Genomic DNA, 57,671 nt, shown 5'->3' on the forward strand with positions numbered 1-57,671 from the left:
TCGGCATCCCCTTCGCCTGGGCCCATCTCAAACTTGCTGGCATTGCGCTCTGGCCGATCGGGAAGGTGATCGTGCCGGCCTAGCGCCAGTCCCGGTCCCAAGCCCGTAGGATGGGTAGAGCGCCAGCGAAACCCATCATCCGTCCACCGATGCCGAAGCAGGATGGGTTTCGCAAGGGCTCTACCCATCCTGCGGGCTCCATACACAATCCTCGCGTTGCCCGACGGGCAAAACACGCCACATGCGGGTCAAGGGCGCGCCTTCCAAATATTCTGATTGACCGAATTCGTAACTTCGGTTAAACCGCAAGACATCCCGGCCGCCAAAGGGGCGTTTCGCGATCGTCACGATACGCAGGCCGGGATGCGATGGACGCGGCAGCGCCGGCGCGTGACGGGATGGCAGGGCGGGCGAACCCCGTGAGCCATCGCGATCCGCGGGATCGACACGGCGCGGTCACAGCGTTTCTTTTCGGCTTCGGGGGCGAGCACGCGCGAGCTTTCGAACGCTTGGGGGAGGGACGTCCGCGGACGGCAAAAGCGTGTGGTCCTGACGCCCGGGGTCTGTGCGTCAAGGCTTGCGGTGGTGTGAGCTGCCCGACCGGGTGCGCGCATCGATCATCCGCAAGGCGACGGGGGCAATAGTGCATCGCTCCCCGGGGAGAGCGCGCCATAAGCCGTAAAACCATTGCGCAGGGAAGGCCGGATGTCCCGGCATCACCTGTGGTCACCCCGCGTGCGTTTCTCGCGTGCGGACCCTGGGTGCCAGCCGGCACCCGGCCTTCCCTGCGCCCTTTCTTCTCGATGAGGGCGAAACGGACAACAAAGCTCGGGCGCCAGCGCCGCGAGGCCGAGGAGCTGTGCGCGCGCCGCTCTGGAAACCATTCCGCGACGGTCAGCGATGTTGCCGCGCCGCCACCAAGTTCATCTTGCACTGCGGCAGAAAAATATCGCACACTCGGCTGAGCCGGGCAGTCAAGCGAGCTCGAACCAGGGGAGCGAGCCATGTCCCTCCAGACATTACCATCCGACGCCGCCGATCAACGCCCCAATCGCCCGGAGGACGTCCAGGCGCTGGAGGCGGACGCCCGGCTGCGGGACGACATTCGCCTGCTCGGACGCATCCTGGGCGACACGGTGCGGGACCAGGAGGGCGCCGACTTGTTCGACCTGGTCGAGCGCATCCGCCAGACCTCGATCCGGTTCCACCGCGACGAGGACCGGATCGCCCGCCGCGAGCTCGAGCAGATCCTCGACAGCATGTCGACCTCCGAGACGGTGCGGATCGTCCGTGCCTTCAGCTATTTCTCCCATCTCGCCAACATTGCCGAGGACCAGAACAACATCCGCCAGATGCGCGCCCGTACCGCAGCCAAGAACGGCGGCTCCGGCGTGCTGGCGGACACGCTGGCCCATGCCAAGGCCGCGGGCATCGGCCCCGATGCCCTGCGCAACTTCTTCAAGACCGCGCTCGTCAGCCCGGTCCTGACCGCGCATCCGACCGAGGTCCGCCGCAAGAGCACCATGGATCGCGAGATGGAGGTCGCTAGCCTGCTCGACCGCCGCGAGCGTGTGGCGCTGACTGAAGACGAGGCCGCCGCCAGCGACGAGCAGCTCCGCCGCGAGGTGCTGACGCTTTGGCAGACCAATCTCTTGCGCCGGACCAAGCTCACCGTGCTCGACGAGGTCGCCAACGGCCTGTCCTTCTATGACTACACCTTCCTGCGCGAGGTGCCGCGGCTGGTCAACGTGCTGGAGGACCGGCTGGAGGAGGGCGGCGAGCAGGCGGCCAGCGAACTCGCCTCGTTCCTGCGCATGGGCAGCTGGATCGGCGGCGACCGCGACGGCAATCCCTTTGTCACCGCCGACGTGATGCGCGGCACGCTGCGGCTGCAGTCGAGCCGGGTGATGCAGTTCTATCTGAACGAGCTGCACGTGCTCGGCGCCGAGCTGTCGATCGCGGCCCATCTCGCCGACGTCTCCGAGGAGCTGCGCACGCTGGCGGAGCGCTCGCCCGACACCTCGCCGCACCGGAGCGGCGAGCCGTATCGCCTCGCGGTCTCCGGCATCTATGCGCGACTGACGGCGACGGCCGAAGCGCTCGAGGTCGAGATCACGCGCCGGCCGGTCGGCAAGGGCAGGCCTTACGAGAGCGTCAAGGAGTTGCAGGCCGATCTCGACGTGCTGCACCGCTCGCTGATCTCCAACAACGCCCGCGTCATCGCCCGCGGCCGGCTGCGGCTGTTGCGCCGCGCGGTGGACTGCTTCGGCTTCCATCTGGCGCGGCTCGACATCCGCCAGAACTCGGCGGTGCATGAACGCACCATCGCCGAGCTGATGGACGCCGCCAACCCCGGCATGTCCTATCTTGCGCTCGGCGAGGACGCGCGTATCTCGCTGCTCACCAACGAACTGCGCTCGACGCGCGCGCTGGTGTCCCCGTTCGTCAAGTACAGCGACGAGACCATGGGCGAGCTCAACGTCTTCCATGCCGCAGCGGAGGCGCATGCGAAGTTCGGCTCGGACGCGATCCCCCAATGCATCATCTCGATGTGCAAGGGCATGTCCGACATGCTCGAGGTCGCGGTGCTGCTGAAAGAGGTGGGCCTCGTCCATCCCTCCGGGCGCAGCGCCATCAACGTCGTGCCGCTGTTCGAGACCATCGAGGATTTGCAGGCGTCAAGCGGCATCATGGATCGCATGCTGTCGCTGCACGATTACCGCCGCCTGGTCGACAGCCGCGGCAGCGTGCAGGAGGTCATGCTCGGCTATTCCGACAGCAACAAGGATGGCGGCTTCGTCACCTCGGGCTGGGAGCTCTACAAGGCCGAGATCAACCTCGTCGACGTGTTCGAGCGCCACCACGTGCGCCTGCGCCTGTTCCACGGCCGCGGCGGCTCGGTCGGCCGCGGCGGCGGGCCGAGCTACGACGCCATCATCGCGCAGCCCGGCGGCGCGGTGAACGGCCAGATCCGCATCACCGAGCAGGGCGAGATCATCTCGTCGAAATATTCCAACGCCGAAGTCGGGCGCAACAATCTGGAGATCCTGGCCGCCGCGACGCTGGAGGCAAGCCTCTTGCATCCACGCCAGAGCGCGCCGCGCCGCGAATACCTGACCGCGATGGACGAGCTCTCAAGTCTCGCCTTCAAGGCCTATCGCGGCCTCGTCTACGAGACCGACGGTTTCGTCGATTACTTCTGGGCCTCGACCGTCATCAACGAGATCGCGACGCTGAACATCGGCAGCCGACCGGCCTCGCGCAAGAAGACCCGCGCGATCGAGGACCTTCGCGCCATTCCCTGGGTGTTTTCCTGGGCGCAGTGCCGCCTGATGCTGCCGGGCTGGTACGGCTTTGGCAGCGCGGTCGAGCAATGGATCGCCGAGCATCCCGACAAGGGCATGCCGTTCCTCAAGGAGCTCTACAAGGAATGGCCGTTCTTCCGCATGCTCTTGTCGAACATGGACATGGTGCTCGCCAAGAGCTCGATCGCGATCGCCTCGCGCTATGCCGAGCTGGTGCCGGATGAAGCCTTGCGCGAAAAAATCTTCGGCCGCATCCGCCGCGAATGGCATTCCTGTATCGAGACGCTGCTGGACATCATGGGCCAGGACCGGCTGCTGCAGGGCAACCCGCTGCTCGAACGCTCGGTGCGCCACCGCTTTCCCTATCTCGACCCGCTCAACCACGTGCAGGTCGAGCTCTTGAAGGAGCACCGCGCGCAGAACCCGGACGAGCAGGTGCTGCGCGGGATCCAGCTCACGATCAACGGCATCTCGGCGGGGTTGCGGAATACGGGTTGAGGAATAGCGAAGTGGCGAGTAGCGAATAGAACCCTACTCGCCATTCCCTATGCGCTGCCGTTTACGGCTTTAGTGCGCCCTGCACACTGGTGTAGACGGCATAAAGCGATGTCGAGCCGCAAATATAAAGCCTGTTTCGCTGCTGACCGCCGAAGCTCAGATTCGCCACTGTTTCCGGAATATGAATCTTGCCGACCAAATCGCCCGATGGCGTATAACAGCGCACGCCGTCTTCGTTGGGATCGCCCCAGCCCACCGAACACCAGACCCGTCCTTCGGTGTCACAGCGGACGCCGTCGGTGATGCTCGGCTTTGGCATTTCGGCGAAGACCTTGCTGTTCGACACCTTCCCCGCTGCCACGTCGAGGTCAAACGCGCGGATATGCGATGGGTTGTCCGGTCCGTCCGTGAATCCGGTTTCGCAGATGTAGAGCTTCTTCTCGTCGGGCGAGATGGTGATCCCATTGGGCTCCACAAAATCGTCGACGACGACCTTGACGTCCCCGGATTTCGGGTCGACCCGATAAACGTTCTTCTTCGCCTGCTCGGGGTCGGCCTTGATCCCTTCATAGAAGCCGCCGATGCCGTAGGCGGGGTCGGTGAACCAGATCGCGCCATCGGCGGTGACGACCGCGTCGTTCGGCGAGTTCAGTCGCTTGCCGTTGAATTTGTCGGCAATGATGGTGATCGAGCCGTCGAGTTCGGTCCGCGTCACGCGCCGACCGCTATGCTCGCATGTGATCAGGCGTCCTTCGCGATCGATGGTGTTGCCGTTCGAGTTCATCGAGGGCTGACGGTAGACGCTGACGTGACCGTCATCCTCCGAGAAGCGCATGATGCGGTTGTTGGGAATGTCGCTGAACAGCAGGTATCGCCCGGCCGCGAAATACACCGGTCCCTCGGCCCAGCGGAAGCCGGTTGCAACGCGCTCAACGGCCATCGTGCCGGCGAAGGCCGGGAAGTCCGCAGGCCCGAACGTTGGCGGTCCCTTCTTGGCGGATTCCAGATGGGAGTCCGGGTAGCGGCTGCCGGGCAGCGGTCCCAAGGGCAATGGCGCCGTCGACCTGGTCGGAGTGGCGGTCTGGCCGAACGGCGTGACGGAGGCCGCCAGGGCTGCGTTCATAGTGACGCCCGTCGCGGCTACTGCAGCCGCCGCGCCCTTCAAGAGGGTGCGGCGCCCGAGGCAGGGCTCATTGGTACCGGCAGAAATGGTAAGTGGTTTTGTCATAGTCGCCTCCCGTTTTTTGTTGGAAGGAAACCATTCGCCCGCAATCGGGCGTAATGCGGGCGATCTCCGGCCGGACAACCAGAGATCGCAATGCAACAATTGCTGCGAAAACGGCTAGACGGGATCCCAGGGGAAGATGTCGGCGGAGCGGTCGAGCTTGTAGAACGAGCCCTTCAGCGCCGGCATGCCGTGTTCGGCGATCGATTGCGGTGTCCAGCCTTCGCTCCGGTGCACCGAGCGCAACGGGCGGTTCTGGCTGAACAGGAACAGCTCGTTCATGCGCGCGCCGAAGATTTGCCCGCTGACGTCCTTGGCGGCATCGGAGAGCAGATAGGCGCAGACCGGCGCGATCTTCTCCGGTCCCATCTGCTTGATCTTCTCGACGCGTGCCTTCTCGGCTTCGGTCTCGGTCGGGATGGTGCCGATCATGCGGGTCCACGCGAACGGCGAGACGCAGTTGGAGCGGACGTTGAAGCGACCCATGTCGAGCGCGATCGACTTCGACAGGCCGACGATGCCGAGCTTGGCGGCGGCGTAGTTGGCCTGGCCAAAATTGCCGATCAGGCCCGAGGTCGAGGTGAAGTGCACGAAGGAGCCGGACTCCTGCTCGCGGAAAATCCGCGCCGCGGCGTGGCTGACGTAGAACGAGCCCATCAAATGCACCTTGATGACGGCCTCGAAGGCTTCCACGCTCATCTTGTGGAAGATCATGTCGCGCAAGATGCCGGCGTTGTTGACGACGCCGTCGAGCCGGCCGAAATGATCGGTCGCGGTCTTCACGATCCTGCTGGCGGGGATCGCTTCCGCCACCGACTCGAAATTGGCGACCGCAGCGCCGCCGCGCTTCTTGATCTCCTCGACCACCTCCTCGGCGGGAGAAGCGCTCGAGCCGGCGCCGTCGGCGGCGACACCGGGATCGTTGACGACGACCTTGGCGCCTTCCGCCGCGCACCGCAGCGCGATCTCCCGCCCGATGCCGCGGCCTGCGCCGGTGACGATGATGACCTTGTCTTGCAGTGATTTTGTCATGTGGGTTCTCCGCTAGCCGTTCCAATTTCCGCCGTCATTCCGGGGCGCGCCTCTTGGCGCGAGCCCGGAATCCATACTCCCGATCGTGGTTATGGATTCCGGGCTCGTCGCTTCGCGCCGCCCCGGAATGACGGACCGCTACCTCTCGTTCGTAAACACGATCGTGCCTGATGCCGCGAACATGCCGCCGACACCATGGCACACCGAAATCTTCGCGTTCGGCACCTGCGCCGGCGCGATGCCGCGCATCTGCCGCACGCTTTCCTGGAGCGCGTACATGCCGTACATGCCCGAGTGCATGTAGGAGAGACCGCCGCCATTGGTGTTGAGCGGCAGCTTAGCCCCGGGGCGCGTATTGCCGTCGGCGATGAACTTTCCGGTCTCCTCATGCGGCATGAAGCCGAGGTCGCCGAGGCCGAACAGCGGCAGATGCGCAAAGGCGTCGTAGATCATGAGATGGTCGACGTCCTTGTGCGCGATGCCGGCCTCCTTGAACGCCAGCGGTCCTGCGGTCTTGAACGCGCGCGAGGAGTTGAAGGTCTCCATCTGGCTGACCATCGGCGTTTCCACGCTCTCGCCGGTGCCCATGATGTAGACCGGCTTGCGCGGAAAATCCCTGGCGCGGTCGGCCGAGGTCAGGATCAGGGCGCCGCCGCCGTCGGTGACGAGGCAGCACTGCAGAAGCCGGAACGGATAGGCGATCATGCGCGAATTGAGGACATCGGCGACCGTGATCGGATTCTTCATCATCGCGCGCGGATTTTTCGCCGCCCATTCCCGCTGCACCACGGCGACCGAAGCAAGCTGCTCATGGGTGATGCCGTAGGTTTTCATGAAGCGCAGCACGGGGATCGGGAACATGCTGGGCGGGCCGTAGACGCCATAGGGCGCCTCGAACTGGCCGTTGAGGCTGTCCGCCGGCGTCGAGCGCGGCGCCTTGCCGATCATCGACTTGCCGCTCTCGGCATGGGTGATCAGCACGGTCTTGCACAGGCCGGCCTCGATCGCCGCGGCGGCATGACGAACATGCAGCATGAAGGAGCAGCCGCCGACCGAGGTGCCGTCCACCCAGGTCGGCTTGATGCCGAGATAGTGGCAGACCTGCTGCGGCGTTTCGACCGCGGTGGCGAAGCCGTCGATGTCGGACAGCTTCAGCCCGGCATCAGCGATGGCGTTGAGCGCCGCGTCCGCGTGGAGCTGGAGCTGCGACATGTTGGGGACGACGCCGAGTTCGGTGGTCTCGGCCGCGCCGACGACGGCAACCTGGTTGCTGCGCATGGCTTACCCCTTCGCCGGACGGAACACGGGAAGGGTGATCTTGTCGTCGAGCTGCTGGAAGGCGACCTCGAGCTTCATGTCGAGCTCGAGCGCCTCCGGGGTCTGCGGGCAGTCGATGATGTTGCTCATCATCCGCGGTCCCTCGGCAAGCTCGACCACGGCGATCGCATAAGGCGGCGTGAAGCCGGGCGCGGCGGGACGGTGGTTGATCACGTAGCTGTAGAGGAAACCCTTGCCGCTCGCCTTGAAGATGCTGACCTTGCGCGAGGCGCAGGACGGGCAGAACGGGCGCGGCGGGAAGTAGACATGCGCGCAGGCGTCGCAGCGTTGCAAGCGCAGTTCGCCCGCTTTCGTGCCGTCCCAGAAATGCTGGGTTTCCGGCGTCGGTTTCGGTCGCGCGCGCTGCGGTTCGGCCATGTCGGCGGGTCCTCCCGGGCAGCAGGCCTTTGTGCCTGCCTGTTTCGATCTTGATGCGACAATCGACCATGGCGCGTCAACGGTCCAGCAATGCGCATGCATGCCATCATGCGCACAATGCTTGTGTCGAACTGAGGCAGCGCTATAGATTGCGCGCGCAGATATTCCGTGAGACAGACATGCCCGATTTTCCGACACTTGCGAAGCTCGCCGACGACCTCGAAAGCGGCCGCACCACCTCCCGCAAGCTGGTCGAGGCCTGCATCGCTAGGATCGCCGACCCCGCCGGCGAGGGCCAGCGCACCTTCATCCATGTCGACAAGGATGCGGCGCTCGCGACCGCGGACGCGATGGACGCCTTGCGCAAGGTCAAGGCCGCGCCGTCGCGCTATGCCGGTATCCCGATCTCGATCAAGGATCTCTTCGATATCAGAGGACAGACGACGCGCGCCGGTTCGCGTGCGCTCGACGATTCCGATCCGGCGGAGCACGACGCCGCGACGGTCGAGCGGCTGCGCAAGGCCGGCTTCGTCCTGATCGGGCGGACCAACATGACCGAATTCGCCTATTCCGGCATCGGCACCAACCCGCATTACGGTACGCCGAAGGGCGCCTGGAACCGGGCCGAGGGGCACGTGCCCGGCGGCTCGTCCTCGGGCGCGGCGGTGTCCGTGCTCGACGGCATGGCGCACGGCGCGCTCGGCACCGACACCGGCGGCTCCTGCCGGATTCCGGCCGCCTTCAACGGCATCGTCGGCTACAAGCCGACGCAGCGCCGTGTGCCGCTCGACGGCGCGGTGCCGCTGTCGTTCTCGCTCGACAGCATCGGGCCTCTGGCGCGATCGGTCAGTTGCTGTGCCATACTCGACGCCGTGCTCGCCAACGAGCCGATCGTTGCGCTGAAGCCGCGGCGGATCCAGGGCATGCGGCTGGCGGTGCCCACCACGATCGCGCTCGACGATCTCGATGCGGCAGTGGCCGAGACGTTCGAGCGCGCGCTGAAGACGCTTTCTGATCATGGCGCCAGCATCGAGCGCATCGAGATGGCGGAATTCCACGACATCGGACCGATGAACGCCAAGGGTGGTTTTGCCGCGTCCGAGAGCTACGCCTGGCACCGCTATCTCATCACGGCCAAGGGCGACGTTTACGATCCCAGGGTCTACGTGCGCATCATGCGCGGCGAGGCACAGAGTGCGGCCGACTACATCGATCTCCTCAACGAGCGCCGCTCGCTGATCGCCCGCGTCAATGCTCGCATCGCGCCCTATGACGCCTTGGTGCTGCCGACCACCGCCAACACGCCGCCGAAGATCGCCGATCTCGCCGACGACAAGGCGTTCACCACCCAGAACCTGCGTGCGCTGCGCAATTGTACCCTGATCAACATGATCGACGGCTGCGCCATCTCTCTCCCCGCGCATCGCGAGGGCGACGTTCCCGTCGGCCTGATGCTGGCCGGTGCGGGCGGATCGGACCGCCGTATCTTCGAGCTTGCTGCCGGCATGGAGGCCGTAATTCGTGTTTGACCTGACTTTCACCGTCGATGCCCAGGACACCACTACGCCGCTGACGCTGGCGATCGACCAGATGGTCATCGCCGGCTGGACCGGCCGCGATCCCGTCGCGCGCGACAAGCACATCGCCGAGCTGCAAGAGATGGGCATCGCCCCGCCGGCCTCGACCCCGATCTACTATCGCGCCTCGGCACGGCGGCTGACCCTGGAAGACCGCATCGAGTGCTGCGGCGGCGATTCCAGTGGCGAGGTCGAGTTCGTGCTGATCGGCTGGCAGGGCCGCGTCTTCGTCGGCTGCGGCTCCGACCACACCGACCGCAAGGTCGAGGCCTACAACGTCACGGTGTCCAAGCAGATGTGCGACAAGCCGATCGCCTCGACGCTGTGGGAGCTCGAGGACGTCATCGGCCATTGGGACAGGATGATCCTTCGCTCCTACGCCTGGATCAAGGGCGAGCGCGTGCCCTACCAGGAGGGCACGCTCGACGCGATGCTGCCGGTCGCCGACCTCGTCGCGCGCGGCTTCGACGGCAAGAAGCTCCCCGACGGCTGCGCTATGTTCGGCGGCACCTTCGCCGCCAAGGGCGGCATCCGCCCGGCCGACCGGTTCGAGTTCGAGCTGGAGGACCCCGTGCTGAAGCGGACGATCAGGCACGGGTATGACGTGGTGATGTTGCCGGTGCGGGGTTAGCTCTCTCCACCGTCATTGCGAGCGAAGCGAAGCAATCCAGAGTCTCTCCGCGGAACCGGTCTGGATTGCTTCGTCGCAAGGGCTCCTCGCAATGACGGGGACCGGTCGTCGGAAATCGGGTGGTTGTCGCGGCCGCGATCTGCGACACCAACCTCCGTCATTCCGGGGCGCGACGAAGTCGCGAGCCCGGAATCCATTCATCCGCCGTCTCTGCGGCCCGATGGATTCTCAGATGCGCAATTGCGCATCGTAGCTCGCGCCCAAGAGGGCGCGCCCCGGAATGACGGAAGTGGATAGGATGATCGCCATGGCTGTCGCCAAACGTATTGCCGCACCAGATTCCGGAACTGACATTGCCTCCCACGTCGACACCCTCGACTGGCCTCAAATCACCGCCGAGCTCGACAACCAGGGCTGTGCCATATTGAAGGGCCTCCTCAGCCCGGACCAATGCCGCGCCGTCGCCGCGCTCTATCCGGACGACACCCACTTCCGCAGCCGCATCGTTATGGGCCGCCACGGTTTTGGCAGCGGCGAGTACAAATATTTCTCCTACCCGCTGCCCGATCTGATCGCGCAGCTGCGCCCGGCGCTCTACGCGCATCTGCAAGGCGTCGCCAATCGCTGGAACGAGGCGATGGGGATCGACATCCGCTACCCCGCCGCGCATGCGACGTTCCTGAAGCGCTGCCACGAGGCGGGACAGGCGCGCCCGACGCCGCTGCTGCTGCAATACAGGAACGGCGACTACAACTGCCTGCACCAGGACCTCTATGGCGAGCACGTGTTCCCGATCCAGGTCGCGATCCTCTTGTCCGAGCCCGGACGTGACTTCACCGGCGGCGAGTTTGTGCTGACCGAGCAGCGCCCGCGCATGCAGTCCCGCGCCGAGGTGGTGCCGCTGGTGCAGGGCGACGCGGTCGCCTTTGCTGTGCATCACCGCCCGGTGCAGGGGACGCGCGGCACCTACCGGGTTAACCTCCGCCATGGCGTCAGCCGCATCCGGTCCGGCCAACGCCATACGCTGGGTGTGATCTTTCATGATGCCAAATGAGCACGGGAATTGACGGCGGATCTGTTTGATAGCGTCGCGGAGGCGCAGCCCTCGCGTGAAGAGATCGCCGATGGAGCCGTGCTGCTGCGTGGCTTCGTCAAGCCGATCGAGAGCGAGCTGATTGCCGCGGTGCGTGCGATCGTTGCACAGTCGCCGTTCCGGCGGATGACCACGCCCGGCGGCTATCAGATGTCGGTGGCGATGACCAATTGCGGCGCGCGCGGCTGGATCGCCGACCACACCGGCTATCGCTACGACCCGATCGATCCGCGAACCGGCGCGCCGTGGCCCGCGATGCCGCCGGTGTTTTGCGATCTGGCGCGCCGGGCTGCGGAGCAGGGCGGGTTCACGGGCTTTGCGCCCGATGCGTGCCTCGTCAATCGCTACACACCCGGCACGCGGCTTTCGCTGCATCAGGACAAGGACGAGCTGGACTATGCGGCGCCGATCGTCTCGGTCTCGCTGGGGCTGCCCGCGACCTTCCTGTTTGGCGGCATGGCGCGCAGCGACAAGCCGCGCCGCTTCCGGCTCGTCCATGGTGACGTCGTGGTCTGGGGCGGCCCTAACCGGCTCGCCTATCACGGCGTGGCGCCGCTCGCCGACGGCGAGCATCCGCTGCTCGGGCAGCAGCGCATCAATCTGACGTTTCGTCGGACGCAGTAGGCACCTGTCATTCCGGGGCGCGCGTTAGCGCGAACCCGGAATCTCGAGGTTCCGGGTTCGATGCTACGCATCGCCCCGGAACGACATCAAGGCTTCGGCGGGTGGATGAACGCCCACGGGCTGATTTCGGAATCCCGCGTCACCTCGACCGAGATCAGATACGGCCCGCCATGGGCGAGCGCCTTCTCCATCGCCGCCCTGAACTGGTCCGGCGCGGTGACGCGCGCGGCCGCGACGCCGAAGGACTCCGCGAGCTTGACGAAATCCGGATTGACGAGGTCAGACGCCACCACGCGGCCGTCGAAGCGTTCGCGCTGGTCGCGGCGGACATTGCCATAGGCGTTGTTGTTGAACACCAGCGTCACCACGCCGATGTTGAACTGCACGGCGGTGGCAAGCTCCTGCACGCCGAACATGAAGCCGCCGTCGCCGGTGATCGCCACCACCGGCTTGTCGGGATTGGCGACCTTGGCGCCGAGCGCGGTCGGGAAGCCCGATCCGAGCGTGCCCTGGTAGCCTGACGTGATGAAGGTGCGCGGCTCGTAGATCGAAAAGCCGTACCAGGAGGCGAAGCCGACCTGCGACAATTCATCGGTGACGATCGCGTTCGCCGGCAGCACCTCGCGCAGGATGTTCAGATACGCCATCTGCGGCTGGACGCGCTGGATTTCGGCTTGCGCGGTCGCGGTGGCCTCGCGGATCGCGGCGCGGCGGCCGGCGGTCTTGCTGTAGCCGGCCCTGCTGACGGCGGCGACGAGATCGGCGGTCGCGGCCTTGGCATCGGCGACGATAGCGGTGTCCGAGATGAAGCGCCGCATCTCGACCGGATCGATGTCGATGCGGATGCTCTTCAACCCGTCGGGCCGGTAGGGCCAGCGCGACATTGTCGGCAATTCCAGCCGCGAGCCGATGCCGATCATGAGGTCGGTGTTCGGCCACAGCTTGTAGGCGGCAGCCATGGTCAGGCCGAGCTCGTGCGCATTGGAGACGATGCCGCGCCCGCTGCGGAAGGCGACCACGGGCGCATCGATCATCTCGGCAAGCTCGAGGATCTCGGCGCCCGCCTCGATCGCGCCGCTGCCGACGAAGATCATCGGCGCCTTGCTGCCTTTGATGAGTGCGGCCGCCTGCTTGATCATATCAGGATCAGGCAGCGGCGCGGGCAGGGGCTCCAGCACCTCTGCGGCGGCGGTGTCGGCGCGCCGGGTGAAGATATCCCAGGGCATCTCGACCGAGACCGGGCCGCGCCGGCCGGACGTCATCTCCTGGAAGGCGCGCGCCACGGTGGTCGGCGCGTTGCCCGGGGTTTCGATCCGGTCCGCCCATTTCACATAAGTGCGCAGGGTCGCGAGCTGGTCCGGCATCTCGTGCAGATGGCCGCGGCCTTTGCCCAGGAACTGCGTCGGCACCTGGCCGGTGACGCAGAGCACCGGCTCGTTGCAGCCGTACGCCGTGAGCAGCGCCGCGCTGGCGTTGAGCACGCCCGGCCCGGGCACCACGCTGAACACGCCGGGCCTGCCGCTGGCGCGCGCATAGCCGAACGCCATGTAGCCGCAGGCCTGCTCGTGCCGCGCGCCGATCACCTTGAGCTGCGCCTGATGGAAGGCGTCGAACAGGCCGTAGATTTGCGCGCCGGGCAGGCCGAACACGGTGTCGACGCCATGGGCGACAAGGCCGCTTACGATCGCTTCACCGCCGGTGAGGGTGGTCATTGCATCATTCCATTCGTTTCGTTTTCAGGCTTCGTCGACGACGCCGTTCCGCAAGCGGCCGATGCCTTCGGCTTCGACCTCGATCACGTCGCCCGGCTTCAGATAGCGCGGTGGATCGAACCGCGCGCCGGCGCCGGTCGGCGTGCCCGTGACGATGATATCGCCGGGGACCAGCGTTGCGAAGGTCGAGATGTAGCTGATGAGGTAGCGGAACGGAAACATCAGCCGGCTGGTACGGTCGTCCTGCCGGAGCTCGCCGCTGACATGCGTGGTGAGCCTGATGTCGGCGATCTGGGATTCCTGCGTGTAAGGCACCAGCCATGGACCGAGGCTGCCGCTCGAATCGAAATTCTTGCCCTGCGTGACGTTGAACTTGGCGTGGCGCAGCCAGTCGCGCACCGAGCCTTCGTTGCAGAGCGTGAGGGCGGCGATGTGGTCGAGCGCCGTGCTTTCCGGAATGTGCCGGCCGGCCTTGCCGATGACCAGCACGATCTCGCCTTCATAATCGAGCTGTGTGGAGGCACGCGGGCGCACCAGCGGCGTGTCGTGGCCCACGAACGAGCGGGGCGAGCGCATGAACATGCTCGGATATTTCGGCGCGTCCTGGCCGTCCTTGTACTCGGCGTTGCGGTCGGGATAGTTGACGCCGATGCAGATGATCTTTTCCGGCGCCGGCACCGGCGGCAGAAAGGTGATGTCACCGATCGCATGATCCGGCGCGCGGCCGGCTGCTTCCTCGGCGAGGTTCACGAGCTTGCCGGCCGCGATCACTTCGCGCAGCGTCGGATAGTCCTTGGTGTGTCGGGCGGAGAGATCGGCGACGCCGCCGTCCACGACGGCGCCGTAGCGGGTCGAGCCTTTGACGGAGTAGGTGGCGAGGCGGGGGAGTGTCATTGGTAGCCCACTATTATGCGTCGTCCCGGCGAAAGCCGGGACCCATACCGCGTGATTTATCGATAGCGCGCGATGACAATCCCGAACGACCAGTCTTCGCCAAACCATTCCCTGTGGTTATGGGTCCCGGCTTTCGCCGGGACGACGGGGAAAGAGTCCTTATTGACCACTAACATCAATCCGCCACCAGCACGTCGGCCACGAATTTCGGCTCGCGCACGGTCTGCCCGGTGAAGGGCGAGCCCTGCTCGAACCACGAGCGCGGCGCTGGCGCGCCCCACAGCGTCTGGCGGCGTGGATCGCGCAGCGACCAGCGCAGCGGCTCGTGGTCGTGATCGCCGGTGAAATAGTCGCTGGTGTAGAGCTCGAGGCGGTGACCATCAGGGTCGCGGACGTAGAGGAAGAACGCGTTCGAGATGCCGTGGCGTCCGGGGCCGCGTTCGATGTTTTTGACGAAGCCTGCGGAGGCCATCACGTCGCAGAGATGGATGATGTTCATCGCCGTCGGCGTCCAGTACGCGAAGTGGTGCAGGCGAGGGCCCTTGCCATTGGTGATCGCAAAATCGTGGACGTTGCCCTTGCGATGCATCCAGGCGGCTGCAATGCGCCCGTTCGGCCCATCCTCCTCGGCGTATTCGGTGAGGCGGAAGCCGAGCCGCGCGTAGAACTCGACGGTGTCCTGCACCTCGGCGGCGAAGACGTTGAAATGATCGAGCCGCTGCGGGTGGCAGCCCCGGTAGAGGTCGTAGCGGCGAAGCAGATGCGGCCGGCGGTCCATCGACGCATAGAGCTCGATCTGGAAGCCGTAGGGATCGGTGAATTGCAGCGTGCGGCCCTGGAAGGGCTGATCGACGAAGGCGTAGGCGAGGCCGTTCTCGGAAAGGAACGCGGCGGCCTTGTCGAGGTCCTTGTCGTTGCCGACCTTGAATCCGAGCCGGGCGCAGGCGGGCGCAGCCGCCTTGCGCAGCACCAGCGAGTGATGCTGATGCTCCTCGGCCGCGCGCAAATACACGACCTTGTCGTCGGCATCCTCGACATGCAGGCCGACGGTGGTCTCGTAGAACGCGCGGCTGAGCTTCAGATCGGTCACGTCGAGCACGACGTGGCTCGAACGGATGATGTTGAACGGCGGCTCGAAGATGTGTTGCGGTACCGGCATTGGCGTTTCCCCTCGGTCCTGTCATTCTGGGGCGGCTCGCAGAGCCGAACCCGGAATCCATCGCGCAGCAGTGTTGGTGGATGAATGGATTCCGGGTTCGATGCTTCGCATCGCCCCGGAATGACGATCACATTCCCAGCTTCTGAATCTTGTGCGTGCCCCGCGCCAGCGAGACGTGCTTGGTTTCCATGTAGAAGTCGAACGAATAGTCGCCGCCGTCGCGGCCGATGCCGGAGGCCTTCATGCCGCCGAACGGCGTCGGCAGATGGCGGACGTTTTCCGAGTTCAGCCAGATCATGCCGGCCTCGAGCGCATCCGCGACACGCAGCGCACGGCCCATGTCGTTGGTCCAGACATAGCCGGTGAGGCCATAACGAATGTCATTGGCGATCTCGACAGCGTCTTTCTCGTCGCGGAAGGGCAGCACGGTGAGGAACGGTCCGAACACCTCCTCCTGCGCGACGCGCATCTTGCCGTTCGCGCCGGTCACCAGCGTCGGCTCGACGTAGTGGCCGCCGCCGGGTCCATCATAGGCCTTGCCGCCGACCGCGATCGTCGCGCCGTCCTTCCGCGCGACGTCGAAATAGGAGCAGACCTTGGCGAGATGCCGCTCGTGGATCAGCGGCCCGATTTCGGTCGCGGGATCGAGGGGATGGCCGACCTTCAGCGCCTTCACGCGCGCGGTCAGCTTTTCGACGAATTTCTCCGCGATGCCTTGCTGAATCAGCAGGCGGCTCGACGACGTGCAGCGCTCGCCGTTGAGCGAGTAGATCATGAACACGACGGCATCGAGCGCGCGGTCGAGATCGGCGTCGTCGAACACGATCACCGGGTTCTTGCCGCCGAGCTCGAAATGCACGCGCTTCAAGGTCGGCGCGCCTTGAACCATGATCGCGGAGCCCGTCGCGCTCTCGCCGACGAAGCCGATCGCCTTGATGGCGGGATGCTCGGTCAGCGCCTTGCCGGCTTCCTCGCCGAAGCCGTGCACGGTGTTGAGCACGCCGTCGGGGACGCCGGCTTCCTTGACGAGCTTCGCCAGAATAGCCGCCGTCACCGGTGACCACTCGGCCGGCTTGTGCACGACCGTGCAGCCGGCGGCCAGCGCCGGTGCGATCTTCCAGGTCGAGAGCATGAACGGCGTGTTCCACGGCGTGATCACGCCGACCGGGCCGATCGGCACGCGGGTGGAGACGTTCCAGTGCTCGTCGCTCGGCGTGTTGAGGCCGTCGCGCGCCTCCGCGCATTTGTCGGCGAAGAAACGAAAATTCTCGGCGGCGCGGACCGCGGCCTTCGCCATGAAACGATAGGCCTGTCCGGTGTCGATGCATTCCAGCACAGCGATGTCGTCGGCATTGTCCTCGATGGCATCAGCCACGCGATGCAGCAGCTTGCGTCGCATCGCGGGCCCCATGTCGCGCCAGGACTTGAAGGCAAGCGCAGCGGCGGTCGCCGCAGCGTCGATGTCCTCGGCATTGCCGCGGGCGACGCTCGCGAGCGCCGCGCCATCGACGGGCGATTTCGTCTCGAAGGTCTCGCCTGATATCGACGGGACCATCTTGCCGTCGATCATGTGGCCGATCCCCTCCGCGCGCAGCTTCTCGAGCAGCGGCGCGACGCGGTCGCGGTTGGCCTGGAACACATCGGCTTTCGGCGTGGGCTTATCCATGGGCGGCCTCCGCTTTCAGGGCGTCGTGGATGTTGTTGCGCTTCCAGCTGGTGTCCTTGTCGTTGATCTGCATGTCGAACGAGAGGGCGAACTTGCTGGCGGCGAAGACGGGATCGAGATGTTTGGAGAGCGCCTGGAAGACATGCTCGCCGGCTTGCTGGCGGGTCTTGAGGTCACGGCCCTCGCCGATGCGCAGCACCATGTCGAGAAAGCCGTAATCCTGCCTGTTATCCGCAATCGCGTAATGCTCGCATCTGACAGCGCGGACGCGGATGCCGCCGAGCGGGAAGATCCCGGTCTCCACCGCCGCCTTGCGCACCACTTCGCACACCGCGGCGATGTCGAGGCGGCCATCGAGATTGGCCGAATATTCGATCGTGAAATGCGGCATGGCGGTTTCACTCCCTGTCTTTTTTTGTTCGCCTAAGCGAAGTAGCAGCTCACCGAGCCGTAGGCGCCATAATCGGCTTGAATTGTGTCGCCCTTGCGGGTCTCGATCGGGCGGATGAAGGAGCCGGCCAGCACGACCTGGCCGGGCTCCAGCGCAAGGCCGAGCGGCGCGATCTTGTTGGCAAGCCAGGCCACGGCGGTGGCGGGATGATTGAGCACGCCTGCGGCAAGGCCGGTCTCTTCGAGCTGGCCGTTCCTGAAACAGAGCGCGCCGATCCAGCGCAAATCTGCGTCCAGCGGGCGGATCGGCCGGCCGCCGAGCACGATGCCGGCATTCGCCGCATTGTCGGCGATGGTGTCGAAGATTTTTCGCGTGGCCTTGGTCTTGGGATCGACGCGCTCGATCCGCGTGTCCAGGATTTCCAGCGCCGGCACCACGAAGTCGGTGGCGTTGAGCACGTCGAACATCGTGCAGTCGGGCCCGGCGAGGCGCTTGCTCATGACGAAGGCGAGCTCGGCCTCGACGCGCGTCGCGATGAAGCGCTCGGTCGGGATGATCCCGCCGTCGGCGAAGAACATGTCGTCGAGCAGCACGCCGGAATCCGGCTCGTCGATGTTGAGCGCGCTCTGCATCGCCTTCGAGGTGAGGCCGATCTTGTGGCCCTTGACGAGGCGCCCCTCGGCGATCTTGACGTCGACCCAGGCCTTCTGAATCGCGTAGGCGTCAGTGATGGTGATGTCAGGGAAATCCTGCGAGAGCTGCCGGATCTGCGTGCGGGTCTTCTCCGCCCGGTGCAGACGCCTCGCGCAAGCTTGGATATCGTCGTTGGAAAGCGCCATCTGGGATCTTACAAATCGTGGTGCCGGGAGATACTTAACATGTTAAGTGAATGCGTCAAACAGAATCTGACCTTGCTGCACTGCAAACATTTTGCGGTTTGAAAGGGCGTCATGACGAAGAGACCGGCTGATCCCGCCAACGCAAGCGCGCCTGCCGCACGGCAGGTTCCGATGCGCGACTTCTCGCGCTCGCTGCCGATGTCGCTGCTCAGGGCGCGCGAGGCGGTGATGCGGCAGTTTCGTCCCTCGCTGCGCGAGCACGGCCTGACCGAGCAGCAATGGCGCATCCTGCGCGCGCTGGCGGCCATCGAGGCCGCCGAGGTCACGGAACTCGCGCGCACCGCGTTCCTGCTCGGGCCAAGCCTGTCGCGCATCCTGCGCGATCTCGAGGCGCGCAATCTGATCGAGCGCAAGACCGCGAAGGCGGACCAGCGTCGCAGCATGGTCTCGATCTCGAAAGAGGGCGTGAAGCTGATGGCCTCCGTCGCGCCGACGTCGGAGGCGATCTACGCGGAGATCACCAGCCGCTTCGGCGCCCGCAAGCTCGCCGAATTGCAGGAGATGCTCGGCGAGCTCGAACAGAGTCTTGCGGGGCTCGGCGCCGGCAACGAGGCAAGTGCCGAGGAGTGAGGGCCAGGACCCGATCGTGCCGGACTTTGCGACCTGGGTCATCGCCGAAGGCAAGATGCTGGTGGCTAGCCGCGGCGGCAGAAGCTGCCGAAGGGCGCGCTGACCGGAACCGGAGCCACCTCGGGCGGGCGCGGCTTCGCCAACGGCATGCTGGCGTTCCATGTCGATCCCGAGGTGGTCGATACCTCCCATGTGTTCGATGCAGAGGTCTCGCGCCATGTCGACTTCATCCGCGCCACCAGGCCGGTGGTCGGGGCCGATCAGGTGCTGATTCCCGGCGATCCCGAGCGAAAAACCAGGGCCGAGCGCACCCAGAACGGCATCCCCTTGCCGGATGAGACCTGGGCGGCGATAGTGAATACCGCCCGCGAGGTCGGCGTCAGCGAAATCAGCATCCAGAGGGCGACCGCATAGGTCTTGCGTCATTGCGAGCGTAGCGCGGCGCTCCGGTTCGCGCTAACAGCGACGTCGCGCTGTCGCGGCGCTCGTCATGGTGACGACGGTCCAAACAACAAAGAAGGAAGGCAACGTGGCGAACAAGGTCAAGGAAATCTGGAAGTCGGGCAAGGCCGTGGTCAACGCGTGGCTCGCGATTCCCTCCGGCTTCTCGGCCGAGATGATCGCACAATGCGGCTTCGACAGCGTCACCGTCGACATGCAGCACGGCGTGCAGGACTATCTGTCGATGGTGCAGTGCTTCCAGGCGATGGACAAGCATCCCGTGACCCCGATGGTCCGCGTGCCCTGGAACGAGCCCGGCATCATCGGCAAGGTGCTCGACGGCGGCGCCTATGGCGTGATCTGCCCGATGGTCAATACGCCCCAGGAAGCCAGGAACCTCGTCTCCTATTCGAAATATCCGCCGCAGGGCGTGCGCTCCAACGGCCCGATCCGCGCCGGCATGTACGGCACCGCGGGCTCCTACCAGAAGACGGCGAACGCCGACACCATTCTGCTGCCGATGATGGAGACCAAAACCGCGGTCGAGAACATGGAAGCGATCCTCGACGTCGAGGGCATCGACGGCGTCTATATCGGCCCGTCCGACCTCGGCTTCTCCTACGGCCTCGAGCCCAAGCTCGATCGCACCGAGCCTGAGATCCTCGCGATCTACGACAAGATCATCAAGGAGTGCGGCAAGCGCGGCCTCAACCCGGGCATCCATTGCAGCGGCGCCGAAGGCGCGGCGCGCGCCATCAACATGGGCTTCAAGCTGGTGACGCTTTCGAACGAGGTCGGTATGATGACGACCTACGCCAAGATGCAAGTCAACGCGACCCGCAAGGATTCCGGCGGCAAGGCGTAAGCTTCCGTGTCCCGGACGCGGTGCAGCACCATAAGCGCGTTTACGCGCGTCTTTGACGCGCTATGGTGCCGCTCCGCAGAGCCGGGACCCGGTTGCCAGCCCAACACATGATGTGACACTGGGCCCCGGATCAGCAGCGCACCGCTTTCGCGCTGCGCAGCGTCCGGGGCACGATACCTAGAAGACCCAAGGAGACCTTCCATGACCATCAGCCCTGTCATCCGCCTGCATCCCGATGATGGCGTGCTGATCGCGCGCGCGAGCCTGCCGCCGGGAACATCGGTGGCCGACGGCGTGACCACGGTCGAGCGCATTCCCTCCGGCCACAAGGTCGCGATCAAGCCGATCGCCGTGGGCGAGCCGATCAGGCGCTACGGCCAGATCATCGGCTTTGCGACGGTACCGATCGCGCCGGGCCAGCACGTGCACACGCAGAACTGCGGCATGGGCGATTTCGCCAAGGACTATGCCTATTGCGTCGACGTCAAGCCGACGCCGAATTTCGACCTGCCGGCGACGTTCGAAGGCATCCGCCGCCCGGACGGCCGCGTCGCCACGCGCAACTATATCGGCATCCTCACTTCCGTGAATTGCAGCGCGCATGTCGCGAGCCTCGTCGCCGACGTCTTCAAGAAGAACCCCTTCAACGGCGACAATCCGCTGGCCGATTTTCCCAACGTCGACGGCGTGGTCGCGCTCACGCACAAGACCGGCTGCGGCATGACGCAGAACGAGCCCTTAGCGCTGCTTCGCCGCACGCTCGGCGGCTACGCGCGCCACGTCAATTTCTCCCACGTCATCGTGCTCGGCCTCGGCTGCGAGGTGAACCAGATCGGCGGCCTGATGGAGGAGCAGAAGCTCGCCGGCCGCCTCCGCGCGATGGACATCCAGGAGGTCGGCGGCACCCGCAAGACCGTGGAAGCGGGCATTGCCTTCGTGCGCGAGGCGCTGGCCGACGCCAACAAGGTGAAGCGCGAAACGGTGCCGGCAAGCGAGCTCACCGTTGCCCTGCAATGCGGCGGCTCCGACGGCTATTCCGGCGTATCAGCCAACCCGGCGCTGGGCGCCGCCAGCGACCTCATCGTGCGCCATGGTGGCACCGTGATCCTGTCGGAGACGCCGGAGACCTACGGCGCCGAGCACCTGCTCACCCGCCGCGCGGTCAGCCGCGAGGTCGGTGAGAAGCTGGTCGACCTCATGCGCTGGTGGGACGCGTACACCGAACGCGAAGGCGCCGAGATGAACGCCAATCCGAGCCCCGGCAACAAGGCCGGCGGTCTCACCACCATCCTGGAGAAGTCGCTCGGCGCGATGGCCAAGGCCGGCACCACCAACCTCGTCGAGGTGCTGCGCTACGCCGAGCCCATCACCAAGAAGGGCTTCGTGTTCATGGACACGCCCGGCTACGATCCCGTTGCGGCAACGGGCCAGGTCGCCGGCGGCGCCAATCTGGTCTGCTTCACCACCGGCCGTGGCAGCGTGTTCGGCTGCAAGCCGGCGCCTTCGATCAAGCTCGCCACCAACACGCCCATGTACAAGCGCATGGAAGAGGACATGGACGTCAATTGCGGCACCATCCTCGAAGGCGAGGAGAGCGTCGAGCAATGCGGCCAGCGCATCTTCGAGCTCATCCTCAAGACCGCCTCGGGCCAGCCGACCAAGAGCGAGAGTTTCGATTTCGGCGGCGCCGAGTTCGCACCCTGGGTGCTGGGCGCGACGATGTAGCGGTGCTGATGCACCTCGCTGCCGGACCGGCAGCACGAACAGCGGACACCTACGTAGTCATACGTAGGTGCCATATGACCGCAGGAGTTCCTGCGGTCACTCGGGGTTAATATTTCGCACCGTAATCGTGAGGTGATGCGGGCGACCTTTCGAGGGCGCTGCCTTCGTGAGGATTCGTCAACGATGACGCGTGCGATACGGCCGACTGGCGTGGAAAATCTCCTCGGCGAGGAGGAGCTGATCGTATCGAAGACCGATCTCAAGGGCCGCATCACCTACGCCAATGACATTTTCCTTCGCATGGCGAAATACAGCTATGCCGAGCTGATGGGCGCCCCCCATAGCCTGATCCGCCACCCCGACATGCCGCGCTGCGTCTTCAAGCTGCTCTGGGACACGCTTCAGTCCAGGCAGGAGATCTTCGCCTACGTCGTCAATCTGGCGAAGGACGGCAGTCATTACTGGGTGTTCGCCCACGTCACGCCGACGTTCGACGAGCGTGGCAATATCGTCGGCTATCACTCCAACCGCCGCAAGCCCGATCCGGCGCAGGTCGAACGCATCAAGCCGATCTACAAGACGCTGTGCGCGGAAGAGGCGCGGCATGCCAATGCCAAGGACGGCATGCATGCTAGCTTCGATGCGATGGTCGGCCTGCTCAAGCAACAGGGTGTCGGTTACGATGAATTTGTGCTCTCTCTCTAAGGCGCAGGGAGCGACCGCGCTCGCGTGTGTTCTCGCCGTCGTTGCGTTCGTCCTCTCGCTTCTCGGTGTGACCGGAATCTCCGGTGCGGCGCTGCCTGGCGCGACGATCGTGCTGCTCGGCTATGCCGTCTGGTGCCAGCGTCGCACGGCGGAGGCGGTCGATGAGGTCGCGGATGTGTGCCGCAAGGCGGCGCGCGGCGATCTCGAGGCGCGCATCCTGAGCGAGCGGCAAGCCGGGCGGATCGGCGCCATTCAGAAGTCGGTCAACGACATGCTCGACATCACCGACGCCTATCTGCGCGAAGCCTCGGCGTCGATGAACTACGCCAGCCGCGGCAAGTATTTCCGCAAGATCCTGGCGCGCGGATTGCCCGGCTCGTTCCGCCGTTCGGCCGCCGTCATCAATTCCGGCACCGACAGTCTCGGCCGCAGGGTCGTCGAGATTGCGGACCTCGCACAGCAGTTCGGCACGCATCTCGACCAGGTGGCCGGCACCCTCATGGGGGCCGCGACCGATCTCGAATCCGACGCCGGCCAGATGGCGGCGGCGGCCGAGAAGACCAGCCGGCAGACCTCCGGCGTGCTCAGCGCGTCCGACCATGCCTCGCGCAATGTCGCCACCGTCGCCAGCGCCGCGGAACAGCTTGCGTCCTCGATTGCCGAGATCGGCCGTCAGGTGACCGGCTCGACCGCGAGCACCGGACGCGCCGTGAACGAGGCCAATCGCGCCGGCAGCGAGATCCGCACGCTTGCGGATGCGGCGATGCGGATCGGCGACGTGGTCAAGCTGATCAGCGAGATCGCCGAGCAGACCAACCTCCTGGCGCTCAACGCCACGATCGAGGCGGCGCGTGCGGGCGAGGCCGGTCGCGGCTTCGCGGTGGTGGCCTCCGAGGTCAAGAGCCTCGCCAACCAGACCGCGAAGGCGACCGAGGAGATCAGCGCCAAGGTCGGCGAGATGCAGCAATCGACGACCAATTCGGTCGCAGCGGTCGAGGCGATCGCGCAGACCATCGCCGAGATCGACGGCATCACCGCTTCGATCGCGACCTCGATCGAGCAGCAGGGTCTTGCGACCCGCGAGATCGCTCGCAACGTCCAGGAGGCGTCGGCCGGCACCTCCCAGGTCTCCTCCAACGTCACAGGCATCAGCGAAGCCGCCGCCGACACCGGCCGCGTCGCGAGCCGCGTCAATAGCGCCTCCGAACGCGTCCATGGCGAGGTCGAGACGCTCAAGCGCGAGGTCACGCAGTTCCTGCAGCGGCTGACGTCCGCGGCGTAGCGTCATCCGAAGAGCACGCTGCCCTTCCTTCTCCCCTTGTGGGAGAAGGTGGCGCGAAGCGCCGGATGAGGGGTCTCTCTCCGCACGCACCACAGCGAGAGGCGTGTATGCGGACAGCACCCCTCACCCGTCTCGCCGCTATGCGGCGAGCCACCCTCTCCCACAAGGGGAGAGGGAAGCAGCGCGGCCTTGGCGACCACCGCACTCGGCCCGCACCTTGCATAGGCACCCTCTGCCCGTTGTTAGTGCTTGATCGCACTGACGTCAGGTGTTCTGCTCAAAAAAGCTGCTGGAGCACCGTACCCCGTGTCGATCTACGTCGCGTTACACCACGTCACGCACTACAAATACGACCGCCCGATCGATCTTGGCCCGCAGACCATCCGTCTGCGGCCGGCGCCGCACACGCGCACGCCGATCCTGAGCTATTCGCTCAAGGTCACGCCGGCCAACCATTTCGTGAACTGGCAGCAGGACCCGCAGGGCAACTGGCTGGCGCGCTACGTTTTTCCGGAGAAGACGACCGAGCTGAAATTCGAGGTCGATTTCACGGCGCAGATGACCGTGGTCAACCCGTTCGACTTCTTCGTCGAGCCCTATGCCGACAGCTTCCCGTTCGAATATCCCAAGGACCTGAAGACGGAGCTGGCGCCCTATCTCGAGACCGTCAAGCCGGATCGCCTGTTCGCGAAATTTCTCGACACGATCCCGCACGAAGCCCCGAACACCGTCAACTTCCTGGTCGATCTCAATCGCGAGCTTCAGAAGCACGTCCGCTACATCATCCGCATGGAGCCCGGCGTGCAGACGCCGGAGGAGACGCTCTCCTCTGGCGCCGGCTCGTGCCGCGACTCCGCCTGGCTCCTGATCCAGACGCTGCGCCATCTCGGGCTCGCCGCCCGTTTCGTCTCCGGCTACCTGATCCAGATCCGTCCCGACATCGATCCGATCGAGGGACCGCCCGAGGTCGAGAACGACTTTACCGACCTGCACGCCTGGGCCGAGGTCTACCTGCCGGGCGCGGGCTGGATCGGGTTCGACGCCACCTCCGGCATGCTGGCGGGCGAGGGGCATATCCCGGTGGCCGCCACGCCGCATTATCGCTCGGCCGCGCCGATCTCCGGCGGTGCCGGCTTTGCAGAGGTCGAGTTCGCCTTCGACATGAGCGTCAAGCGCATCCGCGAGGCGCCGCGCATCACCAAGCCGTTCTCCGACGAATCCTGGGCGCGACTCGACGATCTCGGCGAGCAGGTCGACGGCGATCTCGCGAGCGCGGATGTGCGGCTCACCATGGGCGGCGAACCGACCTTCGTCTCGGTCGACGATCTCGAGGCGGGGGAGTGGAACACGGAGGCCGTCGGCCCGACCAAGCGCGCGCTTGGCGACGATCTGATCCGCCGCCTGCGCACGCGCTTCGCGCCGGGCGGCCTGCTGCATTACGGCCAGGGCAAATGGTATCCCGGCGAGAGCCTGCCGCGCTGGGCCTTCGGCCTCTATTGGCGCAAGGACGGCGTGCCGATCTGGAAGAATGTTGACCTGATCGCCAAGATCGAGAATCCGCGGCCGGCCGGGACGAAGGACGCCGAGGCCTTTATCGAGGGCGCGGCGCTGCGGCTTGGGCTCGATCCCGGCTACATCATGCCGGCCTATGAGGACACCGCACTCTGGCTTCAGAAGGAAGCCGAGCTTCCCGTCAATGTCGATCCGACCGACTCCAAATTGTCAGATCCGGAGGCACGTGCGCGCATCGCGCGGGTGTTCGAGCAGGGCCTCAACACCCCGCGCGGATTCGTGCTGCCGGTGCAGCGCTGGAACGCGCCGCCGCGCTGGCGCAGCGAGCGCTGGACGCTGCGGCGCAACCATCTGTTCCTGACACCGGGCGATTCCCCGCTCGGCCTGCGCCTGCCGATCGGCTCGCTCGGCTACGTTCCGCCGAACCAATATCCCTACATCATCGAGCGCGACCCGATGGAGGCGCGGGGCAAGCTGCCGGTGTTCACGCTCGCCGCGCGCCCGGAAGCTCCGCCACGGGTCGCGCCCGAGAATCTCAACACGTCGGTTCCGGTGCGCACCGCGATGTCGGTCGAAGTCCGCGATGGCGTGCTCTGCGCCTTCATGCCGCCGGTCGAGCGCATCGAGGATTATCTCGAGCTGGTCGCGGCGCTGGAAGCGACCGCCGAGGAGATGCAGCTCCAGGTCCATGTCGAGGGTTATCCGCCGCCGTTCGACCCGCGCATCGAGGTCATCAAGGTGACGCCCGATCCCGGCGTCATCGAGATCAACATCCAGCCGGCCAAGAGCTGGCGCGATGCGGTCGACATCACCTCCGGCCTCTATGAGGACGCGGCGAAGGTGCGCCTCGGCGCCAACCGCTTCCTGGTCGACGGCCGCCACACCGGCACCGGCGGCGGCAATCACGTCGTCGTCGGCGGCTCCTCACCGCAGGACTCGCCGTTCCTGCGCCGGCCCGATCTGCTCAAGAGTCTGGTCTTGTACTGGCAGCGGCATCCGTCGCTGTCCTACTTCTTCTCCGGCCTCTTCATCGGCCCGACCAGCCAGGCGCCGCGCATCGACGAAGCGCGGCACGACAGCATCTACGAGCTCGAGATCGCGCTGTCGCACGTGCCGCCGCCGGGCTACCAGACGCCGTTGTGGCTGGTGGACCGGCTGTTCCGGCATCTGCTCGTCGACATCACCGGCAACACCCACCGCGCCGAGATCTGCATCGACAAGCTCTATTCGCCCGATGGTCCGACCGGGCGGCTCGGCCTTGTCGAATTCCGCGCGCTCGAAATGCCGCCGGATCCGCGCATGTCGCTGGCGCAGCAGCTGCTGATCCGCGCGCTGATCGCAAGGTTCTGGCGCGAGCCGCAACAAGGCAAGTTCGTGCGCTGGGGCACCGCGCTGCATGACCGCTACATGCTGCCGCATTTCATCTGGGAAGATTTTCTGGACGTGCTCTCCGAGCTGAAGCAGTTCGGCTATCCCTTCGAGCCGGAATGGTATCTGGCCCAGCTCGAATTCCGCTTCCCCGCCTTCGGCCGCGTCCATCATGGCGGCGTGACGCTGGAGCTGCGTCAGGCGCTGGAGCCCTGGCACGTGCTGGGCGAGGAGGGCTCGGCCGGCGGCACCGTGCGCTATGTCGACTCATCGGTCGAACGCCTCCAGGTCAAGGCGGAGGGTTTTGTCGAGGGCCGCCACATCATCACCTGCAACGGCCGCCGCCTGCCGATGACCTCGACCGGCCGTTCCTCGGAGGCCGTGGCCGGTGTCCGTTTCAAGGCCTGGCAGCCGGCCTCCGGCCTGCACCCGACGATTCCGGTTCACGCGCCCCTGACCTTCGACCTGATCGACACCTGGAACGGCCGCTCGCTCGGCGGCTGCGTCTATCACGTCGCCCATCCCGGCGGCCGCAGCTACGACACCAAGCCGGTCAACACCTACGAGGCCGAGGCGCGGCGGCTGGCGCGCTTCCAGGACCACGGCCATACGCCGGGTCCGATGCAGCCGCCGCCCGAGGAACGCACAAATGAGTTTCCGCTGACCCTCGACTTGCGAACCCCGCTCCTGCAATGAGTATGAGGGTGGGGCAGGGAGAGGCGCATGGGCGAGGGCGCAGCCGAAGGGGACGACAAGGCGGGTAGGGCGCAAAGCCAGCGCCGGCTCGCGCAATGGGTCCGCGACTATAGCCGCCTGCCTGGCATTCCCGACGAGTTCCTGGGGCCCGATGGCGCCCCGCGCGCGGTCTGGAGCCGCTTCTTCGATGCCTTCGGGGCGCTTGCGCCCGACGAGATCGAGCGGCGGTTCGGCATGGCCGACCGTCACCTCCGCGAGGCCGGCGTCACCTACCGCGCCCCCGGCGACAGTGCCGACCGGCCGTGGTCGCTCAGCCATCTGCCGCTGCTGATCGACGAGGCCGACTGGAAGCAGCTCTGCGACGGCATCACCCAGCGCGCCGAGCTGCTCGAACTCGTGCTGCGCGACATCTATGGCGAGGGCCGGCTGGTCGCGGAAGGCGCGCTGCCGGCGGCCGCGATCGCCGGCAGTCCCGAATATCTCCGTCCCGTCTGCGGCGTGCCGCCGCCGGGCGGACGCTACCTCTCGCTCTATGCCGCCGACGTCGGCCGCGGGCCCGACGGCCGCTGGTGGGTGCTCGGTGACCGCACGCAGGCGCCATCGGGCGCGGGCTACGCGCTGGAGAACCGCCTGGTGCTCTCGCGCGCCTTCTCCGATCTCTACAAGTCGATGAACGTGCCGCGGGTCGCGCCGTTCTTCGAGGCGTTTCGCGACAGCCTGCGCGCGCGCGCCGATCGCGACGAGCCGCGGATCGGCGTGCTCACCCCCGGCAGCTTCAGCGAGACCTATTTCGAGCACGCGACGCTGGCGCGCTATCTCGGCTTCCTCCTGGTCGAGGGCGACGATCTCGCCGTCAGCGACAACCGCGTCCACATCCGTACCGTCGCGGGCCTCAAGCGGCTCGACGTGCTGCTCCGCCGCGTCGATTCCAACTCGCTCGATCCGCTCGAGCTCGATGCCTCTTCGCGGCTGGGGGTGCCCGGCCTCATCGACGTGCTGCGCAAGGACGGCGTCGTCGTCGCCAACATGCCTGGCTCCGGTGTGCTGGAGGCGAGGGCGATGCTCGGCTTCCTGCCGGCGCTCAGCCGCCGCCTGCTCGGCGAAGAGCTGAAGATGCCGCACATCGCGACCTGGTGGTGCGGCCAGCGCATCGCGCGCGACGAGGTGTTGTCGCGGCTCGACGAGGTCGCGATCGAGGGCGCCTACCGGCGCGGCGTTCCCGGTTTCGACAGCAACGGTCCGGTGCTCGCGAGCGAGCTCGACGCCGGCGGGCGCCAGCGCCTGATCGACGCCATCGGCACACGCGGCATGGACTATGTCGGCCAGGAGGTGGTGCGGCTCTCGACCATGCCGGTGTGGGAGCAGGGCCAGATCACGCCGCGCCCGTTCGTGCTGCGCGTGTTCGCCGCCGCCACGCCCGACGGCTGGGCCATCATGCCCGGCGGCTTCTGCCGCATCGCCGAACAGGCCGATGCGCGCGCGGTGTCGATGGGCGACGGCGCGCGCGCCGCCGACGTCTGGGTCGTCTCGGGCAAGCAGGTCTCGACCGCGACGCTGCTGCCCGCGACCGACAAGGTGCGGATCCGCCGCATCGCCGGCGTGCTGCCGAGCCGTGCCGCCGACAATCTGTTCTGGCTCGGCCGCTATCTCGAACGCGCCGAGGCGACGCTGCGGCTGGTGCGCGCGCTGGGCTCGCCCAGCGGGCCCAACAAGGGCACCGCGGCCTCGCTGCAATCGGCCGAACGGATCCAGCGCCTGCTGGTGGCCTGGGGCGCGATCTCGCAGACCTCGCGCGCGGCGCCGGGGCGCATCGCCGCCGAGGCGTTGCAGAGCGCGGAGCGTTTCGGCTCGGCCTTGTCGCTGGTGCGCGCGGCGCAGCGCACCGCGACCTCCCTGCGCGAGCGGCTGTCGCCCGATGCATGGCAGGTCATCACCGAGATGGCCGAGCGCCTCGCCTACGAGGTCGAGGACGACGACAGCGTGCTGAGCGCGGCCGAGCTGACCTTGCAGGAGCTGGCGAGCTTTGCCGGCCTTGCGCAGGAGAACATGAACCGCGCCGCCGGCTGGCGCTTCCTCGACATCGGCCGCCGCACCGAGCGCGCCATCAACACGGCGCGCTTCGCCCGCCAGTTCGCCTATGACGAGGCCGGCGACGAGGATCTCGACATCCTGCTGACGCTGGTGGATTCCCAGATCACCTATCGCTCGCGCTATCTGCTGGCGCCGATCCTGGCACCGGTGCGCGACCTCGCGGTGCTCGACAGCTACAACCCGCGTTCGGTGGCGTTCCAGGTGGCGATGCTGAACGAGCACATCGCGGCGCTGCCGAGCCTGAAGGAGCACGGCCTGATCGAGCAGCCGCAACGGCTCGCGGTCGCGGTGCAGGCGATGCTGGCGACGGCCGAGGCCGAGAAGCTCGAGGTCAAGACGCTGTTCTCGCTGGAGCAGGATTTGCTCAGCCTCGCCGAGGCGATCGGGCTGCATTACTTCCCGCATGGCCCGAACGCCAGCCGGCCGGAAAAGCTGACGGGGCTGGCGTGATCTACGACATCCGTCACGTCACCACGTACGAGTACGAGAGTCCGGTCAGCTTCGCCCGCTGCACGCTGCGGCTGGAGCCGAGGGGCGGCGTCGGGCAGGAGCTGATCTCGCACCATGTCGAGATTCGTCCGCGCCCCTCCGAGCGCAATGTTCGCCGCGATTTCTTCGGCACGCTGACCGAGAGCGTCGTGATCGAGGCCGCGCATCGCAACTTGCGCATCGACTCGCGCTCGCGCGTCTCGGTCTCGCGCCAGCCGCCGGCACGCGATGCTGGCAGCCCGGCCTGGGAGAGCATTCGCGACATCGCGTTCGAGGCGACCAGCCTCGGGCCGTCCTCGCCGGTCGGCTACGTCTTTGCGAGCCCGCTGGTGCCGGTGCTGCGTCCGGTCAGCGCCTATGCGGCTTTGAGCTTTGCGCCCGGCGCGGGCATCCTCGCCGGCGCGGTCGATCTCATGCACCGCATCCGCACCGAGTTTCGCTACGATCCCAAGGCGACGGTGATTTCGACGCCGCTCAACGAGGTCTTCGACAAGCGGCATGGCGTCTGCCAGGACTTTGCCCATGTGATGATCGCAGGACTGCGCGGGCTCGGTCTTCCGGCGGCTTATGTCAGCGGCTATTTGCGCACCATTCCGCCGCCGGGCCAGCCGCGGCTGCAAGGCGCCGACGCCACCCACGCCTGGGTATCGCTGTGGTGCGGGGCGGAGCTCGGCTGGGTCGATTTCGATCCGACCAACGATCTTCTGGTCGCCAATGACCATATCGTGCTCGCGGTCGCGCGCGACTTCTCCGACGTCTCGCCGGTCGATGGTATCATCGTCGGTTCGCCGAAGCAGAAGCTCGGCGTCGCCGTCGATGTGCTGCTGGTGGAATGATCGCGGGCCTCCGCCGTCCCGGCATCGTCCAGGACGATGCAGGCGCATGCGTCAGCCGGCGGTCCATTCCGGTGCCCTCTAGCCGACGTCCGATAAAGCGAATTTTGATGTGTGTCCGGCGGCCGCAGTCCTGCATGGCCCGCCCTGGATGCATCGCGCCGCGACAGCAGCCGCGATGTCGCAGCGCGCAACTGCAGCAAATTTCCGTATTTTTGGTCCCGGATTTGGTCACCCGGCCCAAGATGGGCTATGCTGGCCGTTGCGTCGAGGACAGGAATGAGACGTCGGGAGTTGACGTGGGACACCACCGACAAGCGGGGCTGCATCCATGATGACGTTGCCGAGACTGGCGGCCGAATCCCTGGAGAAGTTGCTGGGGACATTCATGCGTCGCCGGTACGACGAGCCCTCTGCCAGGGTGCTGGAGGGCTCGACGCGCACCGCGATGGAATGCATCGGCAACAGCGACGCGCTCTACCACAACATCGAGCACACGATGCTGGTGACGCTGGCCGCCCAGGCCATCCTCACGGGACGCAATCTCCATGCGCATCTTGCGGCGGAGGACTACCTCCATATCCTGATCGCCTGTCTTGCGCACGACATCGGCTATGTTCGCGGCCTGTTTCCGGAGGATGACGAAGACGGTTTCATCATCGACGAGGCCGGGACCAAGGTGTCGCTGCCGCGCGGCGCCTCGGATGCCAGTTTGATGATGTATCACGTTGATCGTTCGAAACTTTTCGTGCGGCGGCGGCTGCCGCCGATCCGCGGCATCGACAGCGAGCGCGTCGCCCGCGCCATCGAGGGAACACGCTTCCCGGCCCGCGAAGGGCAGGAGTATGACGACGAGGCCTCGATCCTGCGCGCCGCCGACTTCATCGGCCAGCTCGGCGATCCCAACTATCTGCGCAAGGCCAATGCGCTCTATTACGAATTCGAGGAGGTCGGCATCAACCGCCAGCTCGGCTACGATTCGCCCGCCGACATCGTGAACCGCTATCCACAATTCTACTGGAACAGCGTCGCACCGCATATTCAGACCGAGATCGGCTACCTCAACAAGACCGAGATCGGCCGGCAGTGGATAGCCAACCTCTACAGCAACGTGTTCCGCGCCGAGCGCGAGATATCGCTGTCGGGCCCGCAGAAGTAGGTCGGCCCTCGTAGCCCGGATGAGCGAAGCGATATCCGGGTCCGGTTTCGCCAAACCCCGGATGTCGCTTCGCTCATCCGGGCTACGACCTCGCAAATCCGTGAGAAAATCATGCAACAAAAAAACATCACCACGGATGTCCTCGACATCGCCTATCTCGAATACGGCACGCCTGATGGCTGGCCCTGCATCATGGGCCACGGCTTCCCCTACGACGTGAACGCCTATGCCGAGACTGCGCCGATCATCGCGCAGGCCGGCGCACGGGTGCTGGTGCCCTGGCTGCGCGGCTACGGGCCGACGCGGTTTCGTTTCCCCGAAACGCTGCGCTCCGGCGAGCAGGCGGCGCTGGGCGCCGACCTGCTCGCCTTCATGGACGCGCTTCGCATCGAACGTGCGGTCGTCGGCGGCTATGACTGGGGCGGCCGCGCGGCCTGCGTGGTTGCGGCGCTGTACCCAGCGCGCGTTGTCGGGCTCGTCTCCGGCAATTCCTACAACATCCAGGACATCGCCCGCTCCATGGAGCCGGGCGCCCCGGCGCATGAGGCGGCGCTCTGGTATCAATATCTCTTCCACAACGAGCGCGGCCGCCGCGCGCTGGAGCGCAACCGGCGCGGCTTCGCCCGCCAGCTCTGGTCGATGTGGTCGCCGACATGGGCCTTTGACGATGCGACATTCGAGCGGAGCGCGATCTCGTTCGACAATCCTGACTTCGTCGATGTGGTGATTCACTCCTACCGCCACCGCTACGCGCTGGTCGCGGGCGATCCCGCCTATGCCGGGATCGAGGAAAGGCTTGCGGCACAACCGCCGATCCGCGTCCCGACGATCGCAATCGACGGCGACAGCGACGGCGTCGATCCCGGCACCGCCCATCACGCGCGCAAGTTCGAGGGCTTTTTCGAGCGGCGCGTGTTCGCGGGCGCCGGTCATAACCTGCCGCAGGAGCGGCCGGCCGAATGGGCGCAGGCCGTAGCCGATGTTCGCAAGGCTGCTGCCGGGTCCTGAATTTCGCGATCGCAGGAACTTTTCGCCGGTCCCGCCGTCCAATCCCGAGCTGCGCGTTGAGCTGCGAGGGAGATGACCATGAGCGAGGAAAGCAAGCCGAGCGGACCGGATCTGACCAAAGGCGTGGCGCTCACCGCGTTCAAGGACGGCAAGCTGCTCGGCCATGTCGGCGAGGAAGATGTGCTACTGGTCCAGGCGGGCGGCGAGGTCTTTGCGATCGAGCCCGCCTGCAGCCATTATCACGGCCCGCTCGCCGAAGGCCTGGTGGTGGACGACACCATCCGCTGTCCTTGGCATCACGCCTGCTTCTCCTTGCGATCAGGCGAGGCGACGCGCCCGCCCGCCCTCAACGCGTTGGCGGTATGGGAGGTGACGCGGGACCAGGAGAGCATCATCGTTCAGCGCAAGCGTGAGGCACCGAAGCCGCCGGCGACGCACCGCAGCGCGCCGGCGCCCGAGAAATTCGTCATCGTCGGCGGCGGCGCGGCCGGCTTTGCGGCGGCCGAGATGCTCCGGCGCGAGGGCTTTGCCGGCGCCATCACCATGCTCAGCAATGACGGCGCCATGCCGGTCGACCGGCCGAACCTCTCCAAGGACTATCTCGCCGGCAACGCACCGGAGGATTGGCTGCCGCTGCGGGGCGAGGACTACTATCAGGACGCCGGCATCGATCTCAGGCTGAACACGAATGTCTCCGCGATCGATGCGAAGACGCGTAGCGTCACGCTGGGCAATGGCGACAGACTGCCGTTCGACCGGCTGCTGCTCGCGACCGGCGCCGAGCCGGTCAAATTGCAGATTCCGGGCGCCGACCAACCCCATGTCCACACCTTGCGGTCTGTCGCCGACAGCCGCGCCATCATCAAGGCCACGGGCAGCGCGAGGCGCGTGCTGGTGATCGGCGCCAGCTTCATTGGCCTCGAAGTCGCGGCCTCGTTGCGGGCACGCAAGCTGGAGGTCCATGTGGTCGCTCCAGAGGAGCGGCCGATGCAGCGCGTGCTCGGACCGGAGATGGGCGATTTCGTTCGCGCACTCCATGAAGAGAATGGCGTCAAGTTCCACCTCGGGGACACTGTGGAGAGGCTCGACGGTACGCGCGCGACGCTGAAGAGCGGCGGCGTCATCGAGGCCGACCTCGTCGTGGTCGGCATCGGCGTCAAGCCGCGCCTTGCGCTGGCCGAGAAGGCGGGGCTTGCGGCGGATCGCGGTGTCAGCGTGAGCGAATATCTCGAAACCAGCATCGCCGGCATCTTTGCGGCTGGCGACATCGCGCGCTGGCCCGATCCGCATTCGCGGCAAACCATCCGCGTCGAGCACTGGGTGGTGGCGGAGCGGCAGGGCCAGACCGCGGCGCGCAACATGCTGGGCCGGCGCGAACGCTTCGATGCCGTGCCGTTCTTCTGGAGCCAGCATTACGATGTGCCGATCAACTATGTCGGCCACGCCGAGAGTTTTGACGACATCGCGATCGACGGCAGCATTGCAGGCAAGGACTGTCTGCTGAAGTACCGCAGTCGCGGACGCGTGCTTGCGGTCGCCTCGATTTACCGCGATCTCGACAGTCTCAAAGCCGAGCTCGACATGGAGCGGCGGGGCGCGTGAGCCCCTGCCGTCGCTTGGCCGTACCCCGGCGAGCCAATTCACCCGCCGGATTGTCGCAGGCGAGGAGCCGGGACGACCGGGCGGCCCTCGCATTTTTCGCACGTACGCCACGGCGGACGCATCTGGGCCAGTGTCGAGGTGGGCAAGGGCGCGGCGTTCTATTTCAGCATTCCGGACTGAAGCGTCACATTCGATCTTGATTTGCGTCAATGTTGCTGCCGGTGAGGGCTGCTTTGCTGGCTGTCGTCCGGGTGCGGTGCGTGCTATTCTGGCGTGTGCCCGCGGGCTTCGCATGCAGGAGTGACCGCCATGACAAGTGCTTCGGATACGTCTCACCATCCCAGCCTCGGCTCGGGCATCGCCGCGCTGCATGCCAAATGGGGATGGATCGTCGCGCTCGGTGTCGTCTATCTCATCGCCGGCTTCGTCGCGCTCGGCAGCATGGTGATGGCGACGGTGGCGAGCGTGATCGTGGTCGGCGCGATGATGATCGTCGCCGGGGTCACCGAAATCATCGGCGCGTTCCAGATGAAGAGCTGGGGCAAGTTCCTGATCTGGGCTCTGCTTGGCGTGCTCTACGTCGTCGCAGGCTTCCTGACCTTCGAGAATCCGCTGTTTGCTGCAGCGTTGTTGACCCTGTTCCTCGGCGCCTCGCTGCTCGCCTCGGGCGCCGTCAGGCTGTTTCTCGCCTTCAGCATGAAGCGCGAGAGCCCGTGGGTCTGGGTCGCGCTCTCGGCCGTGATTACGCTGCTGCTCGGATTGTTGATCCTGGCGCGCTGGCCGGTGAACAGCGTCTATATCCTGGGCCTGTTTCTCGGCATCGACCTGATCATGGCAGGTGCCGGCTGGGTCAGCCTGGGCTTCAGCCTGCGGCGGCGCCACTAACCAGCAACTCGACGCAAGACCGTGTTGCGGAACTCCGGTGATCTGACGCGCTGATAAAAAGCAGCGCGCCGCGCGTTCGCCTGATGGCGCCACGCGGCGATAATCATCCGGGAGAAACCATGAAAGCCGCTTTGGCCCTGGCCGCAGCATTGGCTGCCGCCTGCCTGTCCACGCCCGTCTCCGCACAAAAGTCCTACGGCCCCGGTGTCAGCGACACCGAGATCAAGATCGGCAACACGATGCCCTATAGCGGCCCTGCGTCGCCGCTCAGCATCACCGGCAAGGTCATCGCGGCCTATTTCGACGAGGTCAACGACAAGGGCGGCGTCAACGGCCGCAAGCTCAATCTGATCTCGCTGGACGATGCGTTCTCGCCGCCCAAGACCATGGAGGCGGCGCGGCGGCTGGTCGAGAGCGACGGCGTCGCCTTCATCTTCGCCACCATGGGCACGGCGCCGAGCTCGGCGATCGCGAAATATCTCAACAGCAACAAGGTGCCGCAGCTCTTTCTGATCAGCTCGGCCTCGAAGTGGAACGATCCCGTCAACATGCCGTGGTCGATGGCGCTGCCCTGGGCGCCGAACTACACCAGCGAGGCCGCGATCGACGTCGCCTATGCCCGCGCCAAGAACCCGAATGCGCGGTTCGCCGTGCTCTATCAGAACGACGACGCCGGCAAGGAATATCTGCGCGGCGTCAAGGAAGCGCTCGGCGCCGACGCCGACAAGGCGATCGCGATGGCCTCGAGCTTCGAGGTTGCCGATCCGACCGTCGATTCCCAGGTGCTGACGCTCGCCAACACCAAGGCCGATGTCTTCCTGATCTATTCGGTGACGCCGCGCGCCTGCGCGCAGGCGGTCCGGAAGGCGCACGAGGTCGGCTGGCAACCGCAGCGCTTCATCGCCAGCGGTTGCGCCAACAAGGCCACCGTGATGGTGCCGGCCGGCCTCGATGCCGGCAAGGGCGTGCTGTCGCTCGGCTCGCTCAAGCCGTTCGTCGAGCAGCCGAAGGACGATCCGGCGATGACGGCCTATATCGACTTCATGAAGAAGCGCCTGCCCAACGCCGACATCAACAATGTCGCGGGTCTCTACGGCTACACCGTCGCCGAGGCCCTGGTGGTCCTGCTGAAGCAGTGCAAGGACAATCTGACGCGCGAGAACATCATGGCGCAGGCGGCCAACTTGAAGAACGTGCCGCTGTCGCTCCTGATGCCCGGCATCACGCTCAACACCACGCCGCAGGATTTCCGCCCCATCAAGGACGGCTATATGCTCCAGTTCGACGGCAACGACTGGGTGGTTGCGAGCGAGCTGCTGCGCGGGACGTGAGGCAGTGGGTGGCTATCGCGGTTGATGACGGCGCATCCTTCGAGACGCCCGCTTTCGCGGGCTCCTCAGGATGAGGGCGGAGTGCGCGGCAGCAGGTTCGACAGGCGCGAATGCCGCTTAGCCTCACCCCGAGGAGACCGCACAGCGGTCGTCTCGAAGGGCGTGCGCTCCACCTATCGCGGAAGGCCAGGGCCGATCACGCTCAGCGAACAGGAGACCACCAATGGACTTTCAACACTCCGCCCGTTCGCTGGAGCTCCAGGAGCGTGTCCGCCAGTTCATGCGGACACATGTCGAGCCGGTCGAGGAGCTCTATTACGAGCAGGTCAAGCCGGAAGCCACGCGCTACCGGACGCCGCAGGTTCTCCAGGACCTGAAGCCGTTGGCGCGCGAGCAGGGGCTCTGGAACCTGTTTCTGTCAGGTGGGCACGGACCGGGCCTCACCAACCTCGAATACGCCCCCGTGAAGGAGATCATGGGCCGCATCCTCTGGGCGCCCGAAATCTTCAACTGCTCGGCGCCCGATGTCGGCAACATGGAGGTGCTGGCGAACTACGGCACCCCGGCGCAGCAGGAGCGCTGGCTGAAGCCGCTGCTGGAGGGCCGCATCCGCTCCGGCTTCTCGATGACGGAGCCGCAGGTCGCCTCCAGCGATGCCACCAACATCCAATGCGAGATCAAACGCGACGGCGACAGCTACGTCATCAACGGCCGCAAATGGTTCACGTCAGGCGCAATGAACGAGGATTGCGAGATCCTGATCGTGATGGGCAAGACCGCGCCCGACCATCCCGATCGACATCGCCAGCAATCCATGATCCTGGTGCCGAAGGCGACGCCCGGCGTGCGCATCGTTCGCGACATGCTGACCTACGGCTATGACGACGCGCCGGTCGGCCACCCCGAGATCGTCTACGAGAACGTCCGCGTGCCAGCCGAGAACATCCTGCTCGGCGAGGGCCGCGGCTTCGAGATCGCGCAAGGCCGGCTCGGTCCCGGCCGCATCCACCATTGCATGCGGCTGATCGGCTGCGCCCAGCGTGCGCTGGAATTGATGTGCCAGCGCGCGGTGTCGCGCACAGCCTTCGGCAAGCCGCTCGCCGAGCAGGGCTCGGTGCGCGAGGACATCGCAAACTCCTTCTGCGAGATCGCGCAGGCGCGGCTCTTGACGCTGCAAGCCGCCGACAGGATGGACCGCGAAGGCAACAAGGCCGCGCGCGACCTGATCGCCGCGGCCAAGATCGTGGTGCCCAGCATGGCCGCCCGCGTCATCGACCGCGCCATCCAGATCCACGGCGCCGCCGGCGTCTCGCAGGACACTTTTTTGGCGCGAGCTTATGTCTACGCCCGCTTCATCCGCATCGGCGACGGGCCAGACCAGGTGCACCTGGCGGCGGTGGGCAAGGAGCTGATCAAGCGCGGCGGGGCGATGGGGTAGGGGTGTTGCGCTCCGCCAGGACCCGACGCCAACATCAACGCAAAATGAAAAGGCGCAGGCAAAGCCAGGGCCTTGCGCAAGCGGAATAAGCCGCTACGAAAGGAAAGCAGCGGGGTAGATACAACGCTATAGCGTCCTCGATAAAGGCTCAAAATGGCATTTCGCGTCTTGATCATCGGTGGCACGGGACAGGTTGGGGATGCGGTGGTGCGTGCACTGGCGGCAGAGCCGTCGTGCGCCGAAGTGGTGATGGTCAATCGCAGGGCGGCTTCTCCGAACGCCGATGCCCGCGTGCGACAGGTGATCCTGGATACGGCAGATGCCCAGTTCCCGGCAGAGGTGACCAAGGTTGCGCAGGGCATGGTCGCGCAAGGCGATCCCGTCTACGGGGCATCCTGTATCGGCGTCGGCAAGGGCAGTATGAAGTGGAGCGAGGCGGAGCTGACGGCCCTCGAAATTGGCGTCGTCGGTGGTTTTGCGCGCGGTTGTCACGCCGGCGGCATCACACGATTTTCTCTGCTCTCGGCCGCGGGAAGCACTGTGAAAAGCAGGATCCGTTATGCGCGGGTCATGGGCCTCAAGGAGGAGACGGTCCAAAAGACAGGCTTCCAGCGCCTCGCGATTTTTCGTCCGGGAATTATCGCAGGCAATGCTCACACCCCGGGCTACTTAGCTTGGCTGGGGCGTCTTATTCCGGGATCTTTTGGCACGATCGAGCAGGACGATATCGGGCGCGCCTTTGTCGCCGAGTTCATCAACAGCTCGGCCCCGAACGGGACCATCTATCTCGAGAACGAAGCGATGAGGCAGAGGTCTCGCGCTTTGAATGGTTCACCAAGTTAGACGGCTCAATATACGCGATCGCGCTAATACAAGGATGGTAGAGCTCTTGGGAAACCCATCACGCCCTGATTTGGTACTTGAAGACAGATCAGATGAACGCAATGACCCCCGCGATTGCAAACGCCGCTGCCATTTTATGCCTTCCCGTCAGACCGAAACGGTCACCCTGGTCTGGTGAGGATGTTCAGCTCAGGCGCGGGTTCAGTCCGGCGCGCCATCGCCATGATGACATCATGCCAGTGTCTTGCCCGATGCGTCAAATGCATTTCGTAAAATCAGCAGGACTTCGCGCCGGCGGCTAAGCCGTTGATATCGCTATCCCCAGCTACTGTGCATGGGGTTGTTTTCCGTTTGTTGTCGGGCGTGCTCGTCGCCGGCCTCGCGTCGACAGGCGCGCTGTCATCCCGCCTTGGCGGTGCGACTGTCCGACCGCAGGTTCTGGAAGAACTTCTCCACCTCGCGGGACAGCGTCTCCGCGGTCGCCGTCAGGCTGCTCGCGGCGGTCAGCACGGAGGATGCCGCCGTGTCGGTCTCGCCGATGGCGTCGCGCAGCGAGGTGATGTTGGCGACCAGGGTCTCGTTGCCCTGGGCAGCCGATTGCGCGTTGGAGGAGATCTCGCGCGTGGCCTGGTCCTGCTGGCCGACGGCGCCGGCAATCGCCGAGGTGACCTCGTTGATCTCGCGCACCGCGCCGCCGATCTCGCGCACGGCGTCGACCGCGTTGCGGGTGGAGGCCTGGATCATGGAGACATTCTCGCCGATCTCGGCGGTGGCCTTGGCGGTCTGGCCTGCGAGCGCTTTCACTTCATGCGCGACGACGGCAAAGCCGCGGCCGGCATCACCGGCGCGCGCGGCCTCGATGGTGGCGTTGAGCGCGAGCAGGTTGGTCTGCTCGGCGATCGCCTGGATCAGGTTGAGCACGCCGTCGATGCGCTGGGTGGCAGCCGCAAGGCTCTCGATCTCGGAGATCGATTTCTCGGTGCGCTGGCCGGTCTGCTCGACCGCGCCGGCGCTCTGCCGGACCTGCCGGCCGATCTCTTCGACGGAGGCCGACAGCTCCTCGGCGGCGCCTGCGACCGCCGTGACGTTGTGCGAGGCCTGCTCGCTGGCGTTTGCCGCCATCCCGGCGCGGTTGCTCGCATCCGCGGTGACGCGCGTGATGGTCTGCGCTGTCTCGCGCATGACCGAGGCGTTGTCGCTGAGGCCGCGCATGATCGCGCCGATCGCGTCGCGAAACTCCTCGACGGATTGCTCGATATGGCGGGCGCGCTGCTCGCGCGCGGCGGAATCCTGCGAGACCTGCGAGGCGAGTTTGCGGTTGCGCCCCATCGCGTCCTGGAAGATCTGGATCGCGCGGGCCAGCCCGCCGATCTCGTCGGCGCGGTGGCCGTACGGCACCACGACGTTCTCGGCGCCATCGGCGACCTGCTTGATGGTGGCGGTGATCGAGGCGAGCGGCCGGGCGATCGAGCGGGCGATGATGACGATGCCGATCACGACGAGCGCCAGCGCCACGCCGGCAAGGCAGGTCAGGAGGAAGGACAGGGCGCGGTTGGTCTCGGTCTGCTGTGCGATCTGCTTGGCGCGCTCGGCATAGACCTTGGACAGCGCCTCAAGATCCTTGTTCAGCGCCGAGCGCACGGCGCGGTTGGCGTCGTTGTCGCCCCATTCGCGGCCCGCGGCGGCATTGATCTCGATGCCGCGGCGGACCAGCTCCTTGCGGAACTCGACGAACTGCTCGATGCGCTTCCTGAAGGTGGCGAACTGCTCGGCATCGTCGTCCCTGACGATGGTTTCCCAGCGCTTCACGACGTCGAGGATCTGCGCGTTGAACTTGAGCAAGCCCTCGCCGTATTTCTTCACGACGGCAGGCTCCGTCGACATGTAGACGCCGCGCGATTCCATCACCACCGCGTAGACCAGCGAGTTGACGCGCTCGACGTTCAGCGCGGCCGCGTTCGCCGTCTCGATCGCGCTGGTCAGGTCGGCGCTGCGGCGGCTGTTGTAGTCGGACAGCATCGCGATCGCCGCCGTGAGCAGCGCGAACAGCGCGAAGATCGCATAGAGCTTGGTCGCAAGCGTGAAGCGGCCGGCGAGGCCGGCGGCATTCCCAGATCGGTCGATGGTCATGGTTTTCAGGGGCCCGAATGGCCTGAAGCGGCCGGTGAGCGCGGTTGTGTAGAATCTATGCAAAACTATGCGGAACGAAGATGGACGCGGCGTTAACGCCCGGCGCGGGAGCGCTTGCTCCGGCTTGAAGGAATGTGAGATATCTCAGTGATTTGGAGCGGCCTTGTCGGTTTCCGGCAGATCGGCCCGGGGATCGCTCGGCATGCCCGAAACATCGGCGTGCGCGCCGGCCGCCAGGCGCGTATTCCTGACGCCGGGCCGCCCTTGAGATCGGTCTGGAGTCGGCCGTTGGCCGACGAACCCCGGAGGGGACCTTGGTCTACCGCCATACAATCGACGCCACGACCTATGCCTTCCCGGATCTGCGCGACCTGCTCGCCAAGGCGACGCCGCCGCGCTCCGGCGACCGGCTGGCCGGAATTGCCGCTGCCAGCGCCGAGCAGATGATCGCGGCGCGGATGGCGCTCGCGGATGTCCCGCTCGGACAGTTCTTGCAGGAAGCCCTCATCCCCTACGAGACCGACGAGGTCACCCGCCTTGTCATCGACAGCCATGACGCAAGGGCCTTTGCGCCGGTGGCCTCGCTCACGGTCGGCGCCTTCCGCGACTGGCTGCTGTCGGACGCAGCGACGCCCGAGATCCTGCGCAAGCTCGCCCCCGGCATCACGCCGGAAATGGCGGCCGCGGTCTCGAAACTGATGCGCAACCAGGACCTGATCCTGGCGGCGCGGAAATGCGAGGTCACCACCGCCTTCCGCAACACCATCGGGCTGAAGGGGCGGATGAGCACGCGGCTCCAGCCCAACCATCCGTTCGACGACGCCAGGGGCATCACCGCCTCGATCCTCGACGGCATCCTGCTCGGTGCCGGCGATGCCTGCATCGGCATCAATCCGGCGAGCGACGATCCGGCCGTCATCGCACAATTGCTGCGGCTGCTCGACGAGATCATCGCGCGGCTGAAGATCCCGACGCAAGGCTGCGTGCTGACCCATGTCACGACGACGCTGTCGCTGATTGGGCAGGGCGTGCCGGTCGACCTCGTCTTTCAGTCGGTCGCCGGCACCGAGGCCGCCAACCGCAGCTTCGGCATCGACCTCGCCTTGCTCCGGGAAGCGCAGGAGGCCGGGCTGGCGCAGCGGCGCGGCACGGTTGGGCAGAACGTGATGTATTTCGAGACCGGCCAGGGCTCCGCGCTGTCCGCCAATGCCCATCACGGCGTCGACCAGCAGACCTGCGAGGCGCGCGCCTATGCGGTCGCGCGCGCCTATGCCCCGCTCCTGGTTAACAGCGTGGTCGGCTTCATCGGCCCGGAATATCTCTACGACGGCAAGGAAATCATCCGGGCGGGGCTGGAGGATCACTTTTGCGGCAAGCTGCTCGGCCTGCCGCTCGGGATCGACATCTGTTATACCAACCACGCCGAGGCGGACCAGGACGACATGGACAACCTGCTGACGCTGCTGGCGGCCGCCGGCGTCACCTTCATCATGGGTGTCCCCGGGGCCGACGACGTGATGCTGAACTACCAGTCGACGTCTTTTCACGACGCGCTCTACGTCCGCGACGTCTTCGGCCTGCGCCGCGCGCCGGAATTCGACGACTGGCTGGTGCAGTCGGGGATCGCGGGCGCCGATTTCCGTCTTGCCGGCGACGCAGGCCTGCTTCCCGATTTTGCCTCGCGGCTGATCGCGTGACGTGGCGGGAGCACCCGGGGGCTTGAGGAAACCATTGGTCCCTCTCGGAATTAAGCTCATGCCACAATATTGAGAAATTCCGGCGGCAGCATTACGGTGTGTGCCTGGCTGGCAATTTCCGCAGCTATGTCGAGCGTGGCGGGGGAGCTTTGATGCGAGCTGAAAGTAACGGTACCGCCCGGCGGATCCTGTGCGTGTTTCCCCGGTACACCTCGTCGTTCGGGACGTTCGAGCATTCCTATCCTTTGACCGACGGCGTCTGCGCCTTCATGCCCCCGCAGGGGCTTTTGCTGCTCGCGGCCTATCTGCCCGAGGACTGGGAGGTCAAATTCGTCGACGAGAATCTCCGTCGTGCGACCAAGGAAGAGTTCGCGTGGGCCGAGGCGGTCTTCGTCAGCGGCATGCACATCCAGCGCCAGCAGATGAACGACATCTGCCGCCGCGCCCATGAATTCGATCTCCCGGTCGCGCTCGGCGGTCCCTCCGTCAGCGCCTGCCCGGACTATTACCCGTCGTTCGACTATCTCCATGTCGGCGAGCTGGGCGACGCCACCAACCAGCTGATCGAGATTTTGGCGCGCGACACGTCGCGCCCCGGGGAGCAGGTGGTGCTCACCACCAAGGACCGCGTGCCGATGACGGAGTTTCCGATCCCGGCCTATGAGCTCGCCGACGTGAAGAAATACTTCCTCGGCAGCATCCAATATTCCAGCGGCTGCCCCTATCAGTGCGAGTTCTGCGATATCCCCGGTCTCTACGGTCGCAATCCGCGCCTCAAGTCGCCCGAGCAGATCATCGCGGAGCTCGACCGCCTGCGCGAATGCGGCATGACCGACACGGTCTATTTCGTCGACGACAATTTCATCGGCAACCGCAAGGCGGCGATGGACCTGCTGCCGCATCTGATCGAATGGCAGAAGCGGACCGGCTATGTGGTGCGGCTCGCCTGCGAGGCGACGCTCAACATCGCCAAGCGGCCAGAGATCCTCGAGAAGATGCGCGAGGCTTATTTCATCACCATCTTCTGCGGCATCGAGACGCCCGATCCCGATGCGCTGAAGGCGATGCACAAGGACCACAACATGATGGTCCCGATCCTCGAGGGCGTGCAGACGATCAACTCCTACGGCATGGAGGTGGTGTCCGGCATCATCATGGGACTCGACACCGACAAACCGAACACCTCTGAGGCGCTGCTCGCCTTTGTCGAGGAGTCCCGGATTCCGCTGCTCACGATCAACCTGCTCCAGGCGCTGCCGAAGACGCCGTTGTGGGACCGGCTGGAACGGGAAGGGCGCCTGATCGAGGACGACGGCCGCGATTCCAACGTCGACTTCCTGCTGCCCTATGACGACGTCGTCGCATCCTGGAAGCACGCCATGGGCGTCGCCTACGAGCCCGAGAAGGTCTACGCGCGCTTCCAGTATCAATGCGACCACGTTTATGTGCACCGCCTCAAGATGCCGACGCCGGACGAGATGAAGACCTGGCCCAACATCCGGCGCGGTCTCGTCATGCTGCGCAATATCTTCTGGAAGGTCGGCGTGCTCGGCGACTACAAGCGCGTGTTCTGGAAGTTCGCGCTGGGTCGCATCAAGCTCGGCGACCTCGAGGGTCTGATCGGCTGCACCCTGATCGCGCACCATCTCATCACCTTTGCGCGCGCGGCCTCCAGCGGCAAGCAGAACGCCTCGAACTATTCGATCCGGCTGCGCGAGGCTTCCGTTCCCGCCGAATGACGCAACATGTCTGATCCGGCCGTCCCGCGCCGTCCGACCCTCGATCTGCGATCGTTCACGCCCGCGCGCGTTGCGCTGGGCCGCAGCGGCGCGAGCGTTCCGACGCGGGCGTTGCTCGATTTCACACTGGACCACGCCCGCGCCCGCGATGCCGTGCACGCGGTCCTCGATGCGCCGCTTCTGGTCGCAGATCTCGATGCGCTCGGACTCGCCGTCACCGAGGCGAGGAGCCAGGCGCTCGACCGCAGGGACTATCTGCGGCGGCCGGATCTGGGACGGCAGCTTGATGCCGGCTCGGTCGAGGCTCTGGCGCGAATCGCCTCAAGGCCATGCCAGCTTGCGGTCGTAATCGGCGACGGCCTGTCGGCGGCGGCGGTCCACGCCCATGCGGTGGCGCTGGTGACGCGCCTGCTGCCGCTGCTCGCAGCCGACGATGGTGTCGCGCTCGGCCATGTCGTCGTCGCATCAGGCGCGCGCGTCGCGCTCGGCGACGAGATCGGCGCCATTCTCGGCGCGCGCATGGTCGTGACGCTGATCGGCGAGCGGCCCGGCCTGTCCGCGCCCGACAGTCTCGGTGCCTATCTGACCTTCGCGCCGAAGCCGGGCCGCACCGATGCCGAGCGGAACTGCGTGTCGAACATCCACTACGCTGGGTTGAGCTATGACGAGGCCGCCTTCAAGATCGCCTGGCTCGTCCGCGAGGGGCTGGCAAGGGAGGTCACCGGCGTAGCCCTGAAAGACGAGAGCGCGGACCGGGCACCGCGTCGAATTGGCACGGCCTTGCCCGAATAACGGGCATTCCGGCAAAATCGCCACATCTTGATCGATTTGGCCACACTTCGCCTGCTTGCGAGGGAGGCTATGGACCTGCTAAACCCCTCGCGGCGATTTTCCGCGCATTTTCAAAGGGCAAGCCTCCCATTGGTATGGCGTTTTCAAGCCGTTCGCGGAGCGCAATAAGCTCACAGCTAGAGCCGATTTAGGAACTGGATAAGGCATGCTCGAAAAGCACAGCGAGAGTGAGGTTCATGTCGACAAGGTCGAGCAGGGGCCAGCGTCCTCCATCGCCTTCGGGCTGGAGCGCATCGGGCTGATCGCCGTCCGCGCGCCGATCGTCTCCTGCGTCGTCCTCCTCATCCTGATCGTCGGCGCCGTTTTCGGCATCCACCGGATCAAGATCGACGATTCGCTGTCGCAGCTGTTCCGCTCCGACACCCGCGAATTCCACCAGTATGAAGAGGTGACAAAGAAGTTTCCGGCCGAGGAATTCGACGTCCTCGTCGTGGTCGAAGGCAAGGACCTGCTGGCCCGGAAAAACCTCGAGAAGCTGCGCGACTTCATCACCGACATGCAGCTGGTCGAAGGCACGCGCGGGCTGGTCTCGCTGTTCTCGGCGCGCCAGGCGCCGGCGCCGGGCAAGCTGCCGGCGGCGCTGTTCCCGCCCGAGCTGCCCGAGGGCGCGGCCTATGACAAGTTCATCGAGACCGTCAAGAACAACGAGATCATCCGCGGCAAGCTGTTGTCGGAGGACGGCACGCTTGCCCTGGTCGTGCTGTCGCTCGATCCGGAGGTGGTCGCCTCCAGCAAGCTGACCAAGACCGTCGCCGACATCCGCGCGCTGATGAAGGAGGATCTCGGCGACACCGGGCTCAACGTGCAGCTCTCCGGCGTGCCGGTGATGCAGCTCGAGATCCGCAACGCGGTCGAGCGCGACGGGCTGACCTACAACATCCTCGGCATTCTCGCCGGCTGCGTCATCGCCATCATCTTCTTCCGCAAGATCTCGTTCATGATCGCGGCCGCGTTCCCGCCGATGATCGCGATCCTGCTGGCGCTCGGCGCGCTCGGCTGGGCCAACTTCAATCTCAACATGTTCCTGAACGTGATGACGCCGCTCATCATGGTCATCAGCTTCTCGGACTCGATGCAGCTGACCTTCGCCGCGCGCGACCGGTTGATCGCGGGCCAGGACAAGTTCACCGCGTTCAAGAACGCGGTGCTGGTGGTGGGGCCGGCCTGCGTGCTGACGCACGGCACCGCCGGCATTTCCTTCATCGCGCTCCAGTTCTCCAGCTCCGACCTGATCCGCAAATTCGGCGAGGCAGGGCTCGCCGCCACCATCATCGCGCTGGTCGCGGTGCTGTCGCTGGTGCCGGTGTTCGGCGTGCTGTTCGTGCGCAACGAGAAGGTCTTTGCGGTCAAGTTCCAGAGCGCGGATGCCGGCGTCCAGGCGCTGCGCAATTTCTGCTACTGGATCGCGGTGCGCATGGTCGGCCGGCCCGGCCTGTTCAGCCTGATCGCGGTGCTGTTCGTCGGCGGCCTCGGCGTCATTTACGCCAATCTGGAGCCGCGCTACCGGCTTGCCGACCAGGTGCCGGACAAGCGCCAGGCGGTTGCCGCCAGCGACCGGCTCGATGCCAAGCTCACCGGCGCCAACCCGGTCAACGTGCTGATCCAGTTCCCTAAAGGTGAATCGCTCTATTCGCCGGAGACGCTGCAGACGATCGCCGACGTGCATGCGACCGTGGAGAAGGCGGCCGGTGTCGGCAATGTCTGGTCGGTCGAGACCCTGCGCCGCTGGCTCACGGAAAAGGCCGGCAGCGCCGACGTTGCGACCTTGAAGGAATATGTCAGCGTGATTCCCGAGCATCTGGTGCGGCGGTTCATCGACGCCGAGCAGGATGCGGTCGTGGTCGCAGGCCGCGTGCCGGATAAGGATTCCAGCCAGCTTCTGCCGATCGTGGACAAGCTCGATTCCGAGCTCGACGCCGTTCGCAAGAAACATCCCGGCTACGAGGTCGCGGTGACGGGCCTTGCCGCCATCGCGGCGCGCAACTCGGCCAGCATGATCGAGAAGCTGAATCGCGGGCTCACGGTGGAATTCGCGCTGGTCGCGATCTTCATCGGCCTCGCCTTTCGCTCCTGGGTGGTGATGTTCGCCTGCGTCCTGCCGGGCATCTTCCCCGTCGTGATGTCGGGAACGGTGCTGTGGGCGATGGGCGAGGGGCTGCAATTCGCCAGCGTCGTCGCGCTCACCGTCTCGTTCGGCCTGGGGCTGAGCGCCACCATCCACTTCCTCAACCGCCTCAGGCTGGAGAGCAAGCCGGGCGTCGGCTCGGCGCTCGCGGTGGAGCGGGCGACCGTTCTGGTCGGACCGGCGCTGATCCTGACCACGGTGGTGCTGGCCTGCGGCCTCGTCGTCACCGTGTTCTCCGACCTGCCGTCACTGCGGCTGTTCGGCTGGCTCAGCGCCTTCTCGATGGTCATGGCCCTCGTCGCAGACCTCTTCATCCTGCGGCCGACGGCGATGTGGCTGATCAACCTGCACGCCAAGCTTCAGGGCGCGGACAAGCGCGCGATCTGAGCGTGGGGCGGCGAACGGCACGCCACGCTCACGCTTCGACGCGAATGATGCCGTACGGATTGAACTTGAAGTCGTCCTCGGCGTAGTCCTGCTCCCGCGTCAGCGTGAGCTTGCGGTCGCGGAGCGTCGCTTCGATACCGCGCTCGGCCATCGCGTTGGCGAGCTCCTCCATCAGCATGACCGCGGCCCATTCGTTGCCGCGCGATTTCGCGACATAGATCTCCGGCAGGCCGACGAGGTGATAGCCGACGGTTTCGTTGTAGCGATCACCGCCGAGTGGGCGCTTGGCGAAAGCAAGACGACATGTTTTGGCGACAGCGAGAGTCACGGCAAGACCCTGACCGGTGCTCGCGCCCTTGCGCGCCTGACCGGCCAGTTGCCGCCACCGATCGAGGCCATGGGCAACGCCCGCGCTTTCGCCCTTCACGGCGGTGGCACCGGTCTCGATCATCTCCTCGACGATGCGCAAGGCCGCCGCCGAATAGGCGACCGTCTTCTGCTGCTCCATCGGCGGGCTCAGTACATAGAGCACTGATTTATGGTTGGCCACGGCGGCGTCGTCGGTGGCGGACCAGGCTTTCGGGAAGACGCGGTCCCAGCACACGCCAAAAGAGCGCTCCATATGCGGATCGGGTCGGGCCTGCGAATAGGTGCGGTCGATCTCGAAGCCGAAATCCGCGATCGTCCTGGCCACGGCCTCCGGCGGGTGCAGCAGGCTTTCGTCCTTGCCGAGGAAGCAGAGCGCGTGACGCGGTTTGACCGACGAAGGCTGCATGCCCGCCCCTCGCTGGATTGACGGTTGATGATTGGCCCATGCGCGACTGGTTGCGAACAGTCCGGCGGCCTTGAGCAGGTTTCTGCGTATGTGGTCCATGTCAGCAAAAAGCCCCCGGCTCGCGAGAACCGGGGGCGTGTTCCTCTCGACGCGGGACGGGCGTCAGCCCTTCGTCATCGTGATGTTGACGCCGCGGATCTCGCCCTTGGAGCTGATCTGCACCGTCTGCTTGGTGCCGTTGGTGCGCAGCGACAGGTTGGCGGCGAAGCCGTTGGCCTCGACGAACACCTCGATCTGGCCGCCGCCGGCGGTGCCCTGGAGATTGCCGAAGATGTTGCGGCTGGCCTCGCTCCAGTTGCCGGAGATGCGGTCGCCCTGGCTCGTCACGTCGCTGGTGAGGTCGAACTTGTAGCTGTCGGACGCGCAGTGCAGCGCCTGCTTCAGGTTGAGACCGCTGCCGGCGACCTTGTAGTCCGCCTTGCAGCGAATGCGCTCGGTGGAGCCGTCGGACAGCGACACCGTGCCGGTTCCGGTCCACGCGCCGTCGAAACCGGCAAACGGTCCGGACGACTGTGCGTGGCTTGCCGAAACCGAGAAGAGCAGCGCCGCCCCAATGCCGGCCGCCTTGATTGCCAGTCCAGATCGCCCGAAGAATTTCATCACAAATATCCCGTTTTGGAACGACGTCCGCTCAAGATCAGAACGTCTCGCCACATCGAAGGTTTAGTGTTCCGAGCCTGTGTCAGGTTCAAAGCCTGGCCGCCAGGGACGGTGGTTCACGAAGTCCCTGCGCCATGCCCGGCGGCCGCGATTTCCCGTGTTTCGACGTGTTTCTGGCCGAAACGGAGGGGCAGAGAGATGCAGCTCTGCAACAGGCGTGCAGTAAAATGCGGGCTACCTGAATTATGACGTAGTATCAACCTCTTACATCTGCCAATGAAGGTGCAGGGAAGACCTGATTTGGAGGTGTGGCGCCAATTTGGCCGCATTTTCCAGTGCTTGTGCCTTCTCCGAGGCCGCATGTTCCGCGGCGACTAGCCATCAGAACAATCCGTTCCGGTCGTCCGCCCTGTGCTGTCCGGGATCGGTGCGATTCTGCCGTCAGAATGAAGGAATACAATGCGTAAGCTTCTCGTCGCTCTCACCCTGCTGTCGGCATCCCTTTCCACGGCGGCATTTGCCCAGGCAGGGCGCGGCACGGACAGCGAGCAGAAGGCCTGCACGCGCGATGTGCAGAAGTTCTGCCGTCCGGTCATCGACCAGGGCGATTTCACCATCCTGGCCTGCCTGAAGGAGAACCGGGCCAAGATCTCGCAGGCCTGCGACCAGGTCCTGAAGAACCACAACCAGTAAGCTCGGCCATTGGCCCACAAGGGCGGCCCCGGGGCCGCTTTTTCGGGGCCGATCCGCGAAGGGCAGCCGTCGCGAGACAGGATTGGTTTTGCGGCCGTATTCCCCTATATGGGGGCCGCGGCGGCATCGCCGGCATGAGCCCGCGCGAGCGAAAAGCCCTTCCTGTCCAAACGATTGTAAACCAGCCCTCGATGACCTCTGCGAGCGAATTGCGATCCGGCAAGGGTGACCGCGACGAGAATTTTCCCGTCGCGTCCTGGATCATTCATCCGCGTCATCGCGCGCTGATCCTGGCGTATTACAATTTCGTCCGCACCGCCGACGACATCGCCGACCACGCGACGCTGCCACCCGACCAGAAGCTCGCCTATCTCGACCTGCTCGAGGCGGAACTGCTCGGCAAGGGCGACACCCAGGCCGAGGCTGTCAGCCTGCGGCGCGCGCTGGCCGAGCGCGGCATGGCGCCGCGCCATGCGCTCGACGTGCTCATCGCCTTCCGCATGGACGTGACCAAGCTGCGCTACGAGAACTGGGACGAGGTGATCCACTATTGCCGCTACTCGGCGATGCCGGTCGGCCGTTTCATGCTCGACGTCCATGGCGAGAGCACCTCGACCTGGGCCGCATCGGACGCGCTTTGCGCGGCGCTCCAGATCAACAACCACCTCCAGGATTGCGGCAAGGATTTTCGCGAGCTCAACCGCGTCTACCTGCCGCGCGATGCGCTGGCCGCGAGCGGCGCCTCGGTCGAGCAGCTCGGCCTTGCCCAGTCGCCGCCGGCGATGCTGGCCTGCCTGCAGGCGCTTGCCGTGCGCAACGAGGCGCTGCTCGACGAGGGCAGGTCGCTGAGCGCGGAGATCCGGGATTTCCGCCTCGGCGTCGACGTCTCGGTGATCCAGGCCTTTGCCGATCGCATCGTGCGCCTGCTCAAGGTACGCGATCCCCTGCGCGAGCGCGTGCATCTCAACAAGTTCGAGCTCCTCACCTTCAGCCTCGCCGGCATGATCGGCGAAGTCGGCCGCCGCGCGATCGGACGCAAGGCCATTTCCAGACCGGGGACTGCACATGACGCTTGAGGCGACCTCGCCCGGCGCCAGTTATGGCTCGACCGCATCCGGCAGCTCGTTCTACGCCGCGATGCGCATCCTGCCGCATGACCAGCGCGAAGCGATGTTCCAGATCTACAGCTTCTGCCGGCAGGTCGACGACATCGCCGATTCCGACGGTCCGCGCGAGGAGCGGCTCGCCGCGCTTCAGGCGTGGCGCAACGACATCGACGCGCTCTATCAGGGCAATCCGCCGCCGCGGCTGAAGGACTACGTCGCCTCGGTGAAGACCTTCGGGCTCAAGCGCGAGGATTTCCTGGCCATCGTCGACGGCATGGAGATGGACGTGCCGCAGGACATCCGCGCGCCCGACATGGCGACGCTCGATCTCTATTGCGATCGGGTTGCCAGCGCCGTGGGACGGCTGTCGGTGCGGGTGTTCGGCATGCCGGAAGAGGACGGCATCCTGCTCGCCCATCATCTCGGCCGCGCGCTCCAGCTCACCAACATCCTGCGCGACATCGACGAGGACGCGGGCCTCGGCCGGCTCTATCTGCCGCGCGAAGCGCTGCTGCATGCCGGCATCACTTCCGACGATCCGAACCGCGTCATCGCCGAGCGGGCGCTGCCGAAGGTCTGCCTGCCGCTGACGCAGCGTGCGAAGGTGCATTTCGAGAAGTCGGACGAGATCATGAACCGCAACAAGCGCCGCGCCGTGCGTGCGCCGAGGATCATGTCGAAATACTATCATTCCATTCTGGACCTCCTGATCGCGCGCGGCTTCAACGCGCCGCGCGAGCCGGTGCGTGTGTCGAAGGTCACACGCATCCTGATCCTGCTCCGTTACGCTTTCATCTGATGCAAAACACAGCTCACATCATCGGCGCTGGAATTTCCGGCCTCTCCGCCGCCGTGCGGCTCGCCAACGCCGGCTTCAAGGTCGCCGTGCACGAGGCGACGCACCAGGCCGGCGGCCGCTGCCGTTCCTATTTCGACGGCGCCACCAACCTCACCATCGACAACGGCAATCATCTGCTGCTGTCGGGCAACAGCCATGCGCGCGCCTATGCGCGCGCGATCGGATCCGAGGCGGGCCTGGTCGGCCCTGACAGCGCGCAGTTTCCCTTCGTCGATATCAAGACCGGGCAGCGCTGGCAGATCGATCTCGGCGCCGGCCGGCTGCCGACCTGGGTGCTCGACGAAAGCCGCCGCGTTCCCGACACCGGCCTCACCGACTATCTCAAGCTGGCGCCGCTGATCTGGGCGTCGGAGGCGACGCTGGTCGGCAAGTCCATTCCTACCGAAGGCGTGCTCTATCAGCGCCTGGTGCAGCCGCTGCTGCTCGCCGCCCTCAACGTCGATCCGCCCGAGGGTTCGGCCGGGCTCGCCGGCGCGATCGTGCGCGAGACGCTGCTCGCCGGCGGACAGGCCTGCCGTCCGCTGATCGCGCGCGACGGCCTCAGCGCCGTGCTGATCGAGCCCGCCGTGAAGTTCTTGGCTGAGCGTGGCCACTCGGTTCAACTCGGCCATGAGCTGCGCTCGTTCGTGACCAGTGACGGCAAGGCCGCCGCGCTGAATTTCGGCGGCGAGGACGTGATCAAGCTTGCCGACGGCGATGTCGTCGTGATGGCGGTGCCGCCGCGTTCCGCCTCGAGCCTGCTGCCGGGCCTGAAGACGCCGACCGAATTCCGCGCCATCGTGAATGCGCATTTCCGAATTGAGCCGCCGCCGGGCTCGCCGCCGATCCTGGGCGTGATCGGCGGCGTCGTGGAATGGCTGTTCGCGTTCCCGAACCGGCTCTCGGTGACCATCAGCAATGGCGACCGTCTCGTCGACATGCCGCGCGAGGAACTCGCGCAGGCGATCTGGAATGACGTCTGCGAGGCAGGCGGCGTCTCCGGCGAGCTGCCTCCCTGGCAGATCGTGCGAGAACGCCGCGCCACCTTTGCCGCCACGCCGGCGCAGAATGCCCTGCGTCCGGGGCCGGTCACCGCGCTGAAAAACCTGTTCCTCGCCGGTGACTGGACTGCTACGGGATTGCCTGCAACCATCGAGGGATCGGTCCGGTCCGGTGATCGCGCCGCCGATCTGGTGCTGGCCGCGCAGCGGCGCTGACGGGAATTTGTCCCGGTCAATTCAAATCAACTATCGGAGTAATCGAGCCAGATGGATTCCGTGAACGCGACCGCCCGCGAAGCCCAGGAATCGAAGATCTCGGAATCGGAGATCCTGGAATCGAGCATTGCGTCAGCCACGCAAGGCGTGCTCGGCTTGCAGCAATCCGACGGCCATTGGGTGTTCGAGCTCGAGGCCGACTGCACGATTCCGGCCGAATACATTCTCCTGCGCCATTATCTCGCCGAGCCGGTCGACACCGTGCTCGAAGCCAAGATCGGCAACTATCTCCGCCGCGTGCAGGGCGCCCATGGCGGCTGGCCGCTGGTGCATGACGGCGCGTTCGACATGAGCGCCAGCGTGAAGGCCTACTTCGCGCTGAAGATGATCGGGGATTCCATCGACGCGCCGCACATGGTGCGCGCGCGCGAGGCGATGCACGCCCGCGGCGGCGCCATTCACAGCAACGTCTTCACGCGCTTCATGCTCGCGATGTTCGGCGTCGTGACCTGGCGCGCGGTGCCGGTGCTGCCGATCGAGATCGTGCTGCTGCCGTTCTGGTCGCCGTTCCACATCAACAAGATCTCCTACTGGGCGCGCACCACCATGGTGCCGCTGATGGTCATCGCCGCGCTCAAGCCGCGCGCGAGGAATCCGAAGGGCGTCGGCATCGACGAGCTGTTTCTGCAGGATCCGCGCTCGATCGGCATGACCGCGAAGGCGCCGCACCAGAGCATGGCCTGGTTCCTGCTGTTTCGTTCGCTCGATGCGATCTTGCGCGTCATCGAGCCGCTGTTTCCAAAGAGCCTGCGCAAGCGCGCCATCGATACCGCGCTCGCCTTCACCGAGGAGCGGCTCAACGGCGAGGACGGCATGGGCGCGATCTATCCGCCCATGGCCAACATCGTGATGATGTACGACGCGCTCGGCAAGGACGAGAGCTTTCCGCCGCGCGCGACAACGCGCCGGGGCATCGACAAGCTGCTCGTGATTGGTGATGACGAGGCGTACTGCCAGCCTTGCGTCTCGCCGGTGTGGGATACGACGCTGACCGCCCACGCGCTGCTGGAGGCCGGCGGTGACAAGGCCGTGCCTGCGGCCAAGCAAGGCCTCGACTGGCTGATCCCGAAGCAGGAGCTCGCCGTGAAGGGCGACTGGGCGGTGAAGCGGCCCGACGTGCGCCCGGGCGGCTGGGCCTTCCAGTACAACAACGCCTATTACCCTGATCTCGACGATACCGCGGTGGTGGTGATGTCGATGGACCGCATGCGCCGGGAGCACGGCGTCACCGGCTATGAGACCGCGATCGACCGCGGCCGGGAGTGGATCGAGGGGATGCAGAGCGACGACGGCGGCTGGGCCGCCTTCGACGTCAACAACCTCGAATATTACCTGAACAACATCCCGTTCTCGGACCACGGCGCGCTGCTCGATCCGCCGACCGAGGACGTCACCGCGCGCTGCGTCTCGATGCTGGCCCAGCTCGGCGAGACCGCCAAGACCAGCAAGCACGTGGCCGACGGGGTCGCCTACCTGCGCAAGACCCAGCACCCGGAAGGGTCCTGGTACGGCCGCTGGGGCATGAACTTCATCTATGGAACCTGGTCGGTGCTCTGCGCCCTGAACATGGCCGGCGTCAGCCACGACGACCCGATGATCCGGAAGGCGGCCGCCTGGCTGGCCTCGATCCAGAACAAGGATGGTGGCTGGGGCGAGGACGCCGTCAGCTACCGCCTGGACTACAAGGGCTGGGAACCCGCCCCCTCGACCGCCTCGCAAACGGCATGGGCCTTGCTTGCCCTGATGGCGGCAGGCGAGGTTGATCACCCGGCCGTTGCCCGCGGGGTGGAGTACCTGATTGCAACACAGAACGAAAAAGGACTGTGGGACGAGCAGCGGTACACCGCCACAGGCTTTCCCCGTGTATTCTATCTACGGTATCATGGTTACCCAAAGTTCTTCCCGCTGTGGGCGCTGGCGCGGTATCGGAACTTGCGGAACACCAACAGCAGGGTGGTAGGGGTCGGAATGTGACTTTGGGGACGGGGGACTATCTTACCGCGGGCAATGCCATTGATCCGCGGCCAATACTCATTGTGACCGGTCTGGTTCAGGAGGCCCGCATCGCGGCCGGGCCCGGAATGGCGGTCATCTGCTCGTCCAGCAGCCCGACCCAGTTGCGGGCGCTTCTGACCGTGGTGGACCCTGAAACGATTCGCGGCGTGATCTCGTTCGGCGTGGCCGGCGGGCTCGACCCGACGCTGCGCTCCGGCGACGTCGTGCTGGCGACCGAGGTGCTGTCAGGCGATACCCGCTGGGCCGCCGGGCTGTCGCTCGGCGACGACCTGATCGACCGCCTGACGTCCGGGCGCCGCCGCGTGGTGCGCGGCAGCCTTGCCGGCGCCGAGGAAGTGGTCACCGGGCGGTCCTGCAAGGCGGCGCTGCACTCGGAGACTGGCGCCTCCGCCGTCGACATGGAGAGCCACATCGCGGCCGCCTACGCCGCCGAGGCCGGGCTGCCCTTTGCCGCGGTCCGCGTCATCAGCGACCCCGCTCATCGCGCGCTGCCGGCGCTCGCCCGCGCCGCCATCAAGCCGAACGGCCAGATCGATCTGGCCGCCGTGCTGCGCGGCATCGTGCGCAACCCGACGACGCTGCATGCGCTGGTCTCGACCGGCATCGACTTCAACCGCGCGCTGCGCTCCTTGCGCGGCTGCCGCGACTATCTGATCGGCACCGAGCTCGTCGACAGCGAGGCCCTGGTCTCCAAGGCGGCCTGAGCGGCGTCTTCGATCCAATCAAGAAAGGCCCGGTCGCGCGACCGGGCCTTTTCGTTTTGATGTTCGTAGCCCGGATGGGGGCGTGGCGTCGCGAAGCGTGCGCATTGCGATCTGCTCACAAGGCTGACATCGCCTCTTCGAGGATATCGAGCGCCTGGTCGAGCTCGTCCCGCGAGATCGTCAGTGGCGGGCACAGCGTGACCACGTTGCCGCCACCGAGCTTGAAGCTGAGGCCCGCCTCCAGGCAGCGGTACAGCAGGCGCTCCGCACGCGCGTTCGCTTCAGCCTCGTCGCGGCGACCGATCTCGACGCCGAGATAGAGACCTGCACCGCGCACCTCTGATATCAGCTGATAACGCTGCGCGGTCGATCGGAGCCGTTCGAGCGCGTGCGCGCCGAGCACGCGCGCCGCGGTGAGCAACTGCTCCTCCTCGATCACATCGAGCGTGGCCAGCGCCGCCGCGCAGCCGACCGGGCTCTTCTCGTGGGTGTAGTGGCCGAGCGCTCCCTCGGGCACCACGTCGAGATCGGCCCGCGCCACGATGGCCGCCATCGGCATGATGCCGCCGCCCAGTCCCTTGCCCAGGACGAGGATGTCGGGTGCGGCATCAGTCTGCTCGCAGACGAACATGGTCCCGGTGCGGCCGAGGCAGCTCGGCACCTCATCAAAGATCAGGAGCGCCCCGTGCCGATCGCAGCTCGCGCGCACGCGGGGCCAGAAGCCGGGGGGCGGCAGTTCGACCGTGGTCCAGCGCATCGGCTCGGCGATCACGGCCGCGACGTCGCCCTGCACCTCGAGGACATAATCGATGTAGTCAGCGAGCCGCTCATGTGCCCGGCCGTCCTCTCCGAAGAAGCGCGCGGCCAGCCCCGGCGGCGGCACATGCTCGGTGCCCGGCAGCAGCGGGCCCGCGCCGCGCCGAAACAGCGCTTCGCCGCCGACCGAGACCGCGTCGAGATTGGCGCCGTGAAAGGCGTCCCACATCGACAGGGTCTTGTGTCGTCCGGTCGCATAGCGCGCGAGCTTCATCGCCATGCCGATCGCAGCCGATCCGCTGGGCGCGAAAAGCACCTTGTCCAGCGGCGCCGGCGTCAATTCGGCCAGGCGGCGGGCGAGGTCGATCGCGGCCTTGTTGGTGTAGCGGCGCGGGCAGAAGGGCAGGGTGTCGAGCTGCGACTTGATCGCCGCCACCACGCGGGGGTGACCGTAGCCGACCTGGTGCACGCTGTTGCCGTGGAAATCGAGGATGCGTCGGCCCTGGAGATCGACGAGATGGCTGCCTTCCGCGGCCGTGGCGACGTTCAGGCAGGGCGTCGACAGCGACTGCCGCAGGAACCACCGCTCGTCCTCGTCGAGCCATTTTTTCGTTTCCGCGTCGAGGTGGCGTTCCGCAAACGAACGCCGCGCCGCCGACAGATTGACGTCGC

At 65.9% G+C, this 57,671-nt stretch carries 45 protein-coding genes and 1 pseudogene (2 of these 46 cut by a window edge); 32 read left to right on the forward strand and 14 right to left on the reverse strand.

The genetic code is table 11. The features are described from left to right. Positions 1 to 83: the end of a YccF domain-containing protein gene (locus A3M7_RS0111370; RefSeq protein WP_027544051.1), read on the forward strand. 322 nt of this gene lie to the left of the window's left edge; the window shows 83 of its 405 coding nt (coding positions 323-405); the start codon falls outside the window, past its left edge; its stop codon occupies positions 81 to 83. 921 nt (positions 84 to 1,004) lie between these two features. Beyond that, positions 1,005 to 3,803, forward strand: a complete 2,799-nt coding sequence (ppc, locus tag A3M7_RS0111375) for a phosphoenolpyruvate carboxylase (protein WP_027544052.1) — start codon at positions 1,005 to 1,007, stop codon at positions 3,801 to 3,803. A 61-nt stretch (positions 3,804 to 3,864) separates the two neighbouring features. On the opposite strand, the gene A3M7_RS0111380 is transcribed toward ppc, so the two are convergent. From A3M7_RS0111380 to A3M7_RS0111395, 4 genes are all read right to left on the reverse strand, one after another. Then, positions 3,865 to 5,031 carry an SMP-30/gluconolactonase/LRE family protein gene (locus tag A3M7_RS0111380; RefSeq protein ID WP_027544053.1) on the reverse strand — a complete coding sequence of 389 codons (1,167 nt, stop codon included), beginning with the start codon at positions 5,029 to 5,031 and terminating at the stop codon, positions 3,865 to 3,867. 114 nt (positions 5,032 to 5,145) lie between these two features. Continuing rightward, complete coding sequence (locus A3M7_RS0111385) at positions 5,146 to 6,060, reverse strand: SDR family oxidoreductase (protein ID WP_027544054.1); 915 nt, start codon at positions 6,058 to 6,060, stop codon at positions 5,146 to 5,148. 138 nt (positions 6,061 to 6,198) lie between these two features. Beyond that, positions 6,199 to 7,338 carry a thiolase gene (locus A3M7_RS0111390; RefSeq protein WP_027544055.1) on the reverse strand — a complete coding sequence of 380 codons (1,140 nt, stop codon included), beginning with the start codon at positions 7,336 to 7,338 and terminating at the stop codon, positions 6,199 to 6,201. Between the two features lie 3 nt (positions 7,339 to 7,341). Continuing rightward, positions 7,342 to 7,755 carry a Zn-ribbon domain-containing OB-fold protein gene (locus A3M7_RS0111395; protein WP_027544056.1) on the reverse strand — a complete coding sequence of 138 codons (414 nt, stop codon included), beginning with the start codon at positions 7,753 to 7,755 and terminating at the stop codon, positions 7,342 to 7,344. 179 nt (positions 7,756 to 7,934) lie between these two features. Here A3M7_RS0111395 and A3M7_RS0111400 point away from each other — a divergent pair, with 179 nt between their 5' ends. The 4 genes from A3M7_RS0111400 (at position 7,935) to alkB (ending at position 11,680) form a co-directional block, all read left to right on the forward strand. Continuing rightward, a complete protein-coding gene (locus A3M7_RS0111400) occupies positions 7,935 to 9,284 on the forward strand; it encodes an amidase (RefSeq protein WP_027544057.1) in 1,350 nt (449 codons plus the stop codon). Beyond that, the gene (locus A3M7_RS0111405) at positions 9,277 to 9,963 is read left to right on the forward strand and encodes a DUF2848 domain-containing protein (protein ID WP_027544058.1); all 687 of its coding nucleotides are present in this window, start codon (positions 9,277 to 9,279) and stop codon (positions 9,961 to 9,963) included. The genes A3M7_RS0111400 and A3M7_RS0111405 overlap by 8 nt, the downstream gene beginning before the upstream one ends. A 307-nt stretch (positions 9,964 to 10,270) precedes the next feature. Next, entirely contained in the window at positions 10,271 to 11,017 is a 747-nt protein-coding gene (locus A3M7_RS0111410; RefSeq protein ID WP_027544059.1) for a 2OG-Fe(II) oxygenase, read from the forward strand. A 9-nt stretch (positions 11,018 to 11,026) separates the two neighbouring features. Next, positions 11,027 to 11,680, forward strand: a complete 654-nt coding sequence (gene alkB / locus A3M7_RS0111415; protein ID WP_027544060.1) for a DNA oxidative demethylase AlkB — start codon at positions 11,027 to 11,029, stop codon at positions 11,678 to 11,680. An 86-nt stretch (positions 11,681 to 11,766) separates the two neighbouring features. Here alkB and A3M7_RS0111420 read toward each other — a convergent pair whose 3' ends face one another. The 6 genes from A3M7_RS0111420 to hpaH form a co-directional block, all read right to left on the reverse strand. Beyond that, entirely contained in the window at positions 11,767 to 13,392 is a 1,626-nt protein-coding gene (locus A3M7_RS0111420; protein WP_027544061.1) for a thiamine pyrophosphate-dependent enzyme, read from the reverse strand. Between the two features lie 24 nt (positions 13,393 to 13,416). Next, a complete protein-coding gene (locus tag A3M7_RS0111425) occupies positions 13,417 to 14,286 on the reverse strand; it encodes a fumarylacetoacetate hydrolase family protein (RefSeq protein ID WP_027544062.1) in 870 nt (289 codons plus the stop codon). A gap of 175 nt (positions 14,287 to 14,461) precedes the next feature. Beyond that, positions 14,462 to 15,445, reverse strand: coding sequence for a 3,4-dihydroxyphenylacetate 2,3-dioxygenase (gene hpaD, locus A3M7_RS0111435; RefSeq protein WP_027544063.1), 984 nt, complete (start codon positions 15,443 to 15,445; stop codon positions 14,462 to 14,464). A 127-nt stretch (positions 15,446 to 15,572) separates the two neighbouring features. Then, complete coding sequence (hpaE, locus tag A3M7_RS0111440) at positions 15,573 to 17,111, reverse strand: 5-carboxymethyl-2-hydroxymuconate semialdehyde dehydrogenase (RefSeq protein ID WP_027544064.1); 1,539 nt, start codon at positions 17,109 to 17,111, stop codon at positions 15,573 to 15,575. Beyond that, positions 17,104 to 17,502, reverse strand: a complete 399-nt coding sequence (locus A3M7_RS0111445) for a 5-carboxymethyl-2-hydroxymuconate Delta-isomerase (protein WP_027544065.1) — start codon at positions 17,500 to 17,502, stop codon at positions 17,104 to 17,106. The genes hpaE and A3M7_RS0111445 overlap by 8 nt, the downstream gene beginning before the upstream one ends. Positions 17,503 to 17,534: 32 nt before the next feature. Continuing rightward, entirely contained in the window at positions 17,535 to 18,341 is an 807-nt protein-coding gene (hpaH, locus tag A3M7_RS0111450; RefSeq protein WP_027544066.1) for a 2-oxo-hept-4-ene-1,7-dioate hydratase, read from the reverse strand. A gap of 111 nt (positions 18,342 to 18,452) precedes the next feature. Here hpaH and hpaR point away from each other — a divergent pair, with 111 nt between their 5' ends. From hpaR to A3M7_RS0111535, 16 genes and pseudogenes are all read left to right on the forward strand, one after another. Continuing rightward, on the forward strand, positions 18,453 to 18,971 hold the full coding sequence (gene hpaR / locus A3M7_RS0111455; RefSeq protein ID WP_027544067.1) for a homoprotocatechuate degradation operon regulator HpaR: 519 nt from the start codon (positions 18,453 to 18,455) through the stop codon (positions 18,969 to 18,971). Further along, a pseudogene (locus A3M7_RS0111465) lies at positions 18,937 to 19,385 on the forward strand (Ldh family oxidoreductase); the annotation flags it as partial. The gene hpaR and the pseudogene A3M7_RS0111465, both read left to right, overlap by 35 nt. A gap of 115 nt (positions 19,386 to 19,500) precedes the next feature. After that, positions 19,501 to 20,277 (forward strand): HpcH/HpaI aldolase/citrate lyase family protein, encoded by a 777-nt coding sequence (locus A3M7_RS0111470; protein WP_027544069.1) that lies wholly within the window; start codon positions 19,501 to 19,503, stop codon positions 20,275 to 20,277. Between the two features lie 201 nt (positions 20,278 to 20,478). Beyond that, complete coding sequence (locus A3M7_RS0111475) at positions 20,479 to 22,002, forward strand: UxaA family hydrolase (protein ID WP_027544070.1); 1,524 nt, start codon at positions 20,479 to 20,481, stop codon at positions 22,000 to 22,002. 183 nt (positions 22,003 to 22,185) lie between these two features. Further along, positions 22,186 to 22,707, forward strand: coding sequence for a PAS domain-containing protein (locus tag A3M7_RS0111480; protein WP_027544071.1), 522 nt, complete (start codon positions 22,186 to 22,188; stop codon positions 22,705 to 22,707). Beyond that, positions 22,685 to 23,989, forward strand: coding sequence for a methyl-accepting chemotaxis protein (locus tag A3M7_RS0111485; RefSeq protein WP_027544072.1), 1,305 nt, complete (start codon positions 22,685 to 22,687; stop codon positions 23,987 to 23,989). Before A3M7_RS0111480 ends, A3M7_RS0111485 begins: the two co-directional genes overlap by 23 nt. A 306-nt stretch (positions 23,990 to 24,295) precedes the next feature. Further along, on the forward strand, positions 24,296 to 27,565 hold the full coding sequence (locus tag A3M7_RS0111490; RefSeq protein WP_027544073.1) for a DUF2126 domain-containing protein: 3,270 nt from the start codon (positions 24,296 to 24,298) through the stop codon (positions 27,563 to 27,565). A 27-nt stretch (positions 27,566 to 27,592) separates the two neighbouring features. Further along, entirely contained in the window at positions 27,593 to 30,106 is a 2,514-nt protein-coding gene (locus A3M7_RS0111495) for a circularly permuted type 2 ATP-grasp protein (RefSeq protein WP_027544074.1), read from the forward strand. Then, complete coding sequence (locus tag A3M7_RS0111500; protein WP_027544075.1) at positions 30,103 to 30,981, forward strand: transglutaminase family protein; 879 nt, start codon at positions 30,103 to 30,105, stop codon at positions 30,979 to 30,981. The genes A3M7_RS0111495 and A3M7_RS0111500 overlap by 4 nt, the downstream gene beginning before the upstream one ends. 328 nt (positions 30,982 to 31,309) lie before the next feature. Then, positions 31,310 to 32,137, forward strand: a complete 828-nt coding sequence (locus A3M7_RS0111505) for an HD domain-containing protein (RefSeq protein WP_027544076.1) — start codon at positions 31,310 to 31,312, stop codon at positions 32,135 to 32,137. Positions 32,138 to 32,248: 111 nt separating this feature from the next. Continuing rightward, positions 32,249 to 33,145: an alpha/beta fold hydrolase gene (locus A3M7_RS0111510; RefSeq protein WP_027544077.1), complete on the forward strand. Its 897-nt coding sequence runs from the start codon at positions 32,249 to 32,251 to the stop codon at positions 33,143 to 33,145. A gap of 78 nt (positions 33,146 to 33,223) precedes the next feature. Beyond that, positions 33,224 to 34,747, forward strand: a complete 1,524-nt coding sequence (locus A3M7_RS0111515) for an FAD-dependent oxidoreductase (protein WP_027544078.1) — start codon at positions 33,224 to 33,226, stop codon at positions 34,745 to 34,747. A 309-nt stretch (positions 34,748 to 35,056) separates the two neighbouring features. Beyond that, positions 35,057 to 35,632, forward strand: a complete 576-nt coding sequence (locus tag A3M7_RS0111520; protein WP_027544079.1) for an HdeD family acid-resistance protein — start codon at positions 35,057 to 35,059, stop codon at positions 35,630 to 35,632. A 119-nt stretch (positions 35,633 to 35,751) separates the two neighbouring features. Next, on the forward strand, positions 35,752 to 36,963 hold the full coding sequence (locus A3M7_RS0111525) for an ABC transporter substrate-binding protein (RefSeq protein ID WP_027544080.1): 1,212 nt from the start codon (positions 35,752 to 35,754) through the stop codon (positions 36,961 to 36,963). A gap of 223 nt (positions 36,964 to 37,186) precedes the next feature. Beyond that, on the forward strand, positions 37,187 to 38,401 hold the full coding sequence (locus tag A3M7_RS0111530; protein ID WP_027544081.1) for an acyl-CoA dehydrogenase family protein: 1,215 nt from the start codon (positions 37,187 to 37,189) through the stop codon (positions 38,399 to 38,401). A 153-nt stretch (positions 38,402 to 38,554) separates the two neighbouring features. Beyond that, complete coding sequence (locus A3M7_RS0111535; protein WP_027544082.1) at positions 38,555 to 39,244, forward strand: NAD-dependent epimerase/dehydratase family protein; 690 nt, start codon at positions 38,555 to 38,557, stop codon at positions 39,242 to 39,244. Between the two features lie 399 nt (positions 39,245 to 39,643). Here the strand turns inward: A3M7_RS0111535 and A3M7_RS0111540 are convergent, their stop codons facing one another. Beyond that, positions 39,644 to 41,374 carry a methyl-accepting chemotaxis protein gene (locus tag A3M7_RS0111540; protein WP_027544083.1) on the reverse strand — a complete coding sequence of 577 codons (1,731 nt, stop codon included), beginning with the start codon at positions 41,372 to 41,374 and terminating at the stop codon, positions 39,644 to 39,646. Between the two features lie 314 nt (positions 41,375 to 41,688). Here A3M7_RS0111540 and A3M7_RS0111545 point away from each other — a divergent pair, with 314 nt between their 5' ends. From A3M7_RS0111545 to A3M7_RS0111560, 4 genes are all read left to right on the forward strand, one after another. Next, the gene (locus tag A3M7_RS0111545) at positions 41,689 to 43,071 is read left to right on the forward strand and encodes an ethanolamine ammonia-lyase subunit EutB (protein WP_027544084.1); all 1,383 of its coding nucleotides are present in this window, start codon (positions 41,689 to 41,691) and stop codon (positions 43,069 to 43,071) included. 152 nt (positions 43,072 to 43,223) lie between these two features. Next, entirely contained in the window at positions 43,224 to 44,810 is a 1,587-nt protein-coding gene (locus tag A3M7_RS0111550) for a B12-binding domain-containing radical SAM protein (protein WP_027544085.1), read from the forward strand. Positions 44,811 to 44,816: 6 nt separating this feature from the next. Further along, positions 44,817 to 45,602 carry an ethanolamine ammonia-lyase subunit EutC gene (eutC, locus tag A3M7_RS0111555; RefSeq protein WP_027544086.1) on the forward strand — a complete coding sequence of 262 codons (786 nt, stop codon included), beginning with the start codon at positions 44,817 to 44,819 and terminating at the stop codon, positions 45,600 to 45,602. 205 nt (positions 45,603 to 45,807) lie between these two features. Then, positions 45,808 to 48,174, forward strand: a complete 2,367-nt coding sequence (locus A3M7_RS0111560) for an RND family transporter (protein ID WP_027544087.1) — start codon at positions 45,808 to 45,810, stop codon at positions 48,172 to 48,174. 28 nt (positions 48,175 to 48,202) lie between these two features. Here A3M7_RS0111560 and A3M7_RS0111565 read toward each other — a convergent pair whose 3' ends face one another. Together A3M7_RS0111565 and A3M7_RS0111570 are read right to left on the reverse strand one after the other, a co-directional pair. Then, positions 48,203 to 49,048, reverse strand: coding sequence for a hypothetical protein (locus A3M7_RS0111565; RefSeq protein WP_027544088.1), 846 nt, complete (start codon positions 49,046 to 49,048; stop codon positions 48,203 to 48,205). A 63-nt stretch (positions 49,049 to 49,111) separates the two neighbouring features. Next, positions 49,112 to 49,609 (reverse strand): hypothetical protein, encoded by a 498-nt coding sequence (locus A3M7_RS0111570; protein ID WP_027544089.1) that lies wholly within the window; start codon positions 49,607 to 49,609, stop codon positions 49,112 to 49,114. A 459-nt stretch (positions 49,610 to 50,068) separates the two neighbouring features. On the opposite strand from A3M7_RS0111570, the gene A3M7_RS48440 reads away from it, so the two are divergent. The 6 genes from A3M7_RS48440 to A3M7_RS0111600 all read left to right on the forward strand — a co-directional run bounded on the left by A3M7_RS48440 (position 50,069) and on the right by A3M7_RS0111600 (position 56,243). Next, a complete protein-coding gene (locus A3M7_RS48440) occupies positions 50,069 to 50,302 on the forward strand; it encodes a hypothetical protein (protein ID WP_008144014.1) in 234 nt (77 codons plus the stop codon). Positions 50,303 to 50,493: 191 nt separating this feature from the next. After that, positions 50,494 to 51,378: a squalene synthase HpnC gene (hpnC, locus tag A3M7_RS0111580; protein ID WP_027544090.1), complete on the forward strand. Its 885-nt coding sequence runs from the start codon at positions 50,494 to 50,496 to the stop codon at positions 51,376 to 51,378. After that, positions 51,368 to 52,207 carry a presqualene diphosphate synthase HpnD gene (gene hpnD, locus A3M7_RS0111585; protein WP_027544091.1) on the forward strand — a complete coding sequence of 280 codons (840 nt, stop codon included), beginning with the start codon at positions 51,368 to 51,370 and terminating at the stop codon, positions 52,205 to 52,207. Before hpnC ends, hpnD begins: the two co-directional genes overlap by 11 nt. After that, positions 52,207 to 53,463: a hydroxysqualene dehydroxylase HpnE gene (gene hpnE, locus A3M7_RS0111590; RefSeq protein ID WP_027544092.1), complete on the forward strand. Its 1,257-nt coding sequence runs from the start codon at positions 52,207 to 52,209 to the stop codon at positions 53,461 to 53,463. Before hpnD ends, hpnE begins: the two co-directional genes overlap by 1 nt. A 51-nt stretch (positions 53,464 to 53,514) precedes the next feature. After that, the gene (gene shc, locus A3M7_RS0111595) at positions 53,515 to 55,497 is read left to right on the forward strand and encodes a squalene--hopene cyclase (protein WP_027544093.1); all 1,983 of its coding nucleotides are present in this window, start codon (positions 53,515 to 53,517) and stop codon (positions 55,495 to 55,497) included. Further along, positions 55,494 to 56,243 (forward strand): phosphorylase, encoded by a 750-nt coding sequence (locus tag A3M7_RS0111600; protein WP_027544094.1) that lies wholly within the window; start codon positions 55,494 to 55,496, stop codon positions 56,241 to 56,243. Before shc ends, A3M7_RS0111600 begins: the two co-directional genes overlap by 4 nt. A gap of 115 nt (positions 56,244 to 56,358) precedes the next feature. Here A3M7_RS0111600 and A3M7_RS0111605 read toward each other — a convergent pair whose 3' ends face one another. Next, positions 56,359 to 57,671: the 3' portion of an aspartate aminotransferase family protein gene (locus tag A3M7_RS0111605; RefSeq protein ID WP_027544095.1), read on the reverse strand. It continues 16 nt past the right edge of the window; only the last 1,313 of its 1,329 coding nucleotides appear in the window; its start codon lies off the right edge, out of view; the stop codon is at positions 56,359 to 56,361.

The organism is Bradyrhizobium sp. WSM2254 (assembly GCF_000472645.1).
GTDB classification, from domain to species: domain Bacteria; phylum Pseudomonadota; class Alphaproteobacteria; order Rhizobiales; family Xanthobacteraceae; genus Bradyrhizobium; species Bradyrhizobium niftali.

What these genes read in the sequence shown, in the direction of transcription:
- A3M7_RS0111390 (WP_027544055.1), bottom strand. Translation starts at nt 7,338, where the DNA reads ATGCGCAGCAACCAGGTTGCCGTCGTCGGCGCGGCCGAGACCACCGAA.
- ppc (WP_027544052.1), top strand. Translation starts at nt 1,005, where the DNA reads ATGTCCCTCCAGACATTACCATCCGACGCCGCCGATCAACGCCCCAAT.
- A3M7_RS0111495 (WP_027544074.1), top strand. Translation starts at nt 27,593, where the DNA reads ATGGGCGAGGGCGCAGCCGAAGGGGACGACAAGGCGGGTAGGGCGCAA.
- hpnC (WP_027544090.1), top strand. Translation starts at nt 50,494, where the DNA reads ATGACCTCTGCGAGCGAATTGCGATCCGGCAAGGGTGACCGCGACGAG.
- hpaH (WP_027544066.1), bottom strand. Translation starts at nt 18,341, where the DNA reads ATGGCGCTTTCCAACGACGATATCCAAGCTTGCGCGAGGCGTCTGCAC.
- A3M7_RS0111570 (WP_027544089.1), bottom strand. Translation starts at nt 49,609, where the DNA reads ATGAAATTCTTCGGGCGATCTGGACTGGCAATCAAGGCGGCCGGCATT.
- hpaD (WP_027544063.1), bottom strand. Translation starts at nt 15,445, where the DNA reads ATGCCGGTACCGCAACACATCTTCGAGCCGCCGTTCAACATCATCCGT.
- A3M7_RS0111475 (WP_027544070.1), top strand. Translation starts at nt 20,479, where the DNA reads ATGACCATCAGCCCTGTCATCCGCCTGCATCCCGATGATGGCGTGCTG.
- A3M7_RS0111515 (WP_027544078.1), top strand. Translation starts at nt 33,224, where the DNA reads ATGAGCGAGGAAAGCAAGCCGAGCGGACCGGATCTGACCAAAGGCGTG.
- A3M7_RS0111380 (WP_027544053.1), bottom strand. Translation starts at nt 5,031, where the DNA reads ATGACAAAACCACTTACCATTTCTGCCGGTACCAATGAGCCCTGCCTC.
- shc (WP_027544093.1), top strand. Translation starts at nt 53,515, where the DNA reads ATGGATTCCGTGAACGCGACCGCCCGCGAAGCCCAGGAATCGAAGATC.
- A3M7_RS0111410 (WP_027544059.1), top strand. Translation starts at nt 10,271, where the DNA reads ATGGCTGTCGCCAAACGTATTGCCGCACCAGATTCCGGAACTGACATT.
- A3M7_RS0111420 (WP_027544061.1), bottom strand. Translation starts at nt 13,392, where the DNA reads ATGACCACCCTCACCGGCGGTGAAGCGATCGTAAGCGGCCTTGTCGCC.
- eutC (WP_027544086.1), top strand. Translation starts at nt 44,817, where the DNA reads ATGTCTGATCCGGCCGTCCCGCGCCGTCCGACCCTCGATCTGCGATCG.
- A3M7_RS0111445 (WP_027544065.1), bottom strand. Translation starts at nt 17,502, where the DNA reads ATGCCGCATTTCACGATCGAATATTCGGCCAATCTCGATGGCCGCCTC.
- A3M7_RS0111525 (WP_027544080.1), top strand. Translation starts at nt 35,752, where the DNA reads ATGAAAGCCGCTTTGGCCCTGGCCGCAGCATTGGCTGCCGCCTGCCTG.
- A3M7_RS0111550 (WP_027544085.1), top strand. Translation starts at nt 43,224, where the DNA reads ATGCGAGCTGAAAGTAACGGTACCGCCCGGCGGATCCTGTGCGTGTTT.
- A3M7_RS0111425 (WP_027544062.1), bottom strand. Translation starts at nt 14,286, where the DNA reads ATGACACTCCCCCGCCTCGCCACCTACTCCGTCAAAGGCTCGACCCGC.
- A3M7_RS0111485 (WP_027544072.1), top strand. Translation starts at nt 22,685, where the DNA reads ATGAATTTGTGCTCTCTCTCTAAGGCGCAGGGAGCGACCGCGCTCGCG.
- hpaR (WP_027544067.1), top strand. Translation starts at nt 18,453, where the DNA reads ATGACGAAGAGACCGGCTGATCCCGCCAACGCAAGCGCGCCTGCCGCA.
- A3M7_RS48440 (WP_008144014.1), top strand. Translation starts at nt 50,069, where the DNA reads ATGCGTAAGCTTCTCGTCGCTCTCACCCTGCTGTCGGCATCCCTTTCC.
- A3M7_RS0111530 (WP_027544081.1), top strand. Translation starts at nt 37,187, where the DNA reads ATGGACTTTCAACACTCCGCCCGTTCGCTGGAGCTCCAGGAGCGTGTC.
- A3M7_RS0111505 (WP_027544076.1), top strand. Translation starts at nt 31,310, where the DNA reads ATGATGACGTTGCCGAGACTGGCGGCCGAATCCCTGGAGAAGTTGCTG.
- A3M7_RS0111480 (WP_027544071.1), top strand. Translation starts at nt 22,186, where the DNA reads ATGACGCGTGCGATACGGCCGACTGGCGTGGAAAATCTCCTCGGCGAG.
- A3M7_RS0111510 (WP_027544077.1), top strand. Translation starts at nt 32,249, where the DNA reads ATGCAACAAAAAAACATCACCACGGATGTCCTCGACATCGCCTATCTC.
- A3M7_RS0111565 (WP_027544088.1), bottom strand. Translation starts at nt 49,048, where the DNA reads ATGGACCACATACGCAGAAACCTGCTCAAGGCCGCCGGACTGTTCGCA.
- hpnE (WP_027544092.1), top strand. Translation starts at nt 52,207, where the DNA reads ATGCAAAACACAGCTCACATCATCGGCGCTGGAATTTCCGGCCTCTCC.
- A3M7_RS0111395 (WP_027544056.1), bottom strand. Translation starts at nt 7,755, where the DNA reads ATGGCCGAACCGCAGCGCGCGCGACCGAAACCGACGCCGGAAACCCAG.
- A3M7_RS0111400 (WP_027544057.1), top strand. Translation starts at nt 7,935, where the DNA reads ATGCCCGATTTTCCGACACTTGCGAAGCTCGCCGACGACCTCGAAAGC.
- A3M7_RS0111540 (WP_027544083.1), bottom strand. Translation starts at nt 41,374, where the DNA reads ATGACCATCGACCGATCTGGGAATGCCGCCGGCCTCGCCGGCCGCTTC.
- A3M7_RS0111385 (WP_027544054.1), bottom strand. Translation starts at nt 6,060, where the DNA reads ATGACAAAATCACTGCAAGACAAGGTCATCATCGTCACCGGCGCAGGC.
- A3M7_RS0111535 (WP_027544082.1), top strand. Translation starts at nt 38,555, where the DNA reads ATGGCATTTCGCGTCTTGATCATCGGTGGCACGGGACAGGTTGGGGAT.
- hpaE (WP_027544064.1), bottom strand. Translation starts at nt 17,111, where the DNA reads ATGGATAAGCCCACGCCGAAAGCCGATGTGTTCCAGGCCAACCGCGAC.
- A3M7_RS0111520 (WP_027544079.1), top strand. Translation starts at nt 35,057, where the DNA reads ATGACAAGTGCTTCGGATACGTCTCACCATCCCAGCCTCGGCTCGGGC.
- hpnD (WP_027544091.1), top strand. Translation starts at nt 51,368, where the DNA reads ATGACGCTTGAGGCGACCTCGCCCGGCGCCAGTTATGGCTCGACCGCA.
- A3M7_RS0111560 (WP_027544087.1), top strand. Translation starts at nt 45,808, where the DNA reads ATGCTCGAAAAGCACAGCGAGAGTGAGGTTCATGTCGACAAGGTCGAG.